61 protein-coding genes, 1 pseudogene and 1 riboswitch (2 of these 63 cut by a window edge) are annotated in these 56776 nt (G+C 42.6%); of the genes and pseudogenes, 47 read left to right on the top strand and 15 right to left on the bottom strand.

Annotation, left to right across the window (positions count from 1 at the left end):
* Positions 1–266: the 3' portion of a hypothetical protein gene (locus CS060_RS01530; RefSeq protein ID WP_035048131.1), read on the top strand. Its footprint begins 193 nt before the window's first position; only the last 266 of its 459 coding nucleotides appear in the window; the start codon falls outside the window, past its left edge; the stop codon is at positions 264–266.
* Between the two features lie 17 nt (positions 267–283).
* Here the strand turns inward: CS060_RS01530 and CS060_RS01525 are convergent, their stop codons facing one another.
* The gene (locus CS060_RS01525; RefSeq protein WP_035048133.1) at positions 284–1897 is read right to left on the bottom strand and encodes a methyl-accepting chemotaxis protein; all 1614 of its coding nucleotides are present in this window, start codon (positions 1895–1897) and stop codon (positions 284–286) included.
* 109 nt (positions 1898–2006) lie between these two features.
* Here CS060_RS01525 and CS060_RS14230 point away from each other — a divergent pair, with 109 nt between their 5' ends.
* The gene (locus CS060_RS14230; protein WP_003396753.1) at positions 2007–2120 is read left to right on the top strand and encodes a DUF6254 family protein; all 114 of its coding nucleotides are present in this window, start codon (positions 2007–2009) and stop codon (positions 2118–2120) included.
* Positions 2121–2165: 45 nt separating this feature from the next.
* Here CS060_RS14230 and CS060_RS01520 read toward each other — a convergent pair whose 3' ends face one another.
* Together CS060_RS01520 and phoU are read right to left on the bottom strand one after the other, a co-directional pair.
* Positions 2166–2576 (bottom strand): hypothetical protein, encoded by a 411-nt coding sequence (locus tag CS060_RS01520; protein ID WP_257211102.1) that lies wholly within the window; start codon positions 2574–2576, stop codon positions 2166–2168.
* Between the two features lie 103 nt (positions 2577–2679).
* Positions 2680–3339 carry a phosphate signaling complex protein PhoU gene (gene phoU, locus CS060_RS01515; RefSeq protein WP_006321631.1) on the bottom strand — a complete coding sequence of 220 codons (660 nt, stop codon included), beginning with the start codon at positions 3337–3339 and terminating at the stop codon, positions 2680–2682.
* A 138-nt stretch (positions 3340–3477) separates the two neighbouring features.
* Positions 3478–3522, top strand: a riboswitch (PreQ1 riboswitch).
* A 76-nt stretch (positions 3523–3598) separates the two neighbouring features.
* Here phoU and queC point away from each other — a divergent pair.
* The 6 genes and pseudogenes from queC (at position 3599) to CS060_RS01485 (ending at position 7105) form a co-directional block, all read left to right on the top strand.
* Positions 3599–4264 (top strand): 7-cyano-7-deazaguanine synthase QueC, encoded by a 666-nt coding sequence (gene queC / locus CS060_RS01510; protein ID WP_035048136.1) that lies wholly within the window; start codon positions 3599–3601, stop codon positions 4262–4264.
* Positions 4261–4698 (top strand): 6-carboxytetrahydropterin synthase QueD, encoded by a 438-nt coding sequence (gene queD / locus CS060_RS01505; protein WP_009362722.1) that lies wholly within the window; start codon positions 4261–4263, stop codon positions 4696–4698. The genes queC and queD overlap by 4 nt, the downstream gene beginning before the upstream one ends.
* Positions 4698–5420 (top strand): 7-carboxy-7-deazaguanine synthase QueE, encoded by a 723-nt coding sequence (gene queE, locus CS060_RS01500; RefSeq protein WP_035048138.1) that lies wholly within the window; start codon positions 4698–4700, stop codon positions 5418–5420. Before queD ends, queE begins: the two co-directional genes overlap by 1 nt.
* Before the next feature lie 19 nt (positions 5421–5439).
* Positions 5440–5607 carry a tunnelling fold family protein gene (locus CS060_RS01495; protein ID WP_003396742.1) on the top strand — a complete coding sequence of 56 codons (168 nt, stop codon included), beginning with the start codon at positions 5440–5442 and terminating at the stop codon, positions 5605–5607.
* Between the two features lie 349 nt (positions 5608–5956).
* Positions 5957–6286: pseudogene (gene queF / locus CS060_RS01490) on the top strand (preQ(1) synthase); the annotation flags it as partial.
* 84 nt (positions 6287–6370) lie between these two features.
* On the top strand, positions 6371–7105 hold the full coding sequence (locus CS060_RS01485) for an oxidoreductase (RefSeq protein ID WP_180271033.1): 735 nt from the start codon (positions 6371–6373) through the stop codon (positions 7103–7105).
* Between the two features lie 15 nt (positions 7106–7120).
* Here the strand turns inward: CS060_RS01485 and CS060_RS01480 are convergent, their stop codons facing one another.
* A complete protein-coding gene (locus CS060_RS01480) occupies positions 7121–7297 on the bottom strand; it encodes a YkvS family protein (protein WP_003396733.1) in 177 nt (58 codons plus the stop codon).
* Between the two features lie 88 nt (positions 7298–7385).
* The gene (locus tag CS060_RS01475; RefSeq protein ID WP_035048144.1) at positions 7386–7709 is read right to left on the bottom strand and encodes a hypothetical protein; all 324 of its coding nucleotides are present in this window, start codon (positions 7707–7709) and stop codon (positions 7386–7388) included.
* 147 nt (positions 7710–7856) lie between these two features.
* Between CS060_RS01475 and ykzS the strand changes: the two genes are divergently transcribed.
* On the top strand, positions 7857–8051 hold the full coding sequence (ykzS, locus tag CS060_RS01470; protein ID WP_035050857.1) for a protein YkzS: 195 nt from the start codon (positions 7857–7859) through the stop codon (positions 8049–8051).
* Here the strand turns inward: ykzS and CS060_RS01465 are convergent.
* Positions 7978–8502, bottom strand: coding sequence for a sigma-70 family RNA polymerase sigma factor (locus CS060_RS01465; protein WP_035048147.1), 525 nt, complete (start codon positions 8500–8502; stop codon positions 7978–7980). The two genes, ykzS and CS060_RS01465, sit on opposite strands and share 74 nt — an antisense overlap.
* A gap of 245 nt (positions 8503–8747) precedes the next feature.
* Between CS060_RS01465 and CS060_RS01460 the strand changes: the two genes are divergently transcribed.
* Positions 8748–8999: a YueH family protein gene (locus CS060_RS01460; protein ID WP_231563606.1), complete on the top strand. Its 252-nt coding sequence runs from the start codon at positions 8748–8750 to the stop codon at positions 8997–8999.
* An 18-nt stretch (positions 9000–9017) separates the two neighbouring features.
* Positions 9018–10274, top strand: a complete 1257-nt coding sequence (locus tag CS060_RS01455) for an ATP-binding protein (protein WP_035048153.1) — start codon at positions 9018–9020, stop codon at positions 10272–10274.
* 12 nt (positions 10275–10286) lie between these two features.
* Here the strand turns inward: CS060_RS01455 and CS060_RS01450 are convergent, their stop codons facing one another.
* Positions 10287–10892 (bottom strand): nitroreductase family protein, encoded by a 606-nt coding sequence (locus tag CS060_RS01450; protein WP_035048157.1) that lies wholly within the window; start codon positions 10890–10892, stop codon positions 10287–10289.
* A 116-nt stretch (positions 10893–11008) separates the two neighbouring features.
* Here CS060_RS01450 and CS060_RS01445 point away from each other — a divergent pair, with 116 nt between their 5' ends.
* The 5 genes from CS060_RS01445 to CS060_RS01425 all read left to right on the top strand — a co-directional run bounded on the left by CS060_RS01445 (position 11009) and on the right by CS060_RS01425 (position 13392).
* Positions 11009–11317, top strand: coding sequence for a winged helix-turn-helix transcriptional regulator (locus tag CS060_RS01445; protein WP_035048160.1), 309 nt, complete (start codon positions 11009–11011; stop codon positions 11315–11317).
* Between the two features lie 57 nt (positions 11318–11374).
* The gene (locus CS060_RS01440) at positions 11375–11578 is read left to right on the top strand and encodes a DUF1659 domain-containing protein (protein ID WP_004891408.1); all 204 of its coding nucleotides are present in this window, start codon (positions 11375–11377) and stop codon (positions 11576–11578) included.
* 12 nt (positions 11579–11590) lie between these two features.
* Complete coding sequence (locus CS060_RS01435) at positions 11591–11806, top strand: DUF2922 domain-containing protein (RefSeq protein ID WP_035048163.1); 216 nt, start codon at positions 11591–11593, stop codon at positions 11804–11806.
* 68 nt (positions 11807–11874) lie between these two features.
* A complete protein-coding gene (locus CS060_RS01430) occupies positions 11875–12018 on the top strand; it encodes a YvrJ family protein (protein WP_082180276.1) in 144 nt (47 codons plus the stop codon).
* Positions 12019–12099: 81 nt separating this feature from the next.
* Positions 12100–13392, top strand: coding sequence for a globin-coupled sensor protein (locus CS060_RS01425; protein ID WP_035048165.1), 1293 nt, complete (start codon positions 12100–12102; stop codon positions 13390–13392).
* 1 nt (position 13393) lies between these two features.
* Here the strand turns inward: CS060_RS01425 and CS060_RS13995 are convergent, their stop codons facing one another.
* Positions 13394–13558 carry a hypothetical protein gene (locus CS060_RS13995; protein ID WP_180271032.1) on the bottom strand — a complete coding sequence of 55 codons (165 nt, stop codon included), beginning with the start codon at positions 13556–13558 and terminating at the stop codon, positions 13394–13396.
* Positions 13559–13669: 111 nt separating this feature from the next.
* On the opposite strand from CS060_RS13995, the gene CS060_RS01420 reads away from it, so the two are divergent.
* The 7 genes from CS060_RS01420 to mnhG are packed head-to-tail and all read left to right on the top strand — an operon-like array spanning position 13670 to position 19355.
* A complete protein-coding gene (locus CS060_RS01420; RefSeq protein ID WP_099668610.1) occupies positions 13670–16054 on the top strand; it encodes a Na+/H+ antiporter subunit A in 2385 nt (794 codons plus the stop codon).
* A complete protein-coding gene (locus CS060_RS01415) occupies positions 16051–16473 on the top strand; it encodes a Na(+)/H(+) antiporter subunit B (RefSeq protein WP_035050779.1) in 423 nt (140 codons plus the stop codon). Before CS060_RS01420 ends, CS060_RS01415 begins: the two co-directional genes overlap by 4 nt.
* On the top strand, positions 16473–16805 hold the full coding sequence (locus CS060_RS01410) for a Na(+)/H(+) antiporter subunit C (protein ID WP_035050778.1): 333 nt from the start codon (positions 16473–16475) through the stop codon (positions 16803–16805). Before CS060_RS01415 ends, CS060_RS01410 begins: the two co-directional genes overlap by 1 nt.
* A complete protein-coding gene (locus tag CS060_RS01405) occupies positions 16798–18270 on the top strand; it encodes a Na+/H+ antiporter subunit D (RefSeq protein WP_099668609.1) in 1473 nt (490 codons plus the stop codon). Before CS060_RS01410 ends, CS060_RS01405 begins: the two co-directional genes overlap by 8 nt.
* Before the next feature lie 5 nt (positions 18271–18275).
* A complete protein-coding gene (locus tag CS060_RS01400; RefSeq protein ID WP_035046793.1) occupies positions 18276–18752 on the top strand; it encodes a Na+/H+ antiporter subunit E in 477 nt (158 codons plus the stop codon).
* Positions 18749–19024 carry a Na(+)/H(+) antiporter subunit F1 gene (locus tag CS060_RS01395; protein ID WP_035046790.1) on the top strand — a complete coding sequence of 92 codons (276 nt, stop codon included), beginning with the start codon at positions 18749–18751 and terminating at the stop codon, positions 19022–19024. The genes CS060_RS01400 and CS060_RS01395 overlap by 4 nt, the downstream gene beginning before the upstream one ends.
* The gene (mnhG, locus tag CS060_RS01390) at positions 19008–19355 is read left to right on the top strand and encodes a monovalent cation/H(+) antiporter subunit G (RefSeq protein WP_257211096.1); all 348 of its coding nucleotides are present in this window, start codon (positions 19008–19010) and stop codon (positions 19353–19355) included. Before CS060_RS01395 ends, mnhG begins: the two co-directional genes overlap by 17 nt.
* Before the next feature lie 13 nt (positions 19356–19368).
* Here the strand turns inward: mnhG and CS060_RS01385 are convergent, their stop codons facing one another.
* Positions 19369–20130, bottom strand: a complete 762-nt coding sequence (locus CS060_RS01385; protein ID WP_035046787.1) for an alpha/beta fold hydrolase — start codon at positions 20128–20130, stop codon at positions 19369–19371.
* A gap of 170 nt (positions 20131–20300) precedes the next feature.
* Here CS060_RS01385 and CS060_RS01380 point away from each other — a divergent pair, with 170 nt between their 5' ends.
* Entirely contained in the window at positions 20301–21374 is a 1074-nt protein-coding gene (locus CS060_RS01380; RefSeq protein WP_035046785.1) for a C40 family peptidase, read from the top strand.
* Positions 21375–21393: 19 nt separating this feature from the next.
* Here CS060_RS01380 and CS060_RS01375 read toward each other — a convergent pair whose 3' ends face one another.
* Positions 21394–22197: a Cof-type HAD-IIB family hydrolase gene (locus tag CS060_RS01375; protein WP_035046783.1), complete on the bottom strand. Its 804-nt coding sequence runs from the start codon at positions 22195–22197 to the stop codon at positions 21394–21396.
* 194 nt (positions 22198–22391) lie between these two features.
* Between CS060_RS01375 and glcT the strand changes: the two genes are divergently transcribed.
* The 9 genes from glcT to CS060_RS01330 all read left to right on the top strand — a co-directional run bounded on the left by glcT (position 22392) and on the right by CS060_RS01330 (position 33998).
* A complete protein-coding gene (glcT, locus tag CS060_RS01370; RefSeq protein WP_035046782.1) occupies positions 22392–23237 on the top strand; it encodes a glucose PTS transporter transcription antiterminator GlcT in 846 nt (281 codons plus the stop codon).
* A gap of 245 nt (positions 23238–23482) precedes the next feature.
* Entirely contained in the window at positions 23483–25495 is a 2013-nt protein-coding gene (gene ptsG, locus CS060_RS01365) for a glucose-specific PTS transporter subunit IIBC (RefSeq protein ID WP_035046779.1), read from the top strand.
* 83 nt (positions 25496–25578) lie between these two features.
* Entirely contained in the window at positions 25579–25851 is a 273-nt protein-coding gene (locus CS060_RS01360; RefSeq protein WP_099668608.1) for a phosphocarrier protein HPr, read from the top strand.
* On the top strand, positions 25851–27566 hold the full coding sequence (gene ptsP / locus CS060_RS01355) for a phosphoenolpyruvate--protein phosphotransferase (RefSeq protein WP_035046776.1): 1716 nt from the start codon (positions 25851–25853) through the stop codon (positions 27564–27566). The genes CS060_RS01360 and ptsP overlap by 1 nt, the downstream gene beginning before the upstream one ends.
* Positions 27567–27707: 141 nt before the next feature.
* Positions 27708–29687, top strand: coding sequence for a methyl-accepting chemotaxis protein (locus CS060_RS01350; protein ID WP_035046774.1), 1980 nt, complete (start codon positions 27708–27710; stop codon positions 29685–29687).
* A gap of 126 nt (positions 29688–29813) precedes the next feature.
* The gene (locus CS060_RS01345) at positions 29814–31061 is read left to right on the top strand and encodes a GAF domain-containing sensor histidine kinase (protein WP_099668607.1); all 1248 of its coding nucleotides are present in this window, start codon (positions 29814–29816) and stop codon (positions 31059–31061) included.
* Positions 31058–32344 carry a GGDEF domain-containing response regulator gene (locus tag CS060_RS01340; RefSeq protein WP_099668606.1) on the top strand — a complete coding sequence of 429 codons (1287 nt, stop codon included), beginning with the start codon at positions 31058–31060 and terminating at the stop codon, positions 32342–32344. The genes CS060_RS01345 and CS060_RS01340 overlap by 4 nt, the downstream gene beginning before the upstream one ends.
* A gap of 4 nt (positions 32345–32348) precedes the next feature.
* Positions 32349–33116, top strand: a complete 768-nt coding sequence (locus tag CS060_RS01335) for an SDR family oxidoreductase (protein WP_035046769.1) — start codon at positions 32349–32351, stop codon at positions 33114–33116.
* 15 nt (positions 33117–33131) lie between these two features.
* A complete protein-coding gene (locus tag CS060_RS01330) occupies positions 33132–33998 on the top strand; it encodes an NAD(P)-dependent oxidoreductase (protein ID WP_035046766.1) in 867 nt (288 codons plus the stop codon).
* A gap of 10 nt (positions 33999–34008) precedes the next feature.
* Here the strand turns inward: CS060_RS01330 and CS060_RS01325 are convergent, their stop codons facing one another.
* The 3 genes from CS060_RS01325 to CS060_RS01315 all read right to left on the bottom strand — a co-directional run bounded on the left by CS060_RS01325 (position 34009) and on the right by CS060_RS01315 (position 35843).
* The gene (locus tag CS060_RS01325; RefSeq protein WP_035046764.1) at positions 34009–35160 is read right to left on the bottom strand and encodes an aminotransferase A; all 1152 of its coding nucleotides are present in this window, start codon (positions 35158–35160) and stop codon (positions 34009–34011) included.
* A gap of 114 nt (positions 35161–35274) precedes the next feature.
* Positions 35275–35514 (bottom strand): IDEAL domain-containing protein, encoded by a 240-nt coding sequence (locus tag CS060_RS01320; protein ID WP_035046762.1) that lies wholly within the window; start codon positions 35512–35514, stop codon positions 35275–35277.
* A gap of 140 nt (positions 35515–35654) precedes the next feature.
* Entirely contained in the window at positions 35655–35843 is a 189-nt protein-coding gene (locus CS060_RS01315; protein ID WP_099668605.1) for a protein YkzT, read from the bottom strand.
* Positions 35844–35983: 140 nt separating this feature from the next.
* Here CS060_RS01315 and CS060_RS01310 point away from each other — a divergent pair, with 140 nt between their 5' ends.
* Positions 35984–37240, top strand: coding sequence for a sensor histidine kinase (locus tag CS060_RS01310; protein ID WP_099668604.1), 1257 nt, complete (start codon positions 35984–35986; stop codon positions 37238–37240).
* On the opposite strand, the gene CS060_RS01305 is transcribed toward CS060_RS01310, so the two are convergent.
* Positions 37237–37818 carry a TetR/AcrR family transcriptional regulator gene (locus tag CS060_RS01305; RefSeq protein ID WP_099668603.1) on the bottom strand — a complete coding sequence of 194 codons (582 nt, stop codon included), beginning with the start codon at positions 37816–37818 and terminating at the stop codon, positions 37237–37239. The genes CS060_RS01310 and CS060_RS01305 overlap by 4 nt on opposite strands.
* 145 nt (positions 37819–37963) lie before the next feature.
* On the opposite strand from CS060_RS01305, the gene CS060_RS01300 reads away from it, so the two are divergent.
* The 12 genes from CS060_RS01300 (at position 37964) to CS060_RS01245 (ending at position 55499) form a co-directional block, all read left to right on the top strand.
* Positions 37964–38602, top strand: coding sequence for a glycoside hydrolase domain-containing protein (locus tag CS060_RS01300; RefSeq protein ID WP_035046760.1), 639 nt, complete (start codon positions 37964–37966; stop codon positions 38600–38602).
* 69 nt (positions 38603–38671) lie between these two features.
* Positions 38672–39577 (top strand): chemotaxis protein, encoded by a 906-nt coding sequence (locus CS060_RS01295; RefSeq protein WP_035046758.1) that lies wholly within the window; start codon positions 38672–38674, stop codon positions 39575–39577.
* Between the two features lie 16 nt (positions 39578–39593).
* Positions 39594–41204 (top strand): diguanylate cyclase, encoded by a 1611-nt coding sequence (locus CS060_RS01290; RefSeq protein WP_035046756.1) that lies wholly within the window; start codon positions 39594–39596, stop codon positions 41202–41204.
* 2 nt (positions 41205–41206) lie between these two features.
* Positions 41207–42241, top strand: coding sequence for a HEAT repeat domain-containing protein (locus CS060_RS01285; RefSeq protein ID WP_035046754.1), 1035 nt, complete (start codon positions 41207–41209; stop codon positions 42239–42241).
* On the top strand, positions 42234–43619 hold the full coding sequence (locus tag CS060_RS01280; protein ID WP_035046752.1) for a glycosyltransferase family 2 protein: 1386 nt from the start codon (positions 42234–42236) through the stop codon (positions 43617–43619). Before CS060_RS01285 ends, CS060_RS01280 begins: the two co-directional genes overlap by 8 nt.
* Positions 43616–46810: a hypothetical protein gene (locus tag CS060_RS01275; protein WP_099668602.1), complete on the top strand. Its 3195-nt coding sequence runs from the start codon at positions 43616–43618 to the stop codon at positions 46808–46810. The genes CS060_RS01280 and CS060_RS01275 overlap by 4 nt, the downstream gene beginning before the upstream one ends.
* A complete protein-coding gene (locus CS060_RS01270; RefSeq protein WP_035046750.1) occupies positions 46810–47184 on the top strand; it encodes a response regulator transcription factor in 375 nt (124 codons plus the stop codon). The genes CS060_RS01275 and CS060_RS01270 overlap by 1 nt, the downstream gene beginning before the upstream one ends.
* Entirely contained in the window at positions 47168–50056 is a 2889-nt protein-coding gene (locus tag CS060_RS01265) for an ATP-binding protein (protein ID WP_099668601.1), read from the top strand. Before CS060_RS01270 ends, CS060_RS01265 begins: the two co-directional genes overlap by 17 nt.
* Positions 50057–50134: 78 nt before the next feature.
* Positions 50135–51601 (top strand): spore germination protein, encoded by a 1467-nt coding sequence (locus CS060_RS01260; protein ID WP_035046748.1) that lies wholly within the window; start codon positions 50135–50137, stop codon positions 51599–51601.
* The gene (locus CS060_RS01255) at positions 51598–52698 is read left to right on the top strand and encodes a GerAB/ArcD/ProY family transporter (RefSeq protein WP_052025517.1); all 1101 of its coding nucleotides are present in this window, start codon (positions 51598–51600) and stop codon (positions 52696–52698) included. Before CS060_RS01260 ends, CS060_RS01255 begins: the two co-directional genes overlap by 4 nt.
* Positions 52695–53807, top strand: a complete 1113-nt coding sequence (locus CS060_RS01250; RefSeq protein WP_082180251.1) for a Ger(x)C family spore germination protein — start codon at positions 52695–52697, stop codon at positions 53805–53807. The genes CS060_RS01255 and CS060_RS01250 overlap by 4 nt, the downstream gene beginning before the upstream one ends.
* Before the next feature lie 93 nt (positions 53808–53900).
* A complete protein-coding gene (locus CS060_RS01245) occupies positions 53901–55499 on the top strand; it encodes a putative bifunctional diguanylate cyclase/phosphodiesterase (RefSeq protein ID WP_099668643.1) in 1599 nt (532 codons plus the stop codon).
* 62 nt (positions 55500–55561) lie between these two features.
* Here CS060_RS01245 and CS060_RS01240 read toward each other — a convergent pair whose 3' ends face one another.
* Positions 55562–56002 (bottom strand): YkyB family protein, encoded by a 441-nt coding sequence (locus CS060_RS01240; RefSeq protein ID WP_035046743.1) that lies wholly within the window; start codon positions 56000–56002, stop codon positions 55562–55564.
* A gap of 97 nt (positions 56003–56099) precedes the next feature.
* On the opposite strand from CS060_RS01240, the gene CS060_RS01235 reads away from it, so the two are divergent.
* Positions 56100–56776: the start of a Ppx/GppA family phosphatase gene (locus tag CS060_RS01235; protein WP_035046741.1), read on the top strand. It continues 835 nt past the right edge of the window; the window shows 677 of its 1512 coding nt (coding positions 1–677); it begins with the start codon at positions 56100–56102; its stop codon lies beyond the right edge, outside the window.

Genomic DNA, 56776 nt, shown 5'->3' with positions numbered 1-56776 from the left:
CATTATGGATGGGAGCGCTCGCATTTGGACATTATTTTTCGCTAAACGACGGAACGATGTACGTGTTGGCGTTTACGGTCGGTTTATTCGAATGGTGGTTATTTAGCGGTGAAGAGTGGTTGAAAACGCCGCTTCTCTTTTGTTTCGGATGTAGCGTTGCGGCTAGTTTAGAAGCAGGCAATACGTTTTTACTTCTTTTTATTTTAACGATCGGTATCGGGGCATATATGCATAATGAAAAAAATGAGCGAGCCAATGTACATTAGGCTCGCTTTTGTCATTTTTATGAAATGCCAAACCGATGTAAAATTTGTTTTAGTTGATTTACGTTTTCCGCCAATACAGCTGCTTCTTTTGCGAGTTGATGGACGCTTGTTGCTTGTTGTTCAAGACCGCTTGCTGTTTCGTGCACAATTTTTGTAAAGTCGTTGGCGATTGTGTAGACGTCTGTAATGGCTTCATATAGCTCATTTCCTTCTTTTGTCGTTTGTTGCATGAACGTTCGGTTTCGTTGAATTAAAGCGTTTAATTCATGTGACATCGTTTGGAAATGGGCAAGACTTTCGGTCATTTTTGTTAAGGAAGCGGTCGTTTCGTCGATTGTATTTGCTTGTTTTGTGACCGCATGTGCGACGTTTGATAGTTGACGGTGCGTATTCGCAAGCGACGATAAAATTTCATGCGCAAACGCGTTCGTATGTTCCGCAAGTTTCCGTACTTCCGAAGCGACAACCGCAAATCCTTTTCCAGCTTCTCCTGCTCTAGCCGCTTCAATCGACGCGTTCAACGCTAACATGTTCGTTTGTTCTGCAATGGCGGTAATGGCGGATACTTTTTGCATTAAAGCGTCCGCTTCTTTTGCGACGTTTTGAATGCCTTGTGCGGTGTCATTCATTTGTTGTTTTGTGTCGTTCATTCGTTGTTCGATCGCTTGCATATCGTGATATCCTGTTTTGGCGGCGTGAAATGTCGTTTGCGCCCGTTCAACGACTTGTTCGATGTCTGTTTGGACGGTCTGCATGTAGTGAAGCATCGTTTGAATGCGTTCTTTCGCTTCATCGACAAAAGTTGTTTGTTTTTGCGCGCCTTCACGAAACGTTTCCATTGTTGCGGCTACTTCGTCAAACGCTTCTGCAATGCGTTTCGTTTCTTCTTTTTGTTCGTGGCTCACTTGTTCAACGGAGTGGGTAGCTTTTGCGATTTGTTGTAAAATCATGCGCAAACCGAGAATGACTTTATTAATTTCATAACCAATTTGATGAAACGCGTTGCGCTTTCCGACCGTTTTCACTTCTGCTTGCAGCTGTCCCGATGATACAGCGCGCGTGACGTGATACCAAGCGCGGAGACGATTCATGATGATGCGATAAAACGAAAAAGAAGCGAGAAAGCCGACTACACATGTGCCGACAACAAGGATGATCGTTTGTTTCAGCGACAAATGCATAAAAAAAGCAAGAATAAAAAGAGTGATAACTGGCAATAAAACGATCGCACCGAGCCACATTTCCATATACGGCTGATGAATGAGACGACCCATGCGTAAATTAAAGCGCTTTCCATTTTGTTCGAACAGCGGACAAGAAGCGTCGACGAGTACTTCGCCTGTGTTTCGCTTATACAGTTGCAACAGTGGAGTAGTGGTCGTTGCGGATTTTTTTCCTACTTCGTCATCAAACACCATGCCTTCGCGCAACCGATTTGTATGCACGAGGCTGCGCCCGTCTTCGTCGACGATGACGAAATATTCATCGCGATCGAGATGACGGTCTAATATATCGCGCAACGCATCGAGCTGTTGAGCGAGCGGTTGATCGAATCGAGTCGCTCGTTTGACTTCTTTCGCGACTCGTTGCACTTTTTGTAACGCTTTTTTTGCTTGTTTTGATTGTAGCAATGTTCTCTCCCCCTTTTCCCCTTATCTCAAATATACACAATTTTCAAATAATAAAAAAGTCATAAAAAAGGAAAAGGAACAAATGATAAAAAAGGAGGGGGTGAGACGAATGACTCAATCAAAAAGACAAAAAGAGCGACAATGGACCGTTCGGAAACAAGCACAAAATGAACCGCACGGGAAAGTAAAGTCGTTTGAACAACTAGCAAAAGAAGAAAAATAAATGAAAAAGGCTGTCCAAAAGAAGTTTGTGACAGCCTTCTCATCGTTATCTTGCTTTTAATGCACGAATTTCGTTTTCATGTACAAGTGACCGAACAGCGAGCGACTGGATAGCGAGCTCGTGTCGTGCTTGGGTCGCGATGACATCATCTAGTTTTTGGGACATGTCAGCGAGGTTTTGCTTGATCGTTGGAATTTCATTGACTGCTTCTAGTATTTCGAATACAGCTTGTTTAATGAGAGGAAGATCAGCGATGTCATCTTTTGTGGCCATACGTTGCTCGATGCTTGCGATGTCATCTTTTGTGGCCATCGTTTGTTCGATGTGTTCGATGCGTTTGTCCATGGCAGCGATATCATCTTTTGTAGCCATGCGTTGCTCGATGCTTGCGATGTCGTCTTTTGTCGCCATGTGTTCGCGTAGCGATGCAAGTTCATCGAAAATACGTTTTAGCATCTCATCCACTTTCACTCACCTCCCCTGACCCGATTATATCACCAGATCGAAGAAAAATCGACAAAAGATTAGGTGCCTCAAACGGCGTGAGGCACCTAAATGTTTAATAATTCAAATCAATGCGAATTCCTTTGACGCTATATAAAATATTTTCGGCGATATTTGTCACATGGTCGCCAGCGCGCTCTAAATTGCGCGTCACAAACGACAATTGTGTAATTTGGTTCGTAAATTCTGGCTTTTCGCTCATTAAATCAATTAATTCTTGAATAATTTTCCCTTGTAATTCGTCAACGCGGTCATCTTCGAGCGCGATGCGTTTTGCTTCTTCAATATCATCGTTATGGAACGCGTGAAGTGCATGGTCTAACATTTCATTGACGATCGCTGCCATTTCAGGAATGTGAACGATCGGTTTTACGTGTGGCTCTGTGCCGATAAATTTCACCGATTTTGCGATATTGACCGCAATGTCGCCAATGCGTTCGACATCAGACGAAATTTTAAGCGCAACGATTAATCGCCGTAAGTCAGATGCGACCGGTTGTTGTTTTAAAATCGTCATAATCGCAAGCTCGTTAATTTCGCGTTCAAGCTCGTTAATTTTTTTATCGTTTTCAATAATTTCATCCGCTTTCGCGATATTTTGCGTTTTTAACGCTTCAATTGATTCGTGAAGCGCCTGTTGAGAGGCGGATACCATCGTCATTAATTTTTCGCGTAGTTGTTGAAGTGCAGCGTCAAAAGTAGAACGTTTTGTCATATTGAATCACCTAACTTTTTTGTTGTTATTATATCCTGAAAACTGTTCACAAATAAAGCATAAATTTTTATAGAATGAATATATGTTTTATGGTATATTGTTAGGCGTACAATTGAAGAAGAATTCTACGCCACTTGCGTAGGAGAGGTTCTAGAACACCCTCTATAAAAAAACTAGGGATCGCTATGTCCTTAGGGGGTATAGCGTTTTTGTTTTAGAACGCTCTTTCTTCTCATCATGCAAGAAAGGAGAGCGAAAGATGAAAAGAGAAAAAGCAGTCGTCGTTTTTAGCGGCGGGCAAGATAGCACAACGTGTTTATTTTGGGCGAAAAAACATTTTGCGGAAGTCGAGGCGGTGACGTTTGATTACAACCAACGCCATCGGCTTGAAATTGACGTCGCCGCATCGATTGCGAAAGAGCTTAACGTACCGCATACGGTGCTTGATATGTCGCTATTAAATCAGCTCGCACCAAATGCGCTAACAAGAAGCGATATAGCGATCGAACAAAAAGAAGGACAATTGCCGTCCACGTTTGTCGATGGGCGCAATTTATTGTTTTTATCGTTTGCGGCGGTGCTTGCGAAACAAAAAGGGGCGCGTCATCTCGTGACGGGCGTATGTGAAACAGACTTTAGCGGCTATCCAGACTGTCGCGACGTATTTATAAAATCGTTAAACGTGACGCTGAACTTAGCGATGGATTACGAATTTGTCATTCATACGCCGCTTATGTGGTTAAATAAAGCGGAAACGTGGAAGCTTGCGGATGAGTTAGGTGCGCTTGAGTTCGTGCGCACAAAAACGCTCACATGCTACAACGGTATTATCGCAGACGGCTGTGGTGAATGCCCGGCATGCGTGTTACGTAAGCGTGGTCTTGACCAATATATGAATGAAAAGAAAGGAGCAAATGTGCGATGATCCAACAAATTTATCCGCAAGTCATTCACCCGTTTCGCTATGAGTTAAATAAAGATATGCAAATTGCTGCGGCGCACTTTATTCCGCATGAAGCGGCAGGACAATGTGCGAACATGCATGGACATACGTATTTTATCAACATTACGGTTGCAGGTGATGAGCTTGATGATTCGGGCTTTTTAATTAACTTTCAACAGTTAAAAAAACTTGTACACAACCGTTTTGATCATACAGTTATGAACGACCATAAAGATGTATTTAGCGATACAGCGGCTGAACATTTTCCAACGACAGAAGTGGTAGCACGTAAAATTGCAGAAATCGTTCAGGAACATTTAGACACGTTGCCGAATAAACCGACATGCGTTCAAGTGTTTGTACGCGAGTCCCCGACAAGCTATGTCGTATATCGTCCGAAAGCAGGGAAACAATAATGGAGCGCATTCCGGTCATTGAAATTTTTGGCCCGACGATTCAAGGAGAAGGGATGGTCATCGGGCAAAAAACGATGTTTGTCCGCACAGCAGGATGCGACTATCGTTGTCGTTGGTGCGATTCGTCGTTTACGTGGGACGGCTCAGCAAAAGATGACATCCAACAAATGACCGCCGAAGACGTTTGGCAACAATTGAAACAACTTGGCGGCGACCGTTTCAATCATGTGACGATTTCTGGGGGCAACCCTGCGTTATTAAAAGGACTTCGTGCGCTTATTTCATTATTAAAAGAACATAACATACGCATCGGATTAGAGACGCAAGGGAGCGTATGGCAAGATTGGTTTTACGATATTGACGATTTAACGATTTCACCAAAGCCGCCAAGTTCAAATATGAAAACAAATTTTGCGACGCTTGATACGATCATGGAGCAACTCACGGCGCATCGCGGACATGTGAGCTTAAAAGTCGTCGTGTTTGACGATGAAGACTTTGCATATGCCAAACATGTTCATGAACGCTATCCAACCGTCCCATTTTACGTGCAAGTCGGTAACGATGAGCTACAGGAAGCAGACGACGTCACGCTTCGTCTCAAATTATTACAAAAACTTGAATGGCTCGTTGAACAAGTCGTGCAATCAAACGAAATGAACGACGTCCGCGTCTTGCCCCAACTACACACATTATTATGGGGCAACCGCCGCGGCGTATAATTATAAGGAGGGAAACATTATGAGAAAAGATGAAGAACTACAAGGAGTCACACTTCTTGGAAACCAAGGAACGAAATATGTATTCGAATACAGCCCAGACATTCTTGAAGTGTTTGATAACAAACATCCTGATCGCGACTATTTCGTCAAATTTAACTGTCCGGAGTTTACGAGCTTGTGTCAATGAGGGCACACTTCAGTGGTGACACTGTCGACTAAACCTTGTGAATTCAGGGGAAGAGAAAACAGGGGAAGATGCAAGAAGAGAATCGCCTTATCTATTTATTAGAACCCTATTTCTCCAACCCTGAGCCAAGCCTTAAAGAAGAAAGAGCGATGTATGCAACCATGTTCTTTAAGGAAGGTGCAGAGACTATCGAAATCACTTTATCACGAAGCGAGTAAAAGTAGTGATAAAGGAAGAGAGTAGAGTACATCACGATGAAAATATCGTGGTGGAAGCGCAAGGGTTCTTATTCGATATCGCAGTCGAATAAGAATAAGATATAGTCCACCTGCTCTACAAAAAGCAGTTGCCAAAAACCGGACAACCAGATTTCGCTACAATTTACATTAGCTACATTCCTGATAAAAAATGTGTCGAAAGTAAATCGTTGAAGTTATATTTATTTAGTTTTCGCAATCATGGTGATTTCCATGAAGATTGCGTCAACATTATTATGAACGATTTAATTCGCATCATGGAGCCGCGTTACATTGAAGTATGGGGCAAATTTACACCGCGCGGCGGCATTTCCATTGACCCATATTGCAATTGGGGTCGCCCGGGAACGAAATATGAACAAATGGCGGAATATCGCTTATTAAACCACGATTTATATCCAGAAAAAGTAGATAATCGGTAAAAGGAAAGGCTGGCTTGGCGCATGCAAGTCAGCCTTAAAAAATTCACAAAACATATCTAGTTTTTTTTCGCAAATGGGTATATAATGACAAATTGTTATAAACCTTTTTTTCGTTTGGGGGGTCTTTATTTGAGACAGAGAACGGCTCTTGTGATCGGGGCAAGCGGATTAGTCGGAGGCGAACTTCTCCAACGATTGCTTCGTTCAGAGCATTATGAACGAGTGACCGTGTTTGTTCGAAAACCGATGGCGTGCAAACATGAAAAATTACAACAAGTCGTCGTCGATTTTGACCGAATTGAACAATATGAAGAATATTTTCATGTGGACGATGTATTTAGTTGTTTAGGAACGACGATGAAAAAAGCAAAAACAAAACAACAATTCATTAAAGTCGATTACGAATATACGTTGCGGGCGGCAAAACTAGCGGAAAAATGCCACGTTAAAACGTTTTTATTCGTTTCTGCGATTGGCGCGCATCCGCATTCGATGTTTTTTTACAATCGCGTCAAAGGAGAAACGGAAGAGGCACTGCAACGACTGACGATTCGCTCGCTTCACATTTTCCGTCCATCGTTATTAACAGGAGAGCGACAAGAATTTCGTCTCGGTGAAAAAACAGCGGAATGGCTTTGCCACGGTTTTTCGTTTGCGTTCGTTGGCAAATGGGAAAAATATAAACCGATCTCAGCCAAACAAGTGGCCGAAGCGATGTACCATGCTGCGCTTTCGGAGAAGGAAGGCGTATATATTTACGAATGTAGCGAGATCAAAGGGCAATGTGAACAACAAAGAGGGCTGTCTCATCAACAATAAGCAGCCCTCTTTTCGTTATTCAACAATTTTGTAATTTTTATGGTTGACGACCGTCCGCTCTTGCAAGTCGAGTTCTTTATAGTTTTCCATGTACGTTAAGTCGACAATGACCGAATTTTCATTGACTTTTTCTACAATTCCCCGCAACCCATTTTTAAATTCAATGACGTCGCCAATTTGCGCTTTTTTCATTGAAAATCCCCTTTACTTTTGAATTTTTAAACCTTTTTTCTATTTTGCATGATTTTTCCTCGTTCGTAAAGGGCATTTTCAACTATTTTTAACGTTGCGGTCCGTATGGCATTGGCATTGGCGGCCACATCGGCGCACCACAGCCGTTCGGCATCATTTGCGGCATTTGCTGTGGCATCATTTGCGGCATTTGTGACATAGGTTGCATTTGCTGTGGCATCATGTACTGCATTTGCTGTGGCATCATTTGTCCCATTGGTCCCATCGGCCACATCGAACCCATCGGCATGCCGCATCCACAATCGCTTGGCATCATTTGTTGTGGCATCATATATGGCATCGTGTGTTGCATTTGTTGAGGCATCATTTGTTGGTCCATTCGAAAATCTTCATACATATTCCAGTTATTCATCGTTCATCTTCCTTTCTTTTATTTAGAATCCACCAACATTGTATGTGTATTTTTTATAGACGTGTGTCGATATGACAAAATTAGGCATTCGCACATCGTATTGACATGGATCTTGAAGGACGTTAAAACAAAGAGGGAGGGATGATGATGACTGAACAAGAAGCAAAACAATTGTTGCAACAATTGCGTACAAAAGACATTCCGCACGTGCTTATAAAAAAAGAACATTTTTTAACGTTTCGTCATGTGCTCGTCCAACAAGACGATTTTAAACATTTTCGCGGCGTGGCGCAGCGCGGTGGAGACGTTGTGTATTACTACATGGATGAGCCGCGCAGCTAACGTATCGTTTTAGCTTTTTGACGGCGGACATGCGCCATTGTTTTACGGCGTTTATACTTACTCCTTCTTCATCGGCAATTTGTTTTAACGTTTTTTCTTCGATCACATGACGAATAAGCCATATGCGCTCGCGCGGCGTTAAATATTGCAGCGCATCTTCCCATACGATGTTGGCAAAAAAATCGACATCTTCTTTTAGCACATATTCTTCTGGCAACGGAACATATACATTTTTCGTTTCTTTGCGCAGCTGTGATACGATGCGCCACCGGATCATTTTAAACGCGAACGTACAAAAGGAGCCTTTCGTTTCATCGTATCGCTCATATGCTTCCCAAAGCGCGATTAAACCGATTTGCATATATTCATCGACATGACGGCGAATGTGCAACTTGCGAATCATATAAGAAATGAGCGGGCGATATTCGTCAACAATTTTTTCAAAAGACATATATATCCCTTTCTTGAAGGCGCGCCCTCAGTTATTCCGCGGTACATTTAGCCTAACAAAAACGCTTGTATGATGCGAAAGACAAAACGGAGAAAAATCGCCCATTTACGTCTCGCATATACACCATTTCCCTTAAGGAAATACAAAAAATCGGGGGGAAAACAGGCAGGAAATAAAGGATTTTCCGAAAAAATGTTTTGAACAATGGAAAAATTTTGTGTTATGATAATAAAAAATGGAAAGGCATGAGCAAGATGAAAATAAGAAAAGTATGTATTCACCCACATTCTTCTCAACAAAACGTATACATTTATGAAAATAAAAAAGAACAATATATCGTTGTTGCGATTCCGTATTTGGAATGGTCCATTTATGTTACCTATGATGATTTCGTTCATATCGAATCACGTTTACAACAGTCGCTTGCGAACGTGTTAGAAGAAGAGCATGTTTCGCCGCTTGCGATGAAGCTTGCCCAATGGATGAGAGAAATGTAAGAAAGGTTTCGTTGCTAGATGAAATACGCTATTGTCATTTATGTGATTGTCAGCACCATTTGGATCGTATTGACTGATTTTTATGTAGAAAAGTTGCCGCTTCCGCAACAGATCGTGCCATATGTTCAAACGTTTAAAGGGTTTATGTTTGTCATTTTATCTGCCGTATTTATGTATATCGCTTTTAAAAAACATCGCGAATTAAAACAAATGAGCGAAAGCGAACAAGAGCTGTTGACGCTCATTCATGCGATGCCTGATTTCGTATCATTTAAAGATGGACAAGGACGTTGGCTCAGAGTAAACGAATTTGGCTTAAAGCTATACGGGCTTGAACATGTCGATTATAAAGGAAAAACCGATGCCGAGCTTGCGGAATACACTCCTCATTTTCGCGAAGCGTTGCTTTACTGCATTGATTCCGATGAAGAAGCGTGGCGGGCAAAAACGGTGACGCGTGCAGAAGAATCGTTTCCGACGCCAAACGGAGAAATGAAAACGTTTGACGTCATTAAAGTGCCGTTATTTTATGAAAACGGAAAACGAAAAGGACTTGTCGTCATCGGACGCGACATTACACAACAAAAAATTGCTGAGCAGCTATTGTTGAAAAAAGAAAAACTATCCGTCATCGGTGAGTTGGCAGCAGGCATCGCTCATGAAATTCGCAATCCGTTAACGTCCATTAAAGGCTTTTTGCAAATGATGAAAGAAACGAAAGAAGTAGATGAACGTTTCGTGCAAATTATGTTGGATGAAATTGAGCGCGTCAATCAAATCGTGAGCCAACTTCTCGTGCTTGCGAAACCGCAAATGAAATCGTATAAGCCGCTCGCTTTACACGACGTTGTTGACTACGTTGTCGGATTGTTTACGTACGAAGCGATTTTGCAAAATGTACAAATAAAATACGAACCGCACACATCGACAACCGTATACGGCGACAAAAGCGAGCTCATTCAAGTGTTTGTCAACGTCATCAAAAACGCATTAGAAGCGATGCCAACGGGAGGAACAATCGCCATTTCTACGAAAGAAAAAGATGACCGCGTCCACGTCATCATCGAAGATACAGGAAAAGGGATTGAGCGAGAGCGTTTAAAACGAATTGGCGAACCGTTTTATACGTTAAAAGAAAAAGGAATGGGGCTTGGGTTAACGACGAGCATGAAAATCGTTCATGAACATAAAGGCACGATGCAAATTGAAAGCGAAGTCGGCAAAGGAACACGGGTTGAAATCATCTTACCAACATATAAAAATGACCCGTCTTAAAACGGGTCATTTTTATTCCTCTACCCATGTCGTGACTTCATCTACTGGTAAACGAAGAGAAGGATGGGCTGGCGCGCTTGCTTTACCGATTGTAATGAGCATCACCGGAATGTATCGGTCAGAAATGTGAAACTCTTTCATAAATGCTTGTGGGTCAAAGCCGCCGATCGCGCACGTATCAAACCCTTCAGCTTTTGCGGCAAGCATGAGTTGCATCGCAGCTAACGAAGCGTTCGTTAACGCAGCATCGCGCGCATATTGTGCGTTTGTATACGCTCCTTCAATTTGTTTGGCGAGCGTTTCTTTCACTTCTTTTGTCATTTTTCCTTGTGCGACAAGCGGGTCATATACGGCATCTATTTTTTTATTTGCTTGTAAATCGCCAAGTACCGCAACGACCGCCGATGCATCAACGATTTGTTGTTGATTGTAAGCGATCGGAAGAAGCTTTTGTTGCGCTTCTTTTCCAGAGATGACGACGAAATGCCAATGTTGCAAATTCCAAGCAGAAGGCGCTTTTGTCGCTAATTGTAAAATTTTTGTTAGTTGTTCTTTCGAAATCGAAGCATTCGGATCGTATTTCCGAATCGATTGACGTTGTTCCATAATTGAAATCATATATATTTCCTCCTTAAATGTACAAAAATAAAATTACTTACTTTTTGTTAGTTACGATAATTATATTAATTTAGTTACAATAAGTTTGTCAAATTTCATGCATAGGGTGATGATTGATGGAACGTTCGCATGTTTGTCCGAAAATTGAAGCAGCGTTTCAACTGCTCGGAAAAAGATGGAATGGGTTAATTATTCACGTTTTATTTCGCGGACCGCTTCGTTTTAAAGATTTAGCGGAAAGCATCCCAGAAATTAGCCAAAAAATGTTAACGGAACGATTAAAAGAATTAGAAGAAGAACACATTGTCGTTCGCCACGTTTACCCTGAAAAGCCTGTGCGCATTGAATATGAATTAACTGAAAAAGGGAAAGATTTACACATCGTGATGGAAGCGGTGCAAGTGTGGGCAGAAAAATGGATGTAGTTCCTAACCTTTCGCCTTTATCGTTGCGATAGTAATAGGTGAAAGGAGGGGAGAGGCATGCTTCAACGTTCCCAACTTCGTTTAACGTTTGAAGTGGGCGTAACAGAAACGGGAAAACCGCTATATAAAAATAAAACGTATACGATTAAACCGAACGCAACGGAAAGCTCGCTCGTCTCTGTCGCCCAAGCGCTTGCATCTTTGCAAAGCGCTCCGCTCGTTCACGTGTATCGCAACGATGTGCATGTATTAGGCGAATAGGAGGGATAACGAATGAAAACGCTTGAATTACAGTTTGTTAATGAAGAAGGAAAGACGATTCGTTTAAGCGTTGATACCCCGCGTGATGATGTGACACAAACGCAAGTCGCCAATGTGATGGATGTGATCATTGCGGCGAACGTCTTTCCATCAAGTGGAGGCGATCTGATTGCAAAAAAAGGCGCGCGCCTCATTGACACAACAGTCACAGAATGGACGTTTGCATAAATGATGAAAGGTGTCCCGGTGCGTTGGGACACCTTATTATGTATATGACAGCGAAAGGGATGAGAAAGATGGAAGCCTATTTGTCGCTTCTTTCCGATGTCGGTTTTCCGATTGCCGTCACGTTTTACTTACTGCATCGGATCGAAGGAAAATTAGATGCGGTCATCGACTCGATCCGCACGTTAGGCGAACAATGGAAAGCACCCAGCTAAATGGGTGTTTTCTTTTTATTTTTTGTCTGCTAACATAAACATATAGGCAAGTTGTTTATGTGAGTTAAGGGGGTTTTTATTTTGTTTAAACGAAAACAAGACGAGCGCGATGTACAACTTGAAGCGATTTTACAAATGAATGAAGAGCCCATTCGCCTAAACGAAGGAACAGTCGAACGGCAACTTGCGCTCATCGGCATGACGACAAAAGATGTCGCTATTTTACGATATGTTCAGCCGTATATCGAAGCAAACATTGCGCGCATCGTTGACGCCTTTTACGGCGCACTCCAAAAAGAAAGCTATTTGCTTTCCATCATTCAACAACATAGCACAATTGAGCGGTTGAAACAAACATTAACGGTGCATGTCAAAGAAATGTTTCGTGGAAACATTGACGAAGCGTTTATTGAAAAAAGACGTCGCGTTGCTCAAGCGCACGTGCGCATCGGCTTAGAGCCAAAATGGTATATTGCTTCATTTCAACATTTGCTTGAGGAAATTTTAGCGGTGATGCTAGAGCAATTGCCTCAACAATCGTATGTCATTGCAGTCATGAAAACAGTTTCGAAAATGTTAAACGTTGAACAACAACTTGTTCTCGAACAATATGAACGAGAAAACGAATTGCTCCGTCTACAAATGGAGACGTTAAAACAACAAATGAAAGAACAAGTGAAATTATCGTTGCAACAGTTAAGTCACGCATCCGGTGAAGTAAGCGCTTCCGTTTCATCGTTAAACGAACAAGCAACGAGCATTTCGCAAGCGGCGAAAGAAGCGTCTACGGTAGCCGTAGCGAGTGCGGAAAAATCGAAGCAAGGAAAACAACAGTTGCAAATGCAAGTTGAAAAGATGTTGCAAATGAACGAAAAAATGAAACAAATTGAAGCGAATATGGACAAGCTTCAACAAGCGATGAAAGAAATTGAACATATCGCTTCCCTCGTCACATCGATTGCCGATCAAACGAATATGCTCTCATTGAACGCATCTATTGAGGCGGCGCGCGCGGGAGAGCATGGCAAAGGGTTTGCGGTCGTTGCCAACGAAGTGCGAAAACTGGCGACTCAAACGAAACAATCGGTCGCTGACGTTTCTCGCGTGCTTAGCGATATTCATCATCATCTTTTAGCGATGTCGCAATCGCTTGAACAGGCATCGCTTTCGGTGACCGAAAGTACAAACGGAATCGAAACGGTGTATACGTTTTTTGATGAATTTGCGTCAGCGCTTGACCGAATTTGCCAATATAACGTGCGTATTGATGATGAAATGAAAGCATGCGTACAAGCGGTGAGCGAAATTTATGAAGCGATGACGCACGTATCGGCATCTGCTGATGAATTGGAAGGGCTAGCGAGCGAACTGTAAGCTATTTTGTTTCATTCTTCTCTTTTTCTCTTTTTCGAATATATTGTCTCGGTTGAAATGGCTGATCGGGCTTTTCGTTTACGGTGACGTAAATGGAAGGCTCTATTTTTTTGCTTGCGGTTTCATAGTGATCGACCATCATGGCAATCATAAAAAGAAGAACCATCACGTCGCTCCTTTCGTCATTTTTACTATGTATTTTGAAAAAAAGTGAAACTTTTTATACATGTGGGACGTATAAAAAGAGGATGGTTATGTCAGAAGGGGGTTGATTGTTATGCCGACATTACATATTGCGATGTTTGCGCCATTTTTGTTGGCGCTACTCGTTCCGTTTTTGTACAAATTGTTTCGTTCCATTCATGTCGGATGGTTCGTCTTGCCGTTGCCGATTGCGCTATTTGTTTACTTCCTATCTTACATGGATAACGTGCGTCAATACAAAGCGATGAGCGCAACGTTGCATTGGATTCCGTCGCTTCATATTTCATTTGACGTATATGTGGACGGATTAAGCTTATTGTTTGCGCTACTTATTACTGGCATCGGTTCACTCGTTGTTCTTTATTCGATTTATTATTTACAAAAAGGAAAAGAGCAACTCGGAAACTTTTACGTCTATTTGCTTTTATTTATGGGAGCGATGCTTGGCGTTGTCCTTTCCGACCATTTAATTGCGCTATATGTGTTTTGGGAGCTGACGTCTATTTCTTCGTTTTTATTGATCGCCTATTGGTATACGCGCGATCGTTCACGCTACGGGGCGCAAAAATCAATGCTGATTACGATGTTTGGCGGGCTACTTATGCTCGGGGGATTTGTTGCGCTTGCGGTCGCAGGTGGAACGTATAACATTCGTGAACTTGTGCATACACCATTAACGGAACATCCGCTTTTTATCCCCGCACTTTTCCTTATTTTATTTGGTGCTTTTACGAAATCAGCGCAATTTCCGTTTTACATTTGGTTGCCTGATGCGATGGAAGCGCCAACGCCTGTCAGTGCATATTTACATTCTGCCACGATGGTGAAAGCAGGTATTTATTTAATTGCTCGTTTGACGCCGATTTTCGCCGTGTCGTCTGTTTGGGTGTGGACGATTGTGTTCGTTGGGCTTGTAACGTTATGTTGGGGGTCGTTTTTAGCCTCAAAACAAACGGATTTAAAAGCGATTTTAGCGTATTCAACGGTCAGTCAGCTCGGTTTAATTACGTCTTTGTTAGGAGTCGGTGGGCTATCGTTTCATTACAGTTGGATGGATGAAAATGTATTTATGGTCGCGGTGTTAGCTGCTATTTTCCATTTATTTAACCATGCGACGTTTAAAGGAAGTTTGTTTATGGTCGTCGGGATTGTCGATCATGAGACAGGAACGCGCGACATTCGTCGTCTCGGTGGTTTAATGACGATCATGCCAATTACGTTTACGATCGCCCTCATTGGCTCGCTGTCGATGGCAGGGTTACCACCGTTTAACGGCTTTTTAAGTAAAGAGATGTTTTTTACTGCGATGTTGCGCGCAAAAGATGTTGCAGGATGGGCGGTTGTGCTGCCTGTCGTTGCATGGGTCGCAAGCATATTTACATTTTTATATAGTGCGCTTTTAGTGAGTCGAACGTTTTTTGGGAAATATAAGCCGCATGTATTGAAAAAAGACGCGCATGAAGCACCAATTGGCATGCTTATTGCACCAATCGTGTTAGCATTGCTCGTTATTTTCATTGGAATCGTGCCAAACGTATTATCCGACTCCGTACTAGCCCCGGCCGTATATGCGGTGCTATACGGATTGTTTACGCCAAATGAAGCGCTTGATGTGTATATTTCCCATTGGCACGGCTTTACACCAGAATTGTTTATGACGATCGGCGTATTATTGTTTGGTTTAGTGTTATATCGTACGTTTCCAAAATGGAAAAAAATATATTGTCGTTTATCCGAACGGATGTCGCTGAACTTTTTGTACGATCAATCGTTCGTCTGGATGGAAAGAGGCGCTCGTTCGTTCACATCGCGCATCATGACAGGCTCAATACGCACATACTTGATGTACATTTTTACATCGCTCGTTGTTTTGCTTTTGTTTACGATCGGTTGGCATGAACATTGGAACATCGACTTAACTCGCTTAGCAAACGTTCGTGTGTATGAAGTCGTTTTAGCGGCAGGCATTTTGGCAGCAACAGTCACAACCGTCATTGCAAAATCGCGTTTAACAGCGATCGTCTCGTTAGGGGCAGTTGGCTATGCGGTTGCGTTATTTTTCGTTTTATTCCGCGCACCTGACTTAGCGTTGACACAGCTTGTGATTGAAACGATTTCTGTTGCGCTCTTTTTGCTTTGCTTTTATCATTTGCCGAAGTTTAGCCAAAAGCAAGAAAGCATCGGTTTTAACTTAGGGAATGCCCTTATTTCGCTTGCGGTTGGAGTGACAATGAGCGTCATTGCCTTTTTCGCGTATGCTGGAAAACATTTTGATTCCATTTCCCAATATTACGTGGACAATACGTATGAAAAAGCGGCTGGAAAAAATATGGTCAACGTCATTTTAGTCGATTTTCGCGGCTTTGATACGTTGTTCGAAATATGCGTATTAGCCATTGCTGCCTTAGGCATTTATGCGATGGTGAAATTGCGGCTTGCGAAGGAGGAGGAACGATGAGACGAAACGATGTTATTTTACGAACGACAACAGCGGTTGTCACGCCGATCATCGTGCTGTTTTCCGTTCAACTGTTTTTTGCAGGTCATTATTATCCGGGCGGCGGTTTTATCGGCGGATTAATGACAGCTGGAGCGATCGTTTTGTTGCTTTTAGCATTTGATATTGAGACCGTTCGGAAAATGGTTCCTATTAATTACAAATGGCTTGTGGCGATCGGATTGTTGTTTGCGGTCGGAACAGGAATAAGCAGCCTATTTCTCGATCGACCGTTTTTAACGCATGCGTATGCATACGTCCAATTGCCATTGCTTGACCATACGTCGCTTCATACCGCGGTATTGTTTGATTTAGGTGTATATTTCGTCGTCGTCGGTGTGACGATGATTATTATTGAAACGATAGGGGAGAGCGACTAATGGAACTGCTTATGATTGTCGTCATCGGTTGCTTATTTGCTGCTGCAACATATTTGTTGCTCAGCAAAAGTTTGCTTCGCATTATTATCGGTACCGGATTGCTTAGCCATGGCGCTCATTTGTTATTGTTGACGATGGGCGGGCTAAAAGTAGGTGCCCCACCGCTTTTAGGAGAAAAAGCGGCGCAATACGTCGATCCGCTACCGCAAGCGCTCATTTTAACAGCGATCGTCATTAGCTTCGGGGTAACTGCATTTTTCTTAGTATTAGCGTATCGTTCATACCAAGAAATTGGAACAGATCATATGGAAGGGATGAAGGGAGATGAGTAACCTTCTGCTTTTGCCCATTCTCATTCCGCTTGTAACGGCCATTATTCTTATTTTCTTTCCGAAGCACGTGTTTTGGCAACGCGCTGTTTCGATGGTTGCAACAATGAGTTTAATCGTCGCAAGCGGGGCATTGCTTTATCGCGTGCATACAGATGGCATTCAAACGTTGAACGTCGGAAATTGGCCTGCGCCATTTGGCATTACGCTCGTATCGGATTCTCTATCCGCATTGCTTGTGTTGACGACGAGCGTCATCGCGCTGGCTTGTTTAGTGTACTCGTTTTACGCCATTGGCAAAGAGCGAGAAACGTTTTATTACTATTCGTTTTTTCAATTTTTGCTCGTCGGTGTGAACGGATCATTTACGACAGGCGATTTGTTTAACTTGTTCGTCTTTTTTGAAGTGATGCTCATGTCTTCTTACGTGCTGCTTGTACTTGGCGGCACGAAAATGCAATTGCGAGAAACGATTAAATATACGCTCGTGAACGTCATCTCATCCGCGTTATTCGTCGTGGCGGTCGCGTATTTATATGCGGTAACAGGAACGTTAAATATGGCGCATTTAGCTGATCGCATCAACGCTTTAGGCTCATCGCCGATTTTAACGGTCATTGCGGTGTTGTTTATCATCGTATTCGGATTAAAGGGCGCCATTTTTCCTTTATATTTTTGGCTTCCGGGTGCATATTATGCCCCGCCGACACCGGTGCTAGCACTCTTTGGTGGATTGTTGACGAAAGTAGGGGTATATTCCATCCTTCGTACATTTACGCTGTTGTTTACGCATGATACGGCGTATACGCATACGTTGCTCGCTTGGCTTGCACTTGGCACGATTGTAATCGGCGTCATTGGAGCAGTCGCCTACAACGATATGCGTTACATCGTCATTTATAATATTATTGCCGCAGTCGGTGTCATGATTTTCGGCATTTCCATTATGACGCCAGAAAGTTTAGAAGGAACGATTTTTTATTTGCTGCAAGATATGGTCATGAAAGCCACGCTCTTTTTATTCGTTGGCATCGTCTTTTCCATCACTCGTTCAAACGATATTCGTTCATTTTCTGGGTTAATGACATCGTATCCGCTTCTCGGTTGGGCGTTTTTTATCGCCGCGTTATCGCTCGCAGGCATTCCGCCATTTAGTGGATTTATCGGCAAGTTGTTAATTGTGAAAGCAAGCTTCGATACGCATCTCATTTTTGAAGCGATCGTCATTTTATTGTCGAGTTTGCTTGTGCTATATTCGGTCATGAAAATCTTTATGAACGGTTTTTGGGGCGAGAAAAAAGGATTTGAACAAAAGCGATTAGATGGACGATTTGTTCCGGTGTTGTTTCTGCTCGTTTTATCTGTTGCATACGGCATCGGCATCGAGCTTGTTCGCCCATTTGTTCTCGACGCAGTAAACGTGTTAGTCGATCCGAGTACGTATATTCAAGCGGTGTTAAAGGAGTAGAGAAGATGGCATTTCAAATTTTATTAAACGTTTGTTTAGCGTTCGTATGGATGTTTTTAACCGTTTCATTTGACGGGGCATCATTTATCATCGGGTATATGATTGGGTTGTTTATCATTTTCATCTTGCGTCGCTTTTTCCACTCTCGTTTTTATCTCGTTCCGGTGTTTGTTATTGTCAAATTGCTGTTCATCTTTTTCAAAGAGCTCATTTTATCAAACATTGCTGTTGCAAAAGTTGTCATGAAACGTTCGTTAACGATTCAGCCAGCCATTTTTGCTTTGCCGACAGAGTTAAAAAAAGAGTGGGAAATTACGATTTTAGCGATGCTCATTACATTGACACCCGGCACGCTCGTTTTAGACGTATCAGATGATGGAAGCACGTTATATATTCACGCGTTAAATAGCCCAGATGTACATGAAGCCATTGAAAGCATTAAACAATCGTTTGAAAAAACGATTATGGAGGTGAGTAAATGATTTTAAACATCGCTCTCGTCATCTTGTCATTCGCCATGATCGGTTTTTTATATCGCGTTGTCAAAGGGCCAAGCACAGCCGATCGTATTATTGCGCTTGATGCGATGGGCATTACGCTCGCGGGAATGGTTGCGATCGTTTCCATGTTGTTAAATACGAGTGCGTTTTTAGATGTCATTTTGCTCATCGGCATTTTAGCATTCGTTGGAACGGTGGCGTTTGCGAAGTTTTTAGAGAAAGGGGTTGTTATCGAACGTGGGAACGATCGCTAATGTGATTGTCGCAGCGCTCATTTTACTCGGGGCGGTGTTAACCCTTCTATCTGCTATTGGCGCGATTCGGTTGCCGGACGTATATACGCGCAGCCATGCGATCAGTAAAAGTACGACGCTTGGCATCATGTGTATTTTACTTGGCGCATTTTTGCATTTTTTCATTGAAAATAACCATTTCAACTCACGTCTATTGCTTGGCATCGTTTTCATTTTTATGACATCTCCTGTGGCGGCGCATCTTATTAGCCGCGCAGCGTATTACGCAAACGTCGAGCGATGGGAAGGAACGGTTCGCGATGATTTAAAAGAAAAAGCTGGCGGAAAATAACCGTCAGCTTTCCTTATGCAAAATATGAACGAATGATGAGGTTAAGCTCTTTGTAATGTTTCGTTGGAATTTGATGTCGTGCCCCGTCCACATAGACGATGCGAACGTCACGGGCATGTTGTTGAAAGATACGACCATACGCATGAACGTAATAATCGTGGGCGCCGTATATAAGTAAAATAGGACAACGAAGTTCATGTAATCGCTCGGTGGAACGGTAATGAAGACTTGTGACGTACATTTCATACAAGCGCTTTCGGTCGCTTAACCGAACGTAGTCAGCAATCATTTGTTGTTCTTCTTTCGTTATGCCGTGCGCGTTGCCGAGTACGTTCGCTAAAAAAGACAATCCGTGCCATTTTACCGCATAAATCCCCATGAAAAATTCCCCGTACAATAGCGGCGTACATACTTCTGAAAACCCGCCAATTAATATAAGCGCTTTTACTTGATGCGGATATTGCAACGCAAAATGTTGGGCAATCGAACCACCGTTTGAATAGCCACAAACAATCGCTTCTTTCAGTTCGAGATGGTTGAACAACTCATGCAAATCGCTTGCTAATAAATCCATTGTCATCGGCTTATTTCCTTTTCCGCTTTTTCCATTTCCTCTTAAATCGTATGTGACGACTTGAAATGAAGAAGAAAGCTTGCGCTGACGGTGAAACGTTACACTTCCCATGCCGGGGGGATGAATGAACACGATTGGGGTTCCGCTTCCGATCGTCTCATAGTACAAAGGAACGGAATATTCGACAAATGTATAAGGCATATCGCATCTTCCTTTCGATTTGATACGAATAGTATGCGAAAAAAGACGGATCGTTTATGCTTATTTCAATTTAATGGAAAAATAGTCTAAAAGTATACGGTTAATAGATTTGAAGTTTCATGTTATCATATGGGCAAGGAAGCGCTTCAAAAAGGAAGGAGTTTGGGACGATGAAAAAAACGATTGTAGCAGGAGCGGTATTATCGACGTTATTTTTAGGTGAAAAAGCGTTAGATGCTGCACAATATACGATCAAATCAGGCGATTCGTTATGGAAAATTGCCCAAACGTTCCGCATATCAGTAAATGACTTAAAAACGTTAAATCAGTTAACGACAGACACCATTTTTATTGGACAAGTATTACAAGTGCCTGATGCCCCGACAACGGCACAAACGCCAGTACCAACAACACAAACGCCAGCGCCAACAACACAAACGCCAGCGCCAACAACACAAACGGTAGCACCGACGACAGCAACATATACGATTCAAAGTGGCGATACGTTATCTACGATTGCGAAAAAATTAAACACAACGGTCACGCGTCTTCTTGAACTGAATCCAACGATTACCGACGTCAACCGCATTTATGTTGGACAAGTATTACAAGTGCCAGCGACAAGCACAACAAATACAACGTCAAATCAATTGACGTCACTGACGCCAGCACCAACCGCGACACAAACATTGGTGCCAACACCGACAAATAGCGCAAGTAAATCGTATATTGTCCAACCTGGGGACACGTTATCAACGATTGCGAGAACATTTAACGTGACGGTAAACGATTTACTCGCACTAAACCCAAGCGTGACAAATGTGAATTTTATTCGCGCTGGGCAAACGATCAATGTGCCGCTTTCATGGGAAGAACGCGCAAATGCGATCATTGAAACAGGGAAAAAATACATGGGAGCGAAATACTTGTTTGGGGCACCAACGACGCGCACAGATGTATTTGACTGCTCATCGTTTACGTATCGCGTATATAGCGAAAACGGGATCACATTGCCGCGCACATCGCGGGAACAAGCGATGGTCGGTACTGAAGTGCCACTTGCGAGCGTAAGAAAAGGCGATTTAATCTTTTTTGATACGACAGGAGATGGTGTCATTAACCATGTGTCGATCGTTGTAGATAGCGAAACGCTGTTGCATGCCGCAACGAGCACAGGAGTCGCGTTTGCAAACATGAAACCGTACTGGGCACCGCGCGCAGTCAAAGCCGTTCGTTTATTCTAGTAAAATGAAAAGATGCCTCTTACGTTTGAGGCATCTTTTCATTTATGGAAAGTACCGTTTCAATCGCTTCATGAACGGAAGAAACGACGTAGCGCGCTTCGTTTTTTACTTGTTCGGGCGCATGCGACATGACAAAACTATGCGGAGTGAGGCAAAACATCGGAATGTCGTTAAACGAATCACCGAAGCAAGCCACTTGTTCTTCTGTCAGCTGTAAATGGCTCATTAACAATCGAAGCGCCTCGCCTTTACTAATTTGTTTTGGCATAATGTCTAAACAGCGCGGTTCAGAAATGAACGTATCGACGTACGGCTCCCACGTTTCGTTGACGAATCGTTCAAATGATGCGACGACATGTTCTTCGCCAATGACGGTAATTTTTGATGGTAATATGTCACGACCGATCGCTGCGAGCATATCTCGCTTTTCAACAATATCGAAAAATAGCCGCGCTCTCATTTGTTCGATTTGTTCCGTTTTCGTTTCGACAAAGCTCGTTTGTTCGTTACATACGAGCACAATCGCTTCTAATGTACGTGCTTGCTTATAAATGGAGCGGGCAATGTCTGGATGAAACGAGCTATGATGAAGAAGACGATGATTTTTTGTGTACACAAATGCCCCGTTTTGACTAATGCGATGTGCGTCATGACCGATTTCTTTTAGCACTTCTAAAATTTCATTATCCATCCGTCCAGAAGCGACGGCAAAATCGATGCCGCTTGTAATGGCGCGAATGACCGCCTCGCGATCTTCTTTTTTAACGCGTCGGTCGTAACCGAGCAACGTCCCATCTAAATCGGTAACAATGAGTTGAATCATGATGGTAAACTCCTTCCATTTTTATACTGAACAAAAGTTTAATCGAACAAATGCATTTGTGCAACTGAAATGTCTTTTTGACAAAAAACATTCACAGCTGTCTTGACAAAATTAAGCGTATTTCCATTGACGCAGCTTTGTTCGTTTCGTAACATTGAAAGTAATGTAAACGTTTTTAAAGGGGCGAACTAGACGTGGAACAATCGTTTCGCATTGAAAAAGTATTAAACAACAACGTGCTCATTGCCTCGCATCCAACATACGATGAGGTCGTGTTAATCGGAAAAGGCATTGGCTTTGGCAAAAAGAAAGGAGACGTCATTGAACAAAAAGACGTCGAAAAATGGTTTATTTTAAAAAATGAACGGGAACAAGAACAATATAAAAAATTGTTGCCACATGTCGATGAAGAATTTATCGGCTTAATGAACGACATCATTCATCACATTCAAAAACGAACGAACAGCTCGTTGAACGAACATATTCACGTCGCATTGACGGACCATATTTTGTTTGCGATTAAGCGGCTAGAACAAGGGATGGACATTAAAAACCCATTTTTAGTCGAGACGAAAAGTTTATATCCGCTTGAGTATGATGTGGCAACCGAAGTCGTAAACATGTTGAACGAACGATTGCACATTCAACTCCCCGAAGGGGAAATCGGTTTTATCGCTTTACACATTCATAGCGCGCTCACGAATCATCAATTATCGGAAGTGAATCAACATTCGCAGCTCATTTCTCGCTTAGTTTCCATTGTTGAAGAACAGCTCGACATTCGCATTGACCGCGAAAGCATTCATTATTTACGGTTTGTCCGCCATTTGCGTTATGCGATTGAGCGCGTGAAAAAAGGAGAAAAAATTGAAGAACCGAAAAAATTGTCGAACATATTGAAAGAGACGTATCCACTATGTTATAATTTGTCGTGGAAGCTCATAAAAATTATGCAACAAACGTTGCAGCTTCCGGTAGATGAAGCTGAAGCCGTATATTTAACGTTGCATTTGCAACGGCTGACTGGAAAAAGTGAATAAACGGGCACTTATCTTTACGTGTTACTGATTCGATCAGGCATGAGTAAAGAAGGCAAAAAAAGTGGTGTAACGACAAAAGTCGTTACATAGTACCCTTTTTCTGTCGTTCTTTGCTCATGCCTTTTTGTTTTCCCTTATTTGCAAATGCTTACATTTGTTAGACGTCTAACATTTCGCTTCGTCTACTTTTCGTGCATGAAAATGGCGTTTGTTGCAAAACTTAACACGATGAAGGAGGGTTTTATATGAAAAAAGCGTTTGGTACGTTACAAAAAGTCGGTAAAGCGCTTATGCTTCCTGTTGCGATTTTACCGGCAGCAGGGATTTTGCTTGCGTTTGGTAACGCATTGCAAAACCCAGCGTTAATTGAAAAAATTCCAGCGTTAGAAACAGGCTGGATTGAAATGGTTGCGAAAGTGATGGAGCAATCGGGTGGCATTGTATTTGCGAACTTGCCGCTTTTATTTGCGGTAGGGGTTGCCGTCGGATTAGCTGGCGGTGAAGGGGTTGCTGGTTTAGCAGCGATCATCGGTTACTTAGTGATGAACGTAACGATGAGCGTCATTTTAGGTGTAACGTCTGATCAAATCGGCACAGACCCATCGTTTGCGAACGTCTTAGGTATTCCGACGCTACAAACAGGGGTATTCGGCGGGATTATCGTCGGTATTTTAGCCGCGTATATGTACAACAAATACTTTAATATTGAATTGCCATCTTACTTAGGTTTCTTTGCAGGAAAACGTTTCGTTCCAATTGTCACAGCGGCATCGGCATTAATTCTCGGTATTGCGATGACATGGTTATGGCCACCTGTTCAACATGGCTTAAACGCCTTTTCGCACAACATGATTGATGCGAACCGTACGTTAGCAGCATTTATTTTCGGTGTCATCGAGCGTGCATTAATTCCGTTCGGATTGCACCACATTTTCTACTCACCGTTCTGGTTTGAGTTCGGTCAATACGTGAACAAAGCAGGGGAACTTGTACGCGGTGACCAACGCATTTTCTTCGAACAAATTAAAGACGGTGCTGAGCTCACAGCGGGTACGTTTATGACAGGAAAATTCCCGTTCATGATGTTCGGGTTACCAGCAGCAGCGCTTGCGATTTATCATGAAGCGCGCCCAGAAAACAAAAAAGTCGTTGCTGGTATTATGGCATCTGCCGCATTAACATCGTTTTTAACAGGGATTACAGAACCAATTGAGTTTTCATTCTTGTTCGTTGCGCCAGCATTGTTTGCGATTCATACGATTTTCGCAGGACTATCATTTATGCTTATGCACATCTTAAACGTTAAAATCGGTATGACATTCTCCGGTGGTGTTATCGACTACTTACTATTCGGTGTGTTGCCGGGCCGTACAGCATGGTGGCTCGTCATTCCGGTCGGTCTTGTGTTTGCGGTCATTTACTACTTCGGATTCCGTTTTGCGATTCGTAAATGGGATTTAGCAACACCAGGTCGTGAAAAAGAAACAGCAGAAACAACAACAACAGCAGACGCAGGCGAACTTCCGCACGAAATTTTAGCGGCGCTTGGTGGAAAAGAAAATATCGCGCATTTAGATGCGTGCATTACACGTTTACGCGTATCTGTCAACGACATTCAACATGTCGATAAAGATCGTTTAAAAGCGCTCGGTGCAGCAGGCGTATTAGAAGTTGGCAACAACGTTCAAGCGATTTTCGGACCGAAATCAGATATTTTAAAAACACAAATTAAAGACATCATGGAAGGCCGCGTGCCAACAAAAGCAGTAGAAAAAACGAAACCAACTGTACAAGCGACAGGCGAAACAGAACAAGTCGCATCGCCGTTAACAGGAAAAGTCGTTCCACTTTCTGAAGTGCCAGACCAAGTGTTTTCAACAAAAATGATGGGTGATGGTTTTGCGGTTGAGCCAACAGATGGTACCGTCGTATCGCCAGTAGACGGAACGATCGTTAACGTGTTCCCGACAAAACATGCGATTGGCATTCAATCAAAAACAGGTCGTGAAGTGCTTATCCACTTCGGCATTGATACAGTGAAATTAAACGGTCAAGGATTTGAAGCGCTTGTATCGGAAGGAACAGAAGTGAAAAAAGGACAACCGATTTTAAAAGTCGATCTTGCATATGTAAAACAACATGCACCTTCTGTTGTTACACCGATTATTTTTACAAACTTACAAGCAGGAGAAACAGTAAACATCACGAAACAAGGAACAGTAACAAAAGGCGAAGATGTTGTCGTCGTTCAAAAATAATTTACTTGCAAAATACGTCATTTTTCGGTAAAAAAACATAGAGGGTTTTTGCCCTCTATGTTTTCAAAATAAAAAGTGAGGAGATGAGCAATATGCAAAAAACGTTTAAAGTAACTGCAGAATCTGGTATTCATGCCCGTCCAGCAACAATGTTAGTTCAAACAGCGAGCAAATTCGATAGCGACATTCAATTAGAGTACAACGGCAAAAAAGTCAACTTAAAATCGATTATGGGTGTGATGTCATTAGGCATTCCACAAGGTGCGCAAATTACCATTTCAGCTGAAGGTAGCGATGCAGCAGACGCCATCAACGCATTAACAGAAACGTTAGCAAAAGAAGGATTAGCGGAGTAATGAAACGATTACAAGGGATTGCTGCATCGAATGGCATTGCCATTGCGAAGGCGTACCGTTTAGAACATCCCGATTTAACGGTTGAAAAACAAACGATTGAAAACCCAGCTGAACAAATTAGCCGCTTTCAACAAGCGCTCGCCAAATCAAAAGAAGAACTTGAAGTCATTCAAGCGCACGCATTAAAAGAGCTTGGTGAAGATAAAGCGGCCATTTTCTCCGCCCATTTGCTCGTACTAAGCGACCCAGAACTCGTCCAAGCTGTTGAACAAAAAATTGAACAAGAGCGCATGAATGCAGAATTTGCCCTTCATGAAGTGGCATCGATGTTTATTGCGATGTTTGAAGCGATGGACAACGAATATATGAAAGAGCGTGCCGCAGACATTCGTGATGTGACAAAACGTGTGCTTGCTCATTTATTAGGGGTGACGATTTCAAACCCAAGCATGATTACAGAAGAAGTCGTCATCATCGCGGAAGACTTAACGCCGTCCGATACAGCACAATTAAACCGAAAATATGTGAAAGGTTTTACAACAGACATTGGCGGACGAACGTCTCACTCTGCCATTATGGCGCGTTCGATGGAAATTCCAGCCGTCGTCGGAACGAAAGAAGCGACAGCGGCGATTCAAAACGGTGACATCGTCATTATTGACGGACTTGACGGTGAAGTGATCGTGAATCCGACCGAAGAAATCATTGCCCAATATGAACAAAAACGTGCCGCTTTTGCTGCGCAAAAAGCAGAATGGGCAAAGCTTGTTCATGAAAAAACGACAACAAGCGACGGACATCACGTTGAGCTTGCCGCAAACATCGGAACGCCAAACGATGTCGCAGGTGTACTAGCAAACGGTGCAGAAGGTATCGGTTTATATCGTACCGAATTTTTATACATGGGCCGCAACGAATTGCCGACAGAAGAAGAACAGTTTGAAGCATATAAAACGGTATTAGAAAAAATGGAAGGAAAACCGGTTGTCGTTCGTACGCTTGACATCGGTGGGGATAAAGAGCTGCCATACTTAGACCTTCCAAAAGAAATGAACCCGTTTTTAGGTTTCCGTGCCATTCGTCTTTGTCTAGATATGCAAGAGATGTTCCGTACGCAACTTCGGGCGTTATTGCGCGCAAGTGTTTACGGAAATTTAAAAATTATGTTCCCGATGATTGCGACGTTAGACGAATTCCGTCAAGCAAAAGCCATTCTTTTAGAAGAAAAAGAAAAGCTTGTGGCTAAAGGTGTGGCGGTGTCAGACGACATCGAAGTCGGCATGATGGTTGAAATCCCAGCTGCTGCTGTATTGGCGGATCAATTTGCGAAAGAAGTCGATTTCTTCAGCATCGGAACGAACGACTTAATTCAATATACGATGGCGTCTGACCGAATGAACGAACGCGTATCGTATTTATACCAACCATACAACCCAGCCATTTTACGTCTTATTTATAACGTCATTGAAGCGGCGCATAAAGAAGGCAAATGGGTTGGCATGTGCGGGGAAATGGCAGGCGAGGAGCTAGCTGTACCAATTTTATTAGCGTTTGGTTTAGACGAATTTAGCATGAGCGCGACATCCATTTTACGCGTTCGCTCTCAACTAAAAAAACTTTCCAAACAAGAAGCAGAACGAGTGAAGGATCACATTTTATCGCTTGCGACAGCAGAAGAAGTCGTTCATTTCGTGAAAGAAACGTTCCAACGATAAGAACCGGACGCCCCCGGTTCTTTTTTTATGAAAAAAACAGTAAAAAACGGTCATAGACATAGCCGTACAAACCTTTTATAATGAAACTACAACTTTATTAATTTTTCGACAACATTCGACAAGACTGGGGGAGGGACAACATTGTTTCGTTCATTAACGTTGAAATTAACGAGTTTAATGGCATTATTGTTAATTATTGCGCTCGTTGCTTCGCAAACGGTCAACTATGTGCAAATGGTGTCGGTTATGAAAGACGATGCAAAAGTGCGTGCGGAATCGCTTGTAACAGAGCTTGTTGACGATATCGAGCATAGCTTTGATAGCCAAGAAGATGCATTAAAGCAATTTAGCGAAACGAAATCGTTTCAAGCGTTTACAAAAACAGAAGATGCCCAACTTTGGCAAGAGATCGATGGGCAGCTCGCTACATTTTTAAACATTCATAAAAAGGTACAATTAGCTTACATCGGCACAGCAAACGGCAACATGTACACAACGCCGTCTGTTGATTTGCCGCCAGATTTTGATCCGACGACGCGTCCATGGTATAAAGCGGCTGTCGCTTCACCTGACAAAGTCATTTGGACGGAATCGTACGTTGATGCGGTGACAAACGATTACATCGTCACGATCGCCAAAGCGATTGTCGAAAACGGGCAAGTGGTCGGGGTCATCGGTTTAGATATGTCGTTAAATACGTTAGCGGAAACGGTCGAACAATCTCGTGTTGGCTATAACGGCTATCCGATATTGTTTGACCAAAACAAATTTGCGATCGTTCATCCACAGTATAAAGGGAAAGATATGTCTGACCATCCGGTCGTGAAAAAAATGTTTGCAAAAGAAAAAGGCATTTACGAATATGAACAAGACGGCGAAAAACGATTATTGTATTTTGCGACCATTCCGAAGTTAAATTGGAAAGTCGGTGCAGTATATAAAGAGAAAGATTTGTTAGCGACGTTAACGACTATTGGAAAAGCGTCATGGACGGTTGTTGTCATCGCAACGATTCTTGCATCGCTTCTTATTTATGCTGTATCGCGTTCAATCGTCAAACCGATTATTCAGCTCAATGAGCGCGTACAACAAGTAGCGACAGGCGATTTAACGGTGCATGTCGAACCGAAAGGAAACGACGAAATTGCGCAACTTACTAGCCACTTTAACGAGATGGTGTCACATATGCGCTCGCTCATTGGCGAAGTCGATCGTTCTGTCGCTGAACTCGGCAGCGCTGCTGACCATTTAAGTGCGGTGTCTGAAGAAACGATGGCGACAAGCGAACAAGTAACAACAGCAGTCACCGACATTGCAAAAGGCGTATCAGAACAAGCGAGCAACTTAGATGCGATGAACGATCGCATGAACGATTTATCTGAAAAAATGGGTACGGTGACGCAATCGGCAGAGCGTATGAAACAGCTTTCCGATGAAACGAAAGACGCAAGCTACATGGGCATTGAAAAATTAAATGTACTTCAAGCGAAATCAGCGGAAGCGCAAAACGAATTGCGTTCAGTTGAAACGGTCATTACGGATTTAGGGGCAAAAATGAACCAAATCGGTGCGATTATTCAAACGATTACCGACATTTCTGCGCAAACGAACCTTTTAGCGCTTAACGCTTCCATTGAAGCGGCGCGCGCAGGAGAACATGGAAAAGGATTTGCGGTCGTTGCGGAAGAAGTGCGGAAACTCGCGGAACAATCGGCGCAAGCGACAGAACAAATTCGTCAAACGATTACGTCCATTCAACAACAAGCTTCCCTTGCAACCGAAGCGGTTGACCATACGAAACAAATGAACGACCAACAACAAGCGGCAGTGAACGAAACGGCGGAATCGTTTATGCATATCGCAACGATGATGGAACAATTAACGTCAGCGATTGAACATATTTTTACACAAATTCATGACGTGAATGAAAACAAAGAACAAATTGTGGCAGCGCTCCAAAACTTAGCGGCGATTTCAGAACAATCGGCTGCATCGGCAGAAGAAGTATCTGCCTCATCGGAAGAACAATTAAAAGCGTTAAGCACCGTCACAGAAGCAGCAGAGCGACTAAACGATATGAGCCGCTCATTACAACAATTGATCCATCGTTTTCGTGTATAAAGCTAGGCATGATGCCTAGCTTTTTTACATGTTTGTAACAATTTTTTCCTTGATTTTTTTTTACATGAGAATTACGATAAATTTAGTATAAAAGACCTATATTTGTTCGTTTTTGGAGGAGAGGCTATGGATCGCTCGCTGATGGCGGCGTTAGAAAGTTTACGCATTGCGCTTCATGTGACGCGCGTTGCCATTTTTCGCTTACACGCATCAGATGAAACGTATACACTGCGACGCATTTATGACATACAAACACCCTCTTCGCGTTTCGTGACACGTGATCACATCGTCTTTCCAACAGAAGATGTTCATTGTTTCGCACATTTATATGACGGAAATATGTTCGTCGGGCATACAAATGAATTAGATGGGAATGTACGCACTATTTTTGAGGAACATGCCATTCAGTCGTTTATGATCGCTCCTATTTTTATTCACGATGAACGATGGGGATGTGTAAGCGTCGTCGATTGCGAGCAAAAACGAATGTTTTCCGCTCATGAACGCGCCATTTTTTTTGCGCTTGCCCGCACGATTGGCGAGTCGATTAAACGAGAACAAACGGTACAAGAACTGCAACAACTCAAACAAGAAATGGAACAAATGAATGCAACGTTACAGCGAAAAATGGAAGAAGAAGTGCGAAAAAATCGTGAAAAAGATTTTATGCTTATTGAGCAATCACGCTATGCAACGATGGGGGAAATGTTAAGAAATATCGCCCACCAATGGCGACAGCCGTTAAACGTCCTCGGCTTGCTTTTGCAAGATATACAAGAAGCGTATGCGTACGGGGAGTTAGACGAATCGTATTTGCGCACGTCCATTCAAAAATGTTTCATCCAAATTCAACATATGTCGCGAACGATTAACGACTTTCGCAACTTTTTTAAACCGCATAAAGAAGCGACGTATTTCCGTCCCATTCAAGCCATTCGCCAAGCGTTAAAAATTATTTCGGCAAGTTTAGATCATAACGAAGTTCATCTACATGTCCAAAATCGCACGCGAGCACACATGTATGGTTTCCCGAATGAAATGAGCCAAGTGCTTATTAATTTATTAACAAATGCGTGCGAACAATTTGTTGCGCGCGATATTGCCCGACGAATCATTTGTATTCGTACGTATGCCGACGATGCATTCATTTACATTCAAGTAAAAGACAACGCAGGCGGCATTGATGAAACAATACAAAAACATATGTTCGAACCGTATGTGACGACGAAAAAAGACGGAACAGGGCTCGGATTATATATGTCAAAAATGATTGTCACGAAAATGAACGGTGATTTATTCGTTTCATCATCAAAAAAAGGAGCGACATTTACGATTCGTATGCCGCGAATAAATAAAGGGGGAAGGGGTTTATGATTGCGGTGCAAGCAGATGTAAAAGTGTTATATGTCGAAGACGAGCCGGGGGCACGGGAGATGTTAACGCGCTTATTAAAACGGCGCATTCGTGAGATGAAAGTAGCGAAAAACGGCCAAGAAGCGCTCGAACTATTTACGACATTTCGGCCTGACATCGTCATTACAGATATTAAAATGCCTTTATTGAACGGATTAGAGCTTATTCGCCATATTCGTGAAAAGGATAAACATGTGCAAATTATTATTACGACCGCCTATGACGATAACGACTTTTTCATTCGCGCGATTGAATATGGCGTGAATCATTTTATTTTAAAACCGATTGACCATGAAAAATTTTTGCAATCGTTGCAACATTCTATTTATCAACGTCAACTCGAGCGCGAATTACAAAAACAAAAGCAATATACGCGCACGATTATCGACTTTCAAGAAAACTTAATATGCATTTTAAATGATGAACGATTGCTCGATTGCAATTTATCGTTTCAACGTTTTTTTGGATCGGAAAAAACAGAAAGTCTTCGGGCTGGTCGCACGCACGTATGTGATGATTTTGTTGCTGAACCGGGATATTTTTACGTGAAAGGAGAAAAGCGATGGCTTCGTCCGCTTATTGACCGCACGATCCCATTTCTAAAAGTAAAAATGATGTGCAAACAAGGAGAAGGGCATGTGTTTTTACTAAAGGCGACGTCGTTTCCGAATGAACCGAATGCGTATTTAGTTGTCTTTACCGACATTACGGCACTCGAAGAAGAAAGCAAACGAAACGAATTTTTAGCGACGAAAGATCCGCTTACAAAAACGTTTAACCGCTTAAAATTTGACGAGTTTTTTACGCGGGAAATTCATCGCGCGAAGCGATATAAACATACGTTTTCTATTATTTTATTTGATATTGACCATTTTAAAAAAGTGAATGATACGTACGGACATGACGTCGGTGATATAGTATTAGTGCGCATGTGTGAGGCGATTTCGAATCGTTTGCGCGACTGCGACATATTGGCGCGTTGGGGTGGGGAAGAATTTATTATTTTAGCGCCAGCGACATCGCAAGCAGGGGCGTATCGTTTAGCGGAAGCGCTTCGCCATCTTGTAGCAACCGTTCACTTTCCGAAAGTCGGACATATTACGTGCAGCTTCGGCGTGTGCGAATACGAACAAGGAATGACGAAAGAGCAAATGGTCAAACGGGCGGATGAAGCATTATATGAAGCGAAGCGCACAGGAAGGAATCGCGTCGTCGTTAGCGAATGTATATGTCGAGGGGAGTGATGAAATGAAAACAGCGATTGTAGCCGCATCAAGCCAAGGACTTGGAAAAGCGATTGCGACAAAGCTCGTTTCACAAGGCATGAAAGTCATGCTTGCTAGCCGTGATGAACAAAAATTGCATGCTGTCGCCGAACAGCTCAATGCGCTCGGAAAAGGAAAAGCGGCATATACGGTAACAGACGTGACAAATCGTGAAATGATCGAGCAGTTAGTAGAAAAAACGGCAGAAACGTTCGGCGACATTCATTTGTTAGTCAATAATTCTGGAGGTCCGCCGACTGGAACGTTTGCGACGTTGACAGACGATGATTGGCAACAGGCGTTTGAGTTAAATTTATTGAGTTACGTGCGTCTTATTCGCGCTGCGTTACCTCATTTGAAAAAGACGAAAGGGAAAATTGTCAATATTGCCTCATCGTCCATTAAAGAGCCGATTCCGGGACTGCTTCTTTCCAATACGTTTCGCCTCGGCATCGTCGGTTTGACGAAAACGCTCGCACAAGAGCTTGCCCCATACGGCATTTTAATTAATACCGTTGCTCCGGGGCGCATCGCGACCGAGCGTGTTGCTTATTTAGATGAACAAAACGCAAAAAAACTCGGCATTCGCAAAGAAGAACTAGAAGCGCGCATGAAAGCGACCATTCCGCTCGGTCGTTACGGCACACCGGAAGAGTTTGCAAACGTCGTCGCCTTTTTATTATCGGATGAAAATACGTATATGACAGGACAATCGCTTTTAGTCGATGGCGGCATGGTGAAAGCGATTTAGAATGGAGGGAGAAACATGCAAACGATTGGTTTTATTGGACTTGGTGTCATGGGTAAAAGCATGGCGCGAAACTTGCTTCGGGCAGGCTATTCGCTCGTTGTATATACGCGCACAAAAGAAAAGGCGGAAGATTTATTAGCCGAAGGGGCAGTATGGAAAGAAACGGTAAAAGATGTCGCTAAAGTGGCGGATGTCGTCATGACGATGGTTGGTGAACCGCAAGATGTCGAGCATGTGTACTTTGGCGATGATGGCATCCTTGCTCATGCAAAACGCGGTGCGTATGTCATTGATTTTACGACGTCTAAACCGTCGCTTGCGGTGCGCATTTATGAAGCGGCAAAAGAAAAAGGAATGTTTGCTCTTGACGCACCTGTGTCGGGCGGCGATATTGGTGCACGCGAAGGCACGTTGTCGATTATGGTCGGCGGCGATAAAGAGGCGTTTTCGGCATGCATGCCGCTTCTTTCTCATTTAGGAAAAAATATCGTTTGGCAAGGGGAAGCAGGGGCGGGACAACATACGAAAATGTGCAATCAAATTGCGATCGCGACAAATATGATCGGCGTATGTGAAGCGCTCGTGTATGCGGAAAAAGCAGGATTAGACCCAGAACGTGTATTGCAAAGCATTTCGCAAGGTGCAGCATCGAGCTGGTCGCTTTCCCATCTTGCGCCGCGCATGCTTGCTGGCGATTTTGCCCCGGGCTTTTACGTGAAACATTTTATTAAAGATATGGGCATCGCACTTGCTGAAGCGGAAACACTCGGTTTATCACTACCGGGCTTAAAACTTGCGAAACAATTGTACGAAGCGCTTGCGGAGCGTGGGGAAGAACAAAGTGGGACACAAGCGTTATATAAATGGTATAAAGCATGGTAAAAAGGTGCTGTTAGCGAGCACCTTTTTTTATGTACGATTCGATGCGGTCGAGTCCTTTTTCTAGCTCTTCCATCGAACAAGCATACGATATACGAATATATCCTTCGCCGTATGTCGAAAACGCACTTCCGGGCACGACAGCGACTTTTGCTTCTTTCGCAAGCTGTAACGCAAAATCAAATGACGAATGATGAAACTTTGCAATAGAAGGAAAAATGTAAAACGCTCCGTTCGGCTTTTGGACGTCAAATCCTATGTCGCAAAGTCGTTCGTACACATACGCCATTCGTTCCGCATATTGTTTTTTCATGTCATGCGCATCGTTTATTCCGACCGTGAGCGCTTCTAGCGCCGCTTTTTGCGCAATGGATGTGGCGCATGAGACGTTATATTGATGCACTTTCAACATATGCTCAATTATCCATTTTCGCGCAAATAAAAACCCGATGCGAAACCCGGTCATCGCATGCGATTTGCTGACTCCGTTAATGACGATCGTTTGATCAGGAAGCCATTTTGCAATCGACTCATGCGTGCCTGTAAACACAAGCTCACTATAAATTTCATCCGAAATGACCCAAATCGGTTTATTTTTCACAAGTTGAGCGATTTGTTGCAATTCTTCGCTCGTTAACGTCATTCCTGTCGGATTGGACGGATATGGAAGCACGATACAGCGCGTTCGCTCAGTTATAAACGGCTCGATTTGTTCAGCTAACAGTTTAAAATTTGTTTGGCGCGTATCGACATAGACAGGCGTAGCACCACATAAACGAATAATTGGCTCGTACCCCGGATAAATCGGGGCAGGGAGAATGACTTCCGAGCCTTCTGTTAAAATGGTGCGAAACGCAATATCAAGCGCTTGGCTTGCTCCGACAGTGACGATTACTTCATCGGTTGTATAGCGCAGCCCGTATTTCGTTTCAACAAAACGGCAAGCCGCTTCCCGTAAAGGCAAGTATCCCGCATTATGCGTATAAGAAGTAAATTGCTCATCAAGCGCTCGCTTCGTTGCTTCTTTAATATGTTTCGGCGTCGGAAAATCAGGCTGTCCAATCGTTAACGAAATGATATGTTTTTCTTGGGCAACGAGATTGAAAAATTGCCGAATGCCAGATAGTTGAATATGTTGCACACGTTCATTCATCGGAAGCATCATCGTTTTTCACCTTTCTTCATTTTCTTTCTATTAAACAATAAAAGGTGAACGTTTCGCAATGTGTTTTTGCGTCAAACGTTCACCTTATGTGCTGTTCTGTCGTTTCACAGTCGATCATGCGTGTACATCCTCCAAATGACGATAGCGACCGAGAAGCTCATTATATTGTTGCGCGAGGGTTAGAAACAACGTTTCATTCCGTTCTTCAAGCGCCTTATCAATATCGCGCATGAGACGCTCTCTTTCATATCGAAATAACGCCTGTTCGATCACTAATTGCGCGGCTTCCTTATAACCGTTAGCGAGATCGTGTGGCTGCGATACGAGTGCCATATCATTGTACTTTTCAAACATGTTTCATTCCCCCTTAGAGAGAAGAATATTCTTCTCCTTTTCTACATTATAAAGAGTTTTTTGTAAATTGTAAATAAAATTTAGAAAAATAAAAATAAAAAAATAAAAAAATAAAAGCTGACGAATGCCAGCTTTATATATTAATAACCGTAGTCCCAGTCGATTTCTTCATCATGCCAAAGAACTGCTTCCGTTTCTTCATCCACGACTTCTTCCAGTTGTTTTTTTTCTACATCTTCTAAAATCGTGACCGTATGATTTTCTTCAAAAAGAATGGCTAACCCTTTCATTTTGACACCTTCTCTTTTCGTGTTTTTTTTCACAATCATTGTAACGCCCTTCGCTCGTCCACGTCTATCATGTTCATAAAGATGTCAATATGTTTGTTTTTTCTGAAAATAAAAACGAGTGTAGTCGTCGCACTTCTTGTGTTACAATACATGTGGAACAACCATCTTGGAGGCATCACATGTTTATTGCTGTCATTAAACCACTCGTTGTGAACATCACCATTTTATTTTCACTCATTTTCAATGCCAACTTATTTTTTCCGTTTCGTCGAAAAATGGTGCTCACTTGGAAACAAAAAATGATGTACGGCGTTGTTGCATCGTTTACGGCTTTGTTATGTATGATGTATCCAATTCAGCCGTTAGCGAAAACGAACTTTGACTTTCGTATGATCGTCATTTTAGTGACAACATTATATATCGGAAAAATGGCTGGGCTGTTATGTACGTTCACCGTTGTTATCGCACGGTTCATCATTGGCGGTCCGTTCGCTTATGCAGGAGCGACCGTTTCTGTATTTGCATACGTTGTCGGCATATTGTTTCGCTCGTCTTTTTTTAACGTCAAAAGAAAAATGTTATATGGGCTTATGATCGTTTTCATTTATCTCATTTTATATATCGCAACGATTATATACGCTGTTCCACCGCTTTCTTGGCGATTTTATATCATATACTTCGCCTTTTTTATCGCCATGTTTTTAGCGCTTATTTATGTCATCGAGCGACTCATTCAATTTAACGAACAGTTTGACGATATGATTTACGTTGATAAACTAGCGACGGTCAGCGAAATGGCGGCTTCATTTGCCCATGAAATTCGCAATCCGCTCACGACGGTGCGAGGCTTCGTCCAATTTTTAAGCAAAGATACGACCGATGAAAACGTGAAAAAATTTGCGCCCGTCATTTTAGAAGAATTAGATCGAACGAATCAAATCATTACGGAATATTTAACATTAGCCAAACCGACATCGTTTCAACGGCAAAAAGTGAACATCGATGACGTTTTACATACATCCGTTCATTTGTTAAGTCCGCTCGGTGCGATGATGAATGTATCGTTGCAGCTATATACGGAAGGGAAAAGCGATGTGTATGGCAATGAACATTATTTAAAACAAGCGTTATTAAATGTTATGAAAAACGGAATGGAAGCGATTGAATATGGGGGGCTTGTAACGATTCATAAAACGGTTGATGAAAAGGAAAAACAAGTCATCATCACGATTCGCGATACAGGAAAAGGAATGACGGAAGAACAGTTAAAAAACATCGGTTTGCCGTATTACACGACAAAATCGAAAGGAACAGGGCTTGGAAGCATGATTACCGCACGGCTTATTCGTCAAATGGATGGAACGATTACATACGAAAGCCAACCGAATGTCGGAACGACCGTCACGATCACATTGCCATTGTATGAAGGGGATTAGTCCCCTTCTTTTTCTATATAACAAAGAAACAAATGTAACGTCTCATGAAGAAACGTCGGTAACGGCTCCGTAATATGTGAAAAAATCCATAACTGCAATGCGCCAACGTATAATTGGACTGCCATTAAAGCAAGTAATGAGGATGGGTGTCTCGTTTGAATATCCCCACATCGTTTTCCTTCTTCAAACAAACCCACCAGCAAATCAATAAGAGGAGTGAGTTCAAGCGGCTGCTTTTTTTTTGCAGTATAAATATGTAGCATTGATTTCGTCACTTTGCGTCCAAGCTGCTCGTGCATCGTCGTCAGTTCATGAAACAGTTGCTCGATTTGTTCACGCCAGTTTGTTCGTTTATTTTTTTTCATTTTTTCATAGACGCGTTCCATATGCGAAAAAAACACGCTTTGTAGCACTTCTTCTTTCGTGCGAAAATAATTAAAAAACGTTCCTTTCGCCACACCAGCTTCATTCGTAATTTGCAAAACGGTCGTTTCGTCATACCCTTGTGTTTGAAACAATTGAAGGGCGGTTTGTTGCAATAATATTCTCGTTTGTTTTTTTTGTCTCTCTCGTTTCATCATAAGTCCCCCGTGACGTTCATCTACTTTTATTATAGTGATTTTTACCTAGGAATAAAGTATTATTTTCATAAGCTGAAAGTTTTGCTTAGACATGTATCGTTCGCATATATATGGAAAGAAACAAAAAAGGGAGGGAATGGATATGTGGGGCGTCGATTCAGCGGCGAAAGTGACGGAAATGTTGCTTGCTTGTGTAAGAAAAGAATACGGTTTTCCGCAATTTTGGGGAAGATATGTAACGACCGTGCCGAACGTATCGGATGGATTAACGAAAGAAGAAATCGCTTTTATTCGTGGACGCGGCATCAAAATTGCCCCGATTTACAATGCGTTTCGCGAGGCGACACAATACGAAAAAGGAAGAACAGCAGCAAGAAACGCCATTTTTCACGCGCGCAGACTAGGCATTCCGAAAAACAAAGTTATTTTCGCAAACATTGAAGATGAATTTGACGTTGACGCTGCATGGATTCGCGCATGGGTCGATACGTTTTATCCGAGCGGATATCGTCCAGGTATTTATGCCAATCCGACAAAAGGTGCGTTCGGCGAAGCATATTGTGAAGCGGTGAAAAACGACGAACGTGTAGCGCAACAAACGATCATATGGAGCTCTTACCCTCGTCCAGGGGCGACACAAGCAACAAAAGCGCCAACGTTTCGTCCGAACGTGCCAAACTGCCGAGCGAACGTCTGGATGTGGCAATACGGGCGCGATGCCGACCGTTGTGCGATCGATACAAACGTCGCAAATCGAAAAGTAAGCGAGTTTTTATATTAAAATTTTTTTCGTCATATGAAGGAAGTATGATAAAATAACGGTAAATGATGTCGTAATGGAGGATAGTTTATGGAAAATAAAAGCGGAATTTTATTAGAAAGTGGGACGAATGAACTAGAAATTGTCGAATTTTTAATCGGCGACAACCGATTTGCTATTAACGTCATTAAAGTGAAAGAAATTATTCAACCGATTGCGCCAACGAAAGTGCCACATGCGCATCCGTACATTGAAGGCATTATTGAGTTGCGCGGCGAGGTGCTTCCGCTCATCGATTTAGCGAAAGCGCTCGGCTTTGGCCCATCGAACAATCCAGCGCAAGATAAATACATTGTCGCCCAGTTCAATCAGCAAAAAGTTGTGTTTCACGTCCATAACGTCACGCAAATTCATCGCATATCATGGAAACAAATCGAAAAACCGTCGCAAATGTATCAAGGATTGGAAAGCCAAATTATCGGTGTTGTCAAGTTAAACGGAAATATGATTTTACTGCTTGACTTTGAAAAAATCGTTGTAGACATTAACCCGCAATCGGGCATTAACGTCGATCGCGTGAAAAAGCTTGGCAAACGTGAGCGGTCGAATAAAAAGCTTATCGTTGCGGAAGATTCACCGCTATTGCGCAAACTGCTTCACGATACGCTTGCCGAAGCAGGATATGTATACGTTGAGTTTTTTGAAAACGGCGAAGATGCGTTCAACTATTTACAAGCGATCGTGCAAAAAGGAAAGCCAGTTGAAAGCGAAGTGCAATTAGTCATTACGGATATTGAAATGCCGCAAATGGACGGCCATCATTTAACAAAACGTATTCGTGAAGATGACAAATTAAAGCATTTACCAGTTATCATTTTCTCCTCTTTAATTACAGACGACCTTCGTCATAAAGGAGAGCGCGTCGGAGCGACAGCGCAAGTAAGCAAACCTGAAATTGCTGAACTTGTGCAAATGATTGATCAACACATCTTATAAGTAGTAGGGGATCATAATGGATCGTTACGAAAAATATCGTCAACATTTTTTAAAAAATATTCGCAAACGATTAGAAGAATGGGAAACGGTTGATGAAATCGCTCATCAAGACGTTTATCGCCTTCTTCATTCCATCGCTGGCACAGCGGCGATGATCGGTATGACCGATATCGGAAATTATGCACGCAAGTTAATGGAGCAATGGGGCGAAGATGAACAAAAAATATGGAAAACATCAGACGTGAAAGATCGGCTCGCCCCCCTTTTTCAACTTTGTTACGAACAACAAATTGGGGAAGTGGCACAAGGCGAACAAGGAGCGAAACAAGGCGACGAACCGACCGTTTTGCTCATTGATGATGACCCATCGTTTTTAATGTATGTGAAAGAACAGCTCGAACAAAACGGATGGTACGTCGTGGCGATTGCCGATCCGGTAAAAGCGGTCGCTTCGTTTTACGACGTTCGTCCAGATTGCGTTGTCATCGACATTCATATGCAAACGAAAACAGGGTTTGAAGTATTAACGTTTTTAAAAGAAAAATTAAAACAACAATTCGTTCCGATGATTATGGTCAGCATCGATGACCGAAAAGAGACGCGCATGAAAAGCTATGAAATGGGCGCGGACGATTTTATTTCAAAACCGTTTGCGATCGACGAATTTATCGTGCGCATTCGCAGGCAACTTGAGCGGAAACAGTTAATTGACGAGTTGCTTTTATTAGACGAGTTGACGCATGTGTATAACCGAAAATATTTAAAACAAGCGTACGAACAATTAAAAAGCGATTGGCATCGCACGCATGAACCGTTTTGTTTAGCGGTGCTCGATATTGACCATTTTAAACGAGTAAACGACCAATACGGTCATTTAATTGGCGATGTCGTGTTAAAACAATTCGCCGAATTTTTAAAAACGAACGTTCGCGCTCGTGATATTGTCATTCGTTTCGGGGGCGAAGAATTTGTCGTTTTATTGCCAGCGACTGAAGCGTCAGAAGCGTTTCTCGTGTTTGAGCGATTGCGTGAACAATTTGAACGGATGACGTTTCAAAGTGGCGATGTAACGTTTTCGTGTACATTTTCCACAGGTATCGTTGAAGTGACGGACCCAACTAACCCGATCGGTCATTGGATTGAGCTTGCTGATTCTGCATTATATAAAGCAAAACATACAGGAAGAAACTGCGTCGTGCTCGCCAAACAACAAGAAACATCGTATCGTCGCACAGTGAAAGTAGCGATTGTCGATGATGATGCGATCGTGCGCGCGATTGTGGCGGACGTCGTTCAAAAAATGTTCGCGAAAGAAAAAGTGGCGCTTGATTTGCGTACATTTAAAGACGGCGAACAGTTTATCACGTCGGAATGGCATCGTGAAAAAGGATCGTGCCTCGTCATTTTAGACGGCGTCATGCCGAAAATGGATGGGCTTGAAGTGTTGCAACAATTGCGAAGTCAAAAAGACTCATCAAAATATAAAATCATTATGTTAACAGCAAGAAAAAGCGAAAACGATATTGCCCGCGCGCTTGAGCTTGGGGCAGACGACTATATGACAAAACCGTTCAAACTACTTGAGCTTGAAGCAAGAATACGACATATGTTAAAAAGGATGAATTAATTGTGTCCGATTCACTCGTTTTGTTTGCTTGGATTGTAATCAGCTTATCGTTACTGCTGACCGCTATTTTTTCGTATCTCGTGACTCAAAAGGTGAAAGAAAATCGTTGGCGAAAGGAAGTTGAATCGTATAAATCGTTATATGAACCGATTTTACTTCGGTATTTATTTGACGGTCAACACGTGCCTGCACCGCTCGTTTCCGCTCAATATGTTGCGATGATCGAGCTGCTCGATCATTTCATTCTCGTCCTCGATAATGGAGTAAAAGAGCGGGCTACGCTGTTGGCGGAGCAATATTTGTCTACTTATTTGCAAAAGCAACTACATCATCGGCGATTAGGAAGGCGAATGAATGCGCTTTTTTACATTGAAGACTTTCAGCTTACTTCTTTTCTTCCTGAGTTAGAGAAACGATATGATGACAAGGAAACAACGATGATGGAAAAGCGCCAACTGTTAAAAATGTTTGCGCTTTTTCGCCATCCGCACGTCTATGAATATATGAAACATGTAGACGAATCGTTTACGCAATTCGACTATCGCCTCATTTTGTCACGTATGGACGATCATACGTTTACGAAAATGATTGACTATTTTTTTGATTGGGGCGAAAAAATGCAATATGCGTTAATTGATATGATTGGTATTATGCAAAAATTGCCGCATGTTTCGTTTTTGCTTACATTGCTTCGCCACGAACAAAGTGAGTATCGCATTCGGGCGTTAAAAGCGTTAGCTGAAATGGCGTTTCCGCTTGAAGATGACCAACTTCGCATCCATTTGCATTCACAAGTTTGGCAAGAGCGGTTAATGGCGCTTCGGCTATGTGCGCGCATTCGTCAACATACGCTGATCGATATCATTAAACAATTAATGAAAGATCAAGTATTTTCCGTTCGATCGCAAGCGGCGGAAGCGTTGTTGCGCATGCCAAACGGGTTGGCGATGCTCGAACAAATCGCCCAAACATCAGACGATCCGTATGCGCGCGATATGGCAATCGAATGGTTAGAAAGAGGGCGAGAAAATGATTAAACTCGCAGCGATGTTCGTCTTTTTCTTTATGATTGCAGTCATTGTCTTTTATACGTTTTTACTGATCGTCTCATTCATTCAATTGCGCCGCTTGTACGAGTTGGACGAATGGGAACCGTATGAAGAAATGCTCGATGTGAGTTATACAAAACCGGTTTCCATTTTAGTGCCTGCCTACAATGAAGAAGCGGGCATTTTTGCGACGGTGCGCTCCCTTTTAAGTATCGAATATCCAGAGTATGAAATTGTCGTCATTAACGACGGCTCAACAGACGATACGCTCGAGCGGTTGAAGCGGGATTTCGATCTTATTCCGATGAAGCGCGTCATTCGCCAGCAGTTAAAAACGAAACCGATTCGCGCGGTATACCGCTCACGAAAGTTTTCGCATTTATTTGTCATCGACAAAGAAAACGGCGGAAAAGCCGATGCGTTAAATGCCGGCATTAATTTTTCCTCCTATCCATACGTTTGTTCCATTGACGGCGACTCCGTCATTGAACGCCGCGCCTTTTTAAAAGTGATGAAGCCCATTATTGATTCGGATGAAGAAGTAATTGCTTCGGGGGGAAGTGTGCGCATCGCCAACGGCTGTGACATTGAAAAAGGGGAAGTCATTCGCATCGCCCTTTCTCGTCAACCGCTTGTTGTCATGCAAGTGATCGAATATTTGCGCGCCTTTTTAATGGGGCGCATCGGACTAAGCCGCCACAATTTATTGCTCATTGTTTCAGGTGCTTTCGGTGTTTTTTCAAAACAATGGGTCATTCGAGCGGGCGGATATGCCCATACCGTCGGAGAAGATATGGAACTTGTCGTCCGTCTTCATCGCCTTATAAAAGAAACAAACGCCGATAAAAAAATTGTGTACGTGCCTGACCCGGTTTGTTGGACGGAGGCGCCAGAGTCGATGTCGGATTTGCGCAAACAACGTCGGCGTTGGCATCGCGGATTATTTGAAAGCCTTTGGCTTCATCGTCGCATGTGGTTTAACCCGCGTTATGGATCAATTGGACTTATTTCGATGCCATATTTTTTATTGATTGAGTTTTTTGGACCTGTCGTCGAATTGGTTGGTTACATCCTCATCGTCATTTCGCTCATTTTAGGCGACATATATATCGAATTTGCTATTTTACTATTCCTCGTTTCTGTTTTATACGGTTCGATTTTTTCCATGGCTGCGGTGTTGTTAGAAGAATGGACGATTCGGAAATTTTCAAACGTATCAGACGTTGTGCGCCTCTTTTTTTATTCATTGACAGAGACGTTATGGTATCGTCCGCTTACTGTATTATGGCGCTGTGAAGGAATCGTTGACGCGCTTTTAAAACGAAAAGGATGGGGAGAAATGAAAAGAAAAGGTGTGTCGAAATGATGAAACGACAACGATGGTTGATTGCATACGTAATTGTTATTTTTCTTGCCATTTCTTCACCGTATTGGTTATGGAAAATAAAGCCTGAAACGACGTTGAACGTGCTAATCGTGAATAAAACCGTCCCAGACGACACGTATCGCGAGCATGAAGGGCTCGTTTGGTTATTAAACCAACAAAAATATGTAAAGCCAAACGGCGAGCGCTATAAGTTGAACAACGATTACATTGGTTTTATCCCGACGACAAAAAAAGAACGCCCATGGCCGACATCGCTTGAGCCGTACGATGTCATTTATGTCGCGGATACGTACGGCGTATATGAACATGATTTCACAGCGGAAAAAAAGAAAGGGAAACGTTCAAAAAAAGTGTATGGCGGTTTGACAGAACAAGAAGTGAATCGTTTGCACGATGCGATGTTTGAAGGAAATAAAACGCTCATTGCGGAGTTTAACTCGTTTGCGAGCCCGACGGATCGGGCTGTTCGCAATAAATTTTATGCGTTATTAAACGTCGAATGGACGGGCTGGATCGGTCGCTATTTTCCGAAGCTGGAAGATGACGAAGTGCCCGTTTGGGTGAGAGAAAACTATGAAAAACAATACAATACACGATATACATTCACAGGACCAGGCTATGTATTTGTTGATGAATATGATCGACTTGTCATTTTAAATAAAAAAGAAATCGGAAAACAAGGGGTTCTTTTTGCCCCGACAAAAACAGGAGAAAAAGAGCTTCGTATTAGCGGTTCGATCCCATATTCCTATTGGTTTGATATCGTAAAACCAATACATGACGAAGAAGTGCTAGCGACATATACGCTGTCGTTATCGGAACGTGGAAAAGAAAAATTGCAAGCGCTCGGGCTGCCGATGACGTTTCCAGCCATCGTTCACCATCGCAATGCGCGCTATGAGGCGTATTACTTTTGTGGCGATTATGCGGATCAACCGGATGTGCCGGGCATATATCAAACGGTCGGCATCGACGTATGGCGCAAATGGACAGTGCGTCACGACCCGAATAGCACCGCATCGTTTTATTGGAAAGCATATGTTCCGATGATGAAAACGATTTTAAAACATGTGCATGATGACGAAAAACAGAAACGTGAGCGAACGATAGCGAAAACAGACGACGGCATTCAACTTGCTGGACGAGTTGGAGAACAATACATTCAAATTTATAAAAACGGCAAATGGGAAAACATGTTGTTAAAAGGAGTCAATATGGGCATCGCAAAACCGGGTCATTTCCCGGGTGAAACAGCCATTACGAAAGAAGAATATTTTCGATGGTTTAAACAAATTGGGGCGATGCATGCGAATGCCGTTCGGGTGTATACGATTCACCCGCCTGCGTTTTATGAAGCGTTTTACGAATATAACAAAATCGCAAAACAACCTTTATATTTATTCCATGGCGTTTGGATCAATGAAGAAACGTTTTTGCGCACAAACGATGCGCTTGCAAAAGAAAATACGGATGAATTTGTTGCCGAAATGAGACGAACGATCGATATTGTTCACGGTCGTGCGGCGATCCCACCTCGTCCCGGTCATGCGAGCGGCATATACAAATACGACATTTCGCCATATGTGCTCGGCTGGATTTTTGGCGTCGAATGGGAGCCAACCGTTGTTCATGCGACAAATGCAAAACATGCAGGCTTGTCAGATTATCAAGGGACGTATGTGTACACAAAAGGTGCGTCACCGTTTGAAATTTGGCTGGCGCGCATGATCGATGAAGCGATTGCCTATGAAACGAAAACGTACGGATGGCAACGACCGACGAGCTTCACAAACTGGGTGACGACCGATTTGTTAACGCATCCGAGCGAACCGTTAGAAAAAGAAGATTTTGTATCAGTGAACCCGAACGTCATCTATGCGACAAACGCCATGCATAGCGGTATGTTTGCGTCATATCATATTTATCCGTATTACCCAGACTTTTTAAACTATGAGCCGAAATATGTAAATTACATTGACCATCGCGGCAAAAAAAACAACTATGCTGGTTATTTGCACGATATGAAACAAGTGCATCGCATGCCGATTGTCGTCGCTGAATTTGGCGTCCCGTCATCGCGTGGCATGACGCATCGTAACGTATACGGGATGAATCAAGGATTTCATTCCGAACAAGAACAAGGTGTAATCAACAAAAAACTATTTGAAGACATCGTCCACGAGAAGATGGCGGGCGGATTTATTTTCACTTGGCAAGATGAATGGTTTAAACGAACGTGGAACACGATGGATTACGACAACCCGGACCGCCGTCCGTTTTGGTCAAATGCGCAAACGAACGAACAACAATTCGGCTTACTCAGCTTTGATCCAGCAGAAAATGAAACGATGATGATCAAAGTCGATGGGCGAAAAGAAGATTGGGCATTCCAACAAATCGCTCCTGCCTTCCAACAAGACGGGCGCGCGCTCTATATGACGAGCGACGAGCGATACGTATACATTCGTTACGACACAACGGTTAAGCAAGACAAAGACGTATATATATTGTTTGACACGATTCGAGACCAAGGGCAATCGACCATTCTCGATGTGCCGAACGTACGAACAGAAGGCGTCGATTTCGTTCTCCATTTGCGCGGTGAAAAAGAAGGGCGATTATGGGTTGATAGTTATTACGATTCATTTTATTATCATTACGGACACGTCTTAAATATGATTGACCGTTTGTCGTATGCGAACAAAAAAAATAACGGCGTATACCATCCGATTCGTTTGACGCTCAATAAAAAATTACAAATTAAAGGAAAAACGTATCCGTTCGATTTTTATGAAACAGGTGTTATGACGTTTGGTACCGCAAATCCGAATGATGAAGCGTACAATTCTTTAACGGACGTGAGCGTCAGCAAACAAAAAGACGGATATGAAATTCGCATCCCATGGGCGTTGTTAAATGTGAAAGATCCAAGCATGCACGAAGCGATGGGGGATATGTGGAAAAGCGGACTAAAAAGCAGTGAAACGATGGACGGCATTCGTGTCGGCGTATACGAAAAAGAATTTTCATATCCGACCCATTTAGATCCAAACCGTTTTTACCTCTATACATGGGACGGTTGGGAAGAGCCGACATATCACGAACGGTTAAAACGTTCGTACACGATCGTGCAACAAATATATAAGAACGTTGAAGGAGAGAGAAAATAATGGCGAAAATTTTATTAGCGGAAGATGAAGAAGTGTTGCGTATGCTCGTTGTCGATACGTTAGAAGACGAAGGGCATGACATTGATGAAGCGTGCGACGGGGAAGAAGCGATTGAAATGATTAAGCAAAACGACTATGATTTAATTTTACTTGATTATATGATGCCAATATATACCGGGTTAGAAGTTATTCAACAAGTACGAAATATGCCCGATAAAAAACATGTAAAGATTATGATGCTATCGGCGAAAAGCCAACAAGCCGATCAACAACGTGTACTAGACGCTGGCGCTGACTACTTTATGGCGAAACCGTACAGCCCGCTTGAATTAGTGCAACGAATCGAGGAGATTTTACATGGAGAAGATGCGTAACTATTTCCGGCAAAGCTTAGCAAGACAATTTGTCGCGCTCGTCACGAGCTTTTTATTCATCTTTGTGATCGGCTCGGCATCCCTTTTTTCGTATCAATCGTCGTTAACGACGTCATTTGAACGAAAAAAAGAACAAATCGAAACAAAGATGAAATATGCGCAAGAAATTGAACGGGCGTTTAACCAAGCGTTTTCCGATGCGCGCGGCTATTTAGCATTTAATCGGAAAGAATTTAAACTAAGCATTTTTCGCGAACAAGAAAATGTGCAAACGGCGCTCGATGCGTTAGAGTTAACAGCGACGACAAAAGACGATAAGCAATTTATTTTAAAGGCGCGCCAGTTTGCTAATTACTATTTCGTTCAGCTCGTTCCGCAAGCGATTGAAGCGTTTGAAAACGGCAATATGAAAAAAGTATTAAGCTTATCCGAAAACGGTGGAACGGCGTCGATTGAACAATTCCAATTTCAAATGAAAACGTACAAAAATAAATTAACGGAACAGCTTGATCTTGAATTTAAACAATTGCGCGATAATCAAACGACGGCGCAAACGGCGTTTATTTTATTTATTGCGACGATTTTAGCGATTTTAATTACGATTGCGCGCATGATGATGAAAAAAATCGGAAGACCACTCAATGAATTAGCGATTTTGGCTGAAAAAATTGCTAAGGACGAACAAGTCGTCTATGACGTGCGGGAAGCGACGAACCGAGAAGATGAAATTGGGAAACTGGCAGTTGCCTTTAAAAAAATGTTAATGAGCATTCAAGAAAAAGAAGAAAGTTTAATGGCGCACAACGAAGAATTGATGGCGCAGCAAGATGAATTAGAGTTTCAACAAGCCGAGCTCGAACAAGCGTTGGAGACGATGCAAGCGCGCGAACAACAATTAAAACGGCGCAACGACTTCATTAACGGATTATCGAACTCACTTGATAAGCAAGAAGTGTTAAATAGCATTGTAATCCATATGGCGCGTGTCATGGAAGCGGATCGCGGCATGATCGTTTTAATGAACGACGAAAAAACGCATGCCACATTCGGATTGTCGGAATACGGGGTTGAACAATTTTTAACATATATTTATAACGGCTTGCATCAACGACTGTTTGAGCAAAAAAAGCCGTTTATGTTAAAACGAGAAGTCGCAGCTTCTGAAAAAGGGTATCATGAAGAAACGATGTTCGTGCACGACGTCTTTTTGCCTGTCTTGTCGAACGAAAATGACGTGCAAGCCATTTTAGTATTTAGCCGCTTTGGCGGACCGTTTTCTGATGAAGATATTCAAGAATATGTCGGGTTAACGAAACAAATATCGATTTCACTACAAAAAATTGCGCTATACGAACAGTCAGAACAAGCGCGCGAAACGGTACAACATATTTTAAATACGGTGCAAGAAGGCATTCATTTTGTCGACAAGAACGGCAACAGCAAGATCGTCAATAAACAGATGGTTGCACTGCTGCAAAGACAATCGATTGCTGAACTTGAAGGTGCAAGTTACGAACAATGGGCGCGCGGCTTAGTTGAGCAATCTGATGCAGGGAAAACATTGTGCGACTATTTACAGTCGATTATTTTTAACGGCGATGAAGAACGTGAACCGTTTGTGTACCATTTACCGCAAAAACGAAAAGTCATTCAAGTGTACGCCAAGCCGTTATATCGCAATGGGGAGCGACAAGGAACGGTATTTGTTCATCGCGACATTACGAAAGAATTTGAAGTGGACCAAATGAAATCAGAATTTGTCAGCACCGTCAGCCACGAATTGCGCACGCCGTTATCGAGCGTACTTGGCTTTACGGAACTCATGTTGACGAAAGAACTGAAACCTGAACGGCAGAAAAAATATTTAACGACCATTTACCAAGAAGCGAAGCGATTAACAGCGCTCATTAACGACTTTTTAGACGTACAACGAATGGAGTCAGGAAAACAAACGTACGATAAAAAATACGAAAATATCGTTTCTATTATTGAAGATGTGATTGAAACGCAAAAAGTAAATACGACGATTCATCAGTTTCATGTACAAAAAGAAACGAACAACACGACCGTGCTTGGCGATCGCGATAAACTCGCGCAAGTGTTTACGAATTTAATAAGCAATGCGATTAAATATTCACCAGAAGGCGGCAATATTACAGTACGCATATACGAACGAGGCAATCGACTATGCGTCGATGTGCAAGACGAAGGGTTAGGCATTCCAGAAGAAGCGATCCCGAACTTATTTACGAAATTTTATCGCGTCGACAATTCCGACCGTCGCCGCATCGGTGGAACAGGGTTGGGACTAGCGATCGTAAAAGAAATTGTTAAAGCACATGAAGGGGAAGTGAGCGTCACATCGGAATTGAAAAAAGGAAGTACGTTTACTGTCTCGTTGCCGCTTGTCGTTATGGCGAATACAAGGGACGACGAACGCGAAACAGATGAAAAACAAGCGCATGCGCACGTCATTATTGTCGAAGATGATGAAAATTTAGCGGCGTTATTAGAAGCGGAATTAAAAGATAGCGGATTTCGCGTCAAACTCGTCAAAGAAGGAAAAGAAGCGATCGAGCTCATTCAAAAAGAAAAACCGGATGCGGTCGTGTTAGACATTATGTTAGAAGAACATAATGCGTCCGGTTGGGATGTATTAAAAGCGTTAAAGCAAAATGAAGAGCTCGCTCATATTCCTATTATCATTTCTTCGGCGTTAGAAGAACGGGAAAAAGGAATGGCGCTCGGTGCAAATAGTTATTTCGTAAAACCGTATCAACCGAGCCAACTATCGAAAACAATTTTACAAATGTTGTTAAATAAAGAGCGACAAGGAGAAATTTTTGTCCCGCTGAACGAGGAAGCCAATTAAGGTTTCCTCTTTTTTTGTATAAAAAACGTTTGTCATTGCAAACTAGTAAAAAACGAAGCGGAAGAAAAAGGGGGCAAGATGATGTGGTTTTCGAAAAAAAATCGAGTTGATGAGGTTGTGAAACAGCTTGCCCATTCGCCAGATTTCATGTGCCGCCGCATCGAATGTAAAGGAAAAGCGGTATCCGTCCTTTTTTTAAGCAATTTAATTAATCACGCGCATCTTCAACAAAACGTCCTTGCCTTTATTCATGAACAAGAACATATATCCATTGAGCAATTAGCGAGCTGTTTGCCGCTTGGCGCAGTTCGTATATGTGAAACAGAACAAGAAATGGCGTCATATATACGCGACGGCTGGGCGGGCATTTACATCGAAAAAGAAAAGCGCGGTCTCGTCGTCAACATCGCAGAAAAAGTCGAACGGTCGCTTGAAAAAGCAGAAACGGAGTCACTCGTTCTTGGTCCGAAAATGTCGTTTACCGAGTCGATTGATACAAATATTCGCATTTTGCGGCAAAATATTACCGATCAAAAATTAGTGACTGAAAAAATGACGATCGGGGTGCGCAACCCGCTCGATGTGCGCGTCGTATACATTGAAGACATCGCCGATCAAACAAACGTCCAAACGGTGAAGCAACGGTTAGCGGAATTGCGTATTGATGAAGTGATCGATAGCTCCGTTTTAGCGCAACTATTAGACGATCATGCGTATACGATTTTTCCGCAATATTTATTGACGGAACTTCCTGACCGATTAGCGTACAGCTTATTAAAAGGGCGCATCGGCATTTTTGTTGATCGCAGCCCGACGGTCATCATTTGTCCGACGACGTTTTTCAGCTTTTTTGAAACGACGGAAGACATTTATTTACGCTGGACGATGAGCACCGTCTTGCGCGCTGTACGCATGCTTGGCATTTTCGCGTCCATTTTTTTATCACCGTTATATGTCGCGGTTATTACATATCATTACGAAGTCATTCCGTCCGCTTTATTGTTAACGATTGGCGAATCGCGTTCGCGCGTACCATTTCCTCCTGTGATCGAAGCGTTATTTTTAGAATTTATGATCGAGCTATTGCGTGAAGCAGGGGCGCGCTTGCCGACAAAAGTCGGTCAAACGATGGGTATCGTTGGCGGTATCGTCCTCGGACAAGCGGCGGTTGATGCCGGTTTTACGAGCAACGTGCTTATCATTATCGTCGCATTAAGCGCGCTCGGTTCGTTTACAGCGCCAAGTTATGAAATGGGGGCGACGATTCGCATTTTACGCTTCCCAATCATTTTACTCGCGGCGCTTTGGGGGCTCGTTGGCATATTTATTGGCGTGAGCTTGTTGCTTATTCATTTATTAAAACTGACATCGCTCGGGAGGCCATACTTATCGCCTGTTTATCCGTTTCGTTTAGCGGATATAAAATATGCCCTTATCCGTCTGCCACAAAAATTTTATAGCGAACGTCCGAAAACGAACCGCCCGCAAAACTCCCGCCGTTTTTCATGGCGTGAAGCGATGAAACGAAAGGATTTGGATGAATGATGAAAACGCCAAACGAACGGCTATCCGTGAATGCGTATCTCGTTTTTTTTCTCGTCCATACCGCGCAAATGGGGCTCGGCATCGTCGGTGTGCAGCGCGTCATTTTCGTCGAAGCGCGCCAAGATGCGTGGATTGCTGTCCTCATCAGCGGTTTATGGATTCATCTTATCGTTTTTGTCATTTGCCAAACGTTAAAATTGTCGGAACATGACAACATTTTTTCGCTTCATACGTTCGTGTATGGACGCGTGCTCGGTTGGATCGTAAATGCAGCGATTGTCGCTTATTTTTTAATGGCGTATACGTCTATTTTACTCGGTTACGTGGAAATGGCGTTAACGTGGATGTACCCTGATTTTCCGCTTTGGGGCGGCGCGCTTATTTTAGTGCTTTTAACGGTATATGCCCTATATGGCGGCGGGTTTCGGCTCGTGGCTGGCATTAGTTTTTTAACGTTTTTTATGACCATTTGGATCGTCGTTGTCGTTTTTCAACCGCTGAAATATGCGGAGTGGATTCATTTACTTCCGATACTGGAAGCGACGCCGAAACAGATGATGAACGGCGTATTAAAAACGTCTTACACGATGCTCGGCTTTGAAGTGTTATATATCATTTATCCGTTTGTAAAAGAAAAAGAACGCGTCCATCGCTATGCGCAACTTGGCGTGCTATTGACGACGTTTCTCGTTGCTGCAGTGACCGTCGTTGCGATTGCCTTTTTTAGTCCAAAACAACTTGATGTCACCATTTGGGCGTCGTTATCGATGTTTACAATTGTCAAATTTTCGTTCATTGAACGGTTTGAATATATCGTCATTCCGCTTTGGCTGCTCGTCATTTTGCCGAATTTACTTCTGTTTATGTGGGCGATGACGCGCGGGGGAAAAGCGCTTTTTCGTGTCAAACAAAAATATTTGTTATTTGTTTTTGGCTGCCTTTCTTTTTTCGTAGCTACTTTATTTAAACAGCGGGCGACGATTAATGAGTTTATCGATCAAGTCGGATGGTACGGATTTTGGCTAAGCTTCGTCTATCCGTTTTTCTTATATGTTTTTGTGCGCATGAAAACATGGGCAAAGGGGAGCGCCAAATGAAATGGATGATCGTTTGTATGTTGTTATTAAGTGGCTGTGTACAACCGCGCGTGTTAGAACGGCAAGGCATTATTACAGCTGCTGGTTTTGATAAAAAGGGGAAGTTGTATGAAGCAGGTTCGGTCATGCTTTCGTTTCAAACAGCAGGTTCATCGATGTCGGAAGTCATTGAAGCAACAAACAAAACGAGCAAAGGAATTCGCCAAGATTTAGAGGCGCAAACGAGTCATGATTTAGGTTCCGGTCAAATTCGCATCGTTGTGTACGGAAAAGAGCTCGCAGAACAAGAAGGCATTTTTCCGTTAACCGATACGTTGCAGCGCGATGCGAATATCGGGTCGCTCGTGTATTTAGCGATTGGCGAACCGAACGCAAAAACAGTTATAAAAAGTAAAAAGCATGAAGATACGCCCGATATTGGAACATATTTATATCGATTAATTGAAAAAAATTTGCGCAGTGAATCATTGCTTGCAGCTACATTGCATGAGTTTATTCATAGTTATTATGATATCGGCAAAGACCCTGTATTGCCTTGTTTGTCATTGCGTGATGATAAACCGATTATTGAAAAAGTTGCGCTATTTCGCGGAGACAAATTTGTTGGAACAGTGCGGCTCGATGAAAGCTTTTATATTAAAATGCTTGCGTCCGAATATAACACAGGATTGAAAAATATAACGGTGTCTCGAGATGAAGTAGCCCCATTGTTAATCAAGAAAAAGGGGAAAAAAGTGAATATCGTTATGAACGAAATTCGCACGAAACGGAAAATTACACTCGTCAGTCAAAAGCCAGCGCCACATTTTCGTGTCACAGTCAAGATGCAAACAGAAATTTTAGAGATGTCCGAAAAAATGAAGCCGATTATGCAAGCGAACGTCGGCATTCTTGAACGAGCGATTGAAAAACAAATGAAAAAAGAAATCGAGCAGTTATTGGCGAAATTAAAAGCGTACAAAACCGATCCGATCGGTTTCGGGCAAATATATGACCATTCGGTACGGAAATTACAGTTAACGGATAAACAATGGTTGCAACTATATGAAGATGCACGCATGGATATCGATGTGAACGTATCTATTTTACGAACAGGAACAATTGACTAATTTGTGCTTCTTTATGAAAAATTATTTTCAATTGTTGTCGTATATGTTTTAATAAAAAAAGGAGGGAAGAAAACAAAAAGCGAGGATTACAACATGAATGAACAGCAGTTTCTGTACCAACACCCTCCATTGACGAAATGGGAGGCCGTTGGGCAACAGTTTGAACAATGTGCGATTTTTTTTGTTACGAATGAAGATGGAACGATTGTATATATGGACGACTTGTTTATGAAACAGTTGTCACGTCGTTATGGAGTCGTCCAACAATTTGTTGACCGCGCCCATGAAGCTGTTGTTACATTACATACGAACGATACGTGGCGCGGAAGAGCGATCGTTGACCATCGCTCGGCATACATGCATGTATATTCGTTTCGTTCCCATCTCATTTGGACAGGATGCTTTTTGTTAGACGATGACAAATCAGACATATTAACCGGCGTCTTGTCGTACGATTCGTTTCAGCATATGCTTTGCGAGCGTATGAATAAATGTGAGCCATTTGCGTTACTGTCGCTCAATTTAGATCGCTTTAAATTTATTAACGATTTAATTGGGTATCATTGTGGAAATGAGTTGTTAAAGCAAGTGGCAGAGCGGCTACGTCGCTATGAAGGTGGCATTGTCGCAAGACAACATCGCGATCAATTTTTTCTCGCTTTTTATACGACTGATCGAAATGAATTGCGTCGTATTATCAGCGATGTCATTCAACTATTTACGACTCCATTTCAGCTGACTGAACAAGAGCTAACTGTGACGCCAAGCATTGGGGTGAGCGTTTTTCCTCATGATGCAACCGATTGGACAACGCTCATTTCATGTGCCGATTTAGCGCTTGAAATTGCGAAAGAAAATGGGGGAAATACGTACTGCTTTTATACAAACGAATTAAAAAAGACGAATGAAGAAAAACTATACATTCAACATAGCATTCGCAAAGCGTTAAAACAAAATGAATTTATGCTCCATTATCAACCGATTGTCGACATTCAAACAGGCGATATTGTGGCGGTTGAAGCGTTGCTTCGTTGGTTTCATCCAAAGCGCGGTTGGATTTCGCCTGCCACGTTTATTCCGATTGCGGAAGAAACAAATTTAATTCAACCGATTGGCGATTGGGTATTACGAAACGTATGTGAACAAAGTAAAAAATGGAAAGAAAAAGGGCTGCCACATGTCCAAATTGGCGTAAACGTATCGATTAAACAATTTTTGCAAGCGGATTTAGTGAAACATATTGAACACGTGTTGCGAACGTACGATTTAGACCCGTTTTGTTTAAAATTAGAAATTACTGAAAGTATGGCGATGCATCATGTCGATTATGTGCTCGCTCAGCTGCAGTCGTTAAAAAATTTAGGACTGCAACTCGCTGTCGATGATTTCGGGACAGGCTATTCATCGTTAAATTATTTAAAAAAATTGCCGGTCGACATTATAAAAATTGACCGTTCGTTTGTGCAAGATATGGTGAAACATTCATACGACTTATCGATCGTTCGCGCCGTCATTGAAGTGGCGCACAGCTTACAAATGAAAGTCGTTGCCGAAGGGGTGGAAACGGAAGAGCAACTTGCGATTTTAAAACGAGAACGTTGCGACCGCGCCCAAGGCTACTACTTCAGCAAGCCACTTTCAGCAGAACAATTTGAACAATTAGTCCAAAGTAAAAAAGGGCGATCTCATTAAGAGGCCGCCCTTTTGTGTAATATAATAAAGTATGCTTGCTACTTCTCGAAGGAGGCTTGTCCTTATCGAAACGTTTTCCCGAATCGATAGGTACGAAATGGGTCGTACCGTTTTTGCTTTGGCTCGGCATCTTCTGGTGAAATGCCTGTATAGGCTTGTAATAATCGCTTCGCTTGAGACAACGGCATTTTAACAACAGGATTGCGATATGAATCGTCCAACGTACCGAGATGAGGCAAATGCTTGAAGTCTTCTTTTGTTGGAGGTATGTGGAAGTAATACGCACCGATCGCCACAAGCACATCCGATTTTTGTTGGCTGTACTTCGGATTTCGGGAAAAATGAAGCCCGACTTTTTTCGCTTTCCCTTCTTCGAGCATTTTTTCAATCGTTTTTTTCTTTAATAAATACAAGTAAGAAGGGTTTAAAGCCGTTTTCGCATGACGGTTTACAGTAAACAGCGCGACCGACAAATTTTCAACGGTGCATTCGACTGTCTCCATATTTACTCAACTCCTTTTCATTTTGGTACACTTATATTATACACGATTGTTTATGTTTTTGGAAAATTTTCAATTTATTTTTTAGGGAGGTTGAACGTTGAAGTACGGCATTATTGATATTGGCTCAAATACGATGCGTCTCGTCATTTACGAACAAAGTAAGAGCGGTCGTTTACGTGAAAGGGAAAACGTGAAAATTGCCGCTCGTTTGCGCAACTATTTAACAGAAGATGGCTGGTTTACGGAGGAAGGACTGCACGTTCTTTTGGACGGGCTTCTTACGTTTCAAGATGTAACGCGCTTCCATCGGTTGTACGATGTGAAATGTGTTGCAACGGCAACGATTCGTCAAGCGCGCAATCGCGACGACATCGTTCGTATCGTCGCTGAACGAACCGATTTTCGTATTCGTATTTTATCCGAATATGAAGAAGCATACTACGGTTTTTTAGCCGTCATTCAATCAACGTCGTTTCATGAAGGAATTACGATTGATATTGGCGGTGGAAGTACGGAAGTGACGTATTTTTACAATCGTGAACTTGTCGATTATCATAGTTTTCCGTTTGGTGCGCTATCGCTGAAACGCCAATTTGTCGCTGGAAACGTGCCAACGGATGAAGAACTACAAACGTTACGGACATACGTCGAAAAACAATTTCAATCGCTTCCGTGGCTCAAACAACGCCGCTTGCCAATCATTGCGATTGGCGGAAGCGCCCGCAATGTCGTACAAGTGCATCAAATGCTGCAAAACTACCCGATTGCCGGCAT

The organism is Anoxybacillus flavithermus (assembly GCF_002742685.1).
In the GTDB taxonomy this organism is placed as follows: Bacteria; Bacillota; Bacilli; order Bacillales; family Anoxybacillaceae; genus Anoxybacillus; species Anoxybacillus flavithermus_E.
The sequence above is the reverse complement of the archived record's forward strand: the minus strand, read 5'-3'. Positions and strand labels throughout refer to the sequence as shown.

What these genes read in the sequence shown, in the direction of transcription:
- CS060_RS01260 (WP_035046748.1), top strand. Translation starts at nt 50,135, where the DNA reads ATGATGTGGTTTTCGAAAAAAAATCGAGTTGATGAGGTTGTGAAACAG.
- CS060_RS01450 (WP_035048157.1), bottom strand. Translation starts at nt 10,892, where the DNA reads ATGATTTCAATTATGGAACAACGTCAATCGATTCGGAAATACGATCCG.
- CS060_RS01360 (WP_099668608.1), top strand. Translation starts at nt 25,579, where the DNA reads ATGAGCAATATGCAAAAAACGTTTAAAGTAACTGCAGAATCTGGTATT.
- queD (WP_009362722.1), top strand. Translation starts at nt 4,261, where the DNA reads ATGATCCAACAAATTTATCCGCAAGTCATTCACCCGTTTCGCTATGAG.
- CS060_RS01240 (WP_035046743.1), bottom strand. Translation starts at nt 56,002, where the DNA reads ATGGAGACAGTCGAATGCACCGTTGAAAATTTGTCGGTCGCGCTGTTT.
- CS060_RS01315 (WP_099668605.1), bottom strand. Translation starts at nt 35,843, where the DNA reads ATGATTGTGAAAAAAAACACGAAAAGAGAAGGTGTCAAAATGAAAGGG.
- CS060_RS01435 (WP_035048163.1), top strand. Translation starts at nt 11,591, where the DNA reads ATGAAAACGCTTGAATTACAGTTTGTTAATGAAGAAGGAAAGACGATT.
- CS060_RS01440 (WP_004891408.1), top strand. Translation starts at nt 11,375, where the DNA reads ATGCTTCAACGTTCCCAACTTCGTTTAACGTTTGAAGTGGGCGTAACA.
- CS060_RS01340 (WP_099668606.1), top strand. Translation starts at nt 31,058, where the DNA reads ATGATTGCGGTGCAAGCAGATGTAAAAGTGTTATATGTCGAAGACGAG.
- CS060_RS01410 (WP_035050778.1), top strand. Translation starts at nt 16,473, where the DNA reads ATGGAACTGCTTATGATTGTCGTCATCGGTTGCTTATTTGCTGCTGCA.
- CS060_RS01395 (WP_035046790.1), top strand. Translation starts at nt 18,749, where the DNA reads ATGATTTTAAACATCGCTCTCGTCATCTTGTCATTCGCCATGATCGGT.
- CS060_RS01250 (WP_082180251.1), top strand. Translation starts at nt 52,695, where the DNA reads ATGAAATGGATGATCGTTTGTATGTTGTTATTAAGTGGCTGTGTACAA.
- CS060_RS01320 (WP_035046762.1), bottom strand. Translation starts at nt 35,514, where the DNA reads ATGTTTGAAAAGTACAATGATATGGCACTCGTATCGCAGCCACACGAT.
- queC (WP_035048136.1), top strand. Translation starts at nt 3,599, where the DNA reads ATGAAAAGAGAAAAAGCAGTCGTCGTTTTTAGCGGCGGGCAAGATAGC.
- CS060_RS01265 (WP_099668601.1), top strand. Translation starts at nt 47,168, where the DNA reads ATGGAGAAGATGCGTAACTATTTCCGGCAAAGCTTAGCAAGACAATTT.
- CS060_RS01325 (WP_035046764.1), bottom strand. Translation starts at nt 35,160, where the DNA reads ATGATGCTTCCGATGAATGAACGTGTGCAACATATTCAACTATCTGGC.
- CS060_RS01465 (WP_035048147.1), bottom strand. Translation starts at nt 8,502, where the DNA reads ATGTCTTTTGAAAAAATTGTTGACGAATATCGCCCGCTCATTTCTTAT.
- CS060_RS13995 (WP_180271032.1), bottom strand. Translation starts at nt 13,558, where the DNA reads ATGGTTCTTCTTTTTATGATTGCCATGATGGTCGATCACTATGAAACC.
- CS060_RS01415 (WP_035050779.1), top strand. Translation starts at nt 16,051, where the DNA reads ATGAGACGAAACGATGTTATTTTACGAACGACAACAGCGGTTGTCACG.
- CS060_RS01280 (WP_035046752.1), top strand. Translation starts at nt 42,234, where the DNA reads ATGATTAAACTCGCAGCGATGTTCGTCTTTTTCTTTATGATTGCAGTC.
- ykzS (WP_035050857.1), top strand. Translation starts at nt 7,857, where the DNA reads ATGACTGAACAAGAAGCAAAACAATTGTTGCAACAATTGCGTACAAAA.
- CS060_RS01300 (WP_035046760.1), top strand. Translation starts at nt 37,964, where the DNA reads ATGTGGGGCGTCGATTCAGCGGCGAAAGTGACGGAAATGTTGCTTGCT.
- CS060_RS01460 (WP_231563606.1), top strand. Translation starts at nt 8,748, where the DNA reads ATGAGCAAGATGAAAATAAGAAAAGTATGTATTCACCCACATTCTTCT.
- phoU (WP_006321631.1), bottom strand. Translation starts at nt 3,339, where the DNA reads ATGACAAAACGTTCTACTTTTGACGCTGCACTTCAACAACTACGCGAA.
- CS060_RS01270 (WP_035046750.1), top strand. Translation starts at nt 46,810, where the DNA reads ATGGCGAAAATTTTATTAGCGGAAGATGAAGAAGTGTTGCGTATGCTC.
- CS060_RS01475 (WP_035048144.1), bottom strand. Translation starts at nt 7,709, where the DNA reads ATGAATAACTGGAATATGTATGAAGATTTTCGAATGGACCAACAAATG.
- CS060_RS01385 (WP_035046787.1), bottom strand. Translation starts at nt 20,130, where the DNA reads ATGCCTTATACATTTGTCGAATATTCCGTTCCTTTGTACTATGAGACG.
- CS060_RS01295 (WP_035046758.1), top strand. Translation starts at nt 38,672, where the DNA reads ATGGAAAATAAAAGCGGAATTTTATTAGAAAGTGGGACGAATGAACTA.
- CS060_RS01495 (WP_003396742.1), top strand. Translation starts at nt 5,440, where the DNA reads ATGAGAAAAGATGAAGAACTACAAGGAGTCACACTTCTTGGAAACCAA.
- CS060_RS01330 (WP_035046766.1), top strand. Translation starts at nt 33,132, where the DNA reads ATGCAAACGATTGGTTTTATTGGACTTGGTGTCATGGGTAAAAGCATG.
- CS060_RS01445 (WP_035048160.1), top strand. Translation starts at nt 11,009, where the DNA reads ATGGAACGTTCGCATGTTTGTCCGAAAATTGAAGCAGCGTTTCAACTG.
- CS060_RS01345 (WP_099668607.1), top strand. Translation starts at nt 29,814, where the DNA reads ATGGATCGCTCGCTGATGGCGGCGTTAGAAAGTTTACGCATTGCGCTT.
- CS060_RS01275 (WP_099668602.1), top strand. Translation starts at nt 43,616, where the DNA reads ATGATGAAACGACAACGATGGTTGATTGCATACGTAATTGTTATTTTT.
- CS060_RS01455 (WP_035048153.1), top strand. Translation starts at nt 9,018, where the DNA reads ATGAAATACGCTATTGTCATTTATGTGATTGTCAGCACCATTTGGATC.
- CS060_RS01405 (WP_099668609.1), top strand. Translation starts at nt 16,798, where the DNA reads ATGAGTAACCTTCTGCTTTTGCCCATTCTCATTCCGCTTGTAACGGCC.
- CS060_RS01485 (WP_180271033.1), top strand. Translation starts at nt 6,371, where the DNA reads ATGACAAATTGTTATAAACCTTTTTTTCGTTTGGGGGGTCTTTATTTG.
- CS060_RS01480 (WP_003396733.1), bottom strand. Translation starts at nt 7,297, where the DNA reads ATGAAAAAAGCGCAAATTGGCGACGTCATTGAATTTAAAAATGGGTTG.
- CS060_RS01430 (WP_082180276.1), top strand. Translation starts at nt 11,875, where the DNA reads ATGGAAGCCTATTTGTCGCTTCTTTCCGATGTCGGTTTTCCGATTGCC.
- CS060_RS01305 (WP_099668603.1), bottom strand. Translation starts at nt 37,818, where the DNA reads ATGAAACGAGAGAGACAAAAAAAACAAACGAGAATATTATTGCAACAA.
- CS060_RS01310 (WP_099668604.1), top strand. Translation starts at nt 35,984, where the DNA reads ATGTTTATTGCTGTCATTAAACCACTCGTTGTGAACATCACCATTTTA.
- CS060_RS01400 (WP_035046793.1), top strand. Translation starts at nt 18,276, where the DNA reads ATGGCATTTCAAATTTTATTAAACGTTTGTTTAGCGTTCGTATGGATG.
- queE (WP_035048138.1), top strand. Translation starts at nt 4,698, where the DNA reads ATGGAGCGCATTCCGGTCATTGAAATTTTTGGCCCGACGATTCAAGGA.
- CS060_RS01245 (WP_099668643.1), top strand. Translation starts at nt 53,901, where the DNA reads ATGAATGAACAGCAGTTTCTGTACCAACACCCTCCATTGACGAAATGG.
- ptsG (WP_035046779.1), top strand. Translation starts at nt 23,483, where the DNA reads ATGAAAAAAGCGTTTGGTACGTTACAAAAAGTCGGTAAAGCGCTTATG.
- CS060_RS01255 (WP_052025517.1), top strand. Translation starts at nt 51,598, where the DNA reads ATGATGAAAACGCCAAACGAACGGCTATCCGTGAATGCGTATCTCGTT.
- ptsP (WP_035046776.1), top strand. Translation starts at nt 25,851, where the DNA reads ATGAAACGATTACAAGGGATTGCTGCATCGAATGGCATTGCCATTGCG.
- CS060_RS01335 (WP_035046769.1), top strand. Translation starts at nt 32,349, where the DNA reads ATGAAAACAGCGATTGTAGCCGCATCAAGCCAAGGACTTGGAAAAGCG.
- CS060_RS01375 (WP_035046783.1), bottom strand. Translation starts at nt 22,197, where the DNA reads ATGATTCAACTCATTGTTACCGATTTAGATGGGACGTTGCTCGGTTAC.
- CS060_RS14230 (WP_003396753.1), top strand. Translation starts at nt 2,007, where the DNA reads ATGACTCAATCAAAAAGACAAAAAGAGCGACAATGGACCGTTCGGAAA.
- CS060_RS01520 (WP_257211102.1), bottom strand. Translation starts at nt 2,576, where the DNA reads ATGCTAAAACGTATTTTCGATGAACTTGCATCGCTACGCGAACACATG.
- CS060_RS01290 (WP_035046756.1), top strand. Translation starts at nt 39,594, where the DNA reads ATGGATCGTTACGAAAAATATCGTCAACATTTTTTAAAAAATATTCGC.
- CS060_RS01420 (WP_099668610.1), top strand. Translation starts at nt 13,670, where the DNA reads ATGCCGACATTACATATTGCGATGTTTGCGCCATTTTTGTTGGCGCTA.
- CS060_RS01380 (WP_035046785.1), top strand. Translation starts at nt 20,301, where the DNA reads ATGAAAAAAACGATTGTAGCAGGAGCGGTATTATCGACGTTATTTTTA.